The following is a 57,524-nucleotide window of genomic DNA, read 5'->3' on the forward strand; positions in this document are numbered from 1 at the left end:
TGGGCCGCGGTGATCACTGCGGCCACCAGGGCCGAGTTGGCGTACTGACGGATCAGTGGGATGGCGTGCACCGCGCCGGAGAAGTTCCGGCCGGTGAAGGAGTGCGGGACCAGGGCGGGCGGGTAGGTGGCGATCTCGTCGGGCTGCATGAAGGCGCCGGCGAACACGTAGTAGACCGGGAACGCGACGGTCAGCAGGGCCATCCCGAGCAGCAGGTAGACGGCGACGCGGGCGAGCGTGGCGCGGAGCGGCAGCGGACGGCGGGCCGAGCGGGTCGGCTCGGCCTGGGCGGGGGTGGTGTCGGCGATCGCGCTCATGCGTAGTGCACCTTCCGCTCCAGGAAGCCGAACTGGACGGCGGTGCAGCAGAGGACCACGACCATCAGCACCACGGCCTGCGCGCTCGCCATGCCGAAGTCGCTGGCACCGTAGGCGAAGGCCTTCTGGTAGACGGAGTAGACCAGGGTGCGGGTCGCGCCGTCCGGCCCGCCCTTGGTGAGGATGTGGATCTGCCCGAAGCTCTGCAGGGCGTTCACGGTGGAGACCACGATGAGGAAGAACAGGCTGGGCCCGAGCATCGGGATGGTGATCGACCGGGCCAGTCGGATCCCTGACGCACCGTCGAGCCGGGCGGCTTCGGTGATCTCGCCGGGGATCGAGCCGATGCCCGCGGAAAGCACCAGCACGTTGTAGCCGAGGTTCATCCAGATCGTGGATGCCGCGACCGAGAGCAGCGCGTACTTCGAATCGGTCAGCCACCCGACCGGATCGAGGCCGACCGTGGACAGCAGCCCGTTGAGCACCCCGCTCGCCGGGTTGTAGAAGACCGAGAAGACCACGGAGGCGCTGGCCACCGAGAAGGCGAACGGCAGCGCGAACGCGGAGCGCAGCAGCCGGACTCCGCGGATCCGGCTCTCCAGCAAGAGGACCAGCAGCAGCGCTCCGAGCACCCCAGGCACCACCGTGAACAGTACGAACAGGGCGGTGGTGACCAGGGTGTGCCGGAAGTCCGCCGACGCGAGCAGGTCGGTGTAGTGCTTCAGACCGACGTACTGCGACGGCGCGCCGAACAGGTCGTTGGCGTGGGTGCTCAGATAGAGGGTGCGGCCCAGGGGGTATGCGATGAAGAACCCGAAGACCGCGAGCGAGGGCAGCAGGAACGCCCAGGCGAGCCCCTGCTCCCCGAGGCGGCGACCCGGCAGGGGCGGCGGGCTTGGTGCGGTCGGCATGGTGCGCGTCAGCCTTTCGTGACGTCGGTTCAGCCAAACCGTGTCGCGCCCGAACGACACGACGGCGATGACCCGGTGAGCGGGGGGTGGCGCGTTCCTTACGCGTTCGCGTCACGCGTGGCGGGCCCCGGATGGTTACCCCTCGCCTGTCACTTCCGCACCTTCCGGCAACCGATGATTCGTCAGATCGCGGGGTTGGCCGGATGTTGGCGTTCTTCAGTTCTCAAGCAGCGGTTTTCGGTCGGAGCGTCCGTGCTCGGCCGGTCGTTGGCGGTCTGCCGGCCGGTCAGCGCAACAGTCGGCGTTCCTTGGCGATGGCCACCGCGCCGGAGCGGGTGTCGACGCCGAGCTTGGCGTAGATCCGGCCGAGGTGGGTCTTGACGGTGGCTTCACTGATGTAGAGGGCCTTGGCGATCTCCCTGTTGCCGAGCCCCTGGCCCAGCTGGTCGAGGATGTCCTGTTCCCGGTCGGTGAGTTGGGGCAGTGGTGAGCGCATCTGGGCCATCACCCGGGAGGCGATCGGCGGAGAGAGGGCCGGGCGCCCGGCCGCGGCGGAGCGGATCGCGGCGAACAGCTCCTCCGGACGCTCGGCCTTCAGCAGGTACCCGGTCGCCCCGGCGCCGATGGCCCGCGTGATGTCGGCGTCGGTGTCGAAGGTGGTCAGTACCAGGACATGGGTGGAGCCCGGCCCGGCGAGGATCCGGCGGGTGGCCTCCACCCCGTCGATCCCGCTGCCCAGCTGGAGATCCATCAGCACCACCTCGGGCTGCAGGCGGGCGGCGAGCGTCACCGCCTCCTCCCCGGTGCTGGCCTCGCCCACCACCTCGACGTCCGGATCGCTGGACAGCAGTGCCAGCAGCCCGGCCCGGACCATCGCGTGGTCGTCGCAGACGATCAGCCTGACCTTGTCGTTCATGAACCCTCCTGTCCTGACGGTGGCAACGGCGCGGCCGACCGGGCGGCCGGGCCCGGCAGGGTCAGCGGATCTCCAGCGGGATGGCGGCGGAGACCACCGTGCCCTCGCCCGGAGCGGACTCGATGGTGAGACTGCCGCCGAGCTGCCGGAGCCGCGCCCGCATGGCCGGCAGGCCGTGCCCGCGGTCGCCCCTGACTGCGCCCCCCGCCGGCTCGTGTGCCCAGGGGGCACCGCCGACCTGGGCGGCGCGTCCGGTGCGGCCGGGGACGAAGCCCCGGCCGTCGTCCGCGATGTCCAGTACGGCCTGGTCGCCCAGGTAGGACAGCGTGAGCGAGGCGGTGGTGGCGTGTGCGTGCTCTCGGACGTTCGCCAGCGCGCCTTGCGCGATCCGCAGCAGCGCGGACTGCGCGGCGGCCGGCATGGGTATCGGAGGGCCGTCCAGGTGGAAGCGCACGGGCAGGCCGCTCTCCGCGGCCTCCCGCTCGGCGAGCGCGCGCAGGGCCGCCTCCAGGGTGCCCTGCTCGGCGAGATCGGCCGGGGCGAGGTCGTGGACGAAACGGCGGGCCTCGGCGAGGTTGCGAGCGGCGATCGCCGCAGCCGTGCGGACGTGGCCGCGCGCCGCCTGCGGATCGTGCTCCCAGGTGCGGTCGGCCGCTTGCAGCAGCATCTGCTGGCTGGACAGCCCCTGGGCCAGGGTGTCGTGGATCTCCACCGAGAGCCGCTCCCGCTCCGCGAGGGCGCCCTCGCGCCGCTCGATCGCGGCCAGCTCCCGGCGGGTGCGGATGAGATCCATGATCAGCCGGCGCTGCCGGGCGCCTTGCCGCTGCATGTAGAGGAACACCGCGGTGGCCAGCGCTGCGATGGCGGGCGGCAGCAGCGGCAACGTCGGGTCGAAGCTGTCGGCCAGCTGCAGTTCGGCCCCCACCACCAGCAGCGTCAGCACCGTCACCAGCGGGATCGCGGCCCGCGGCGGCAGAGCGCGAAGCACCGTGTAGATCAGCGGGATGGCGCACCAGGCGAAGCTGGGGGCCATCACCACCAGCACCGCCCAGATCCCGAGCTCCCCGGCCAACCAGGCCGGTCGGCGCTCGGCCCGCCCGAGCAGGTGGCCGACAGCCAGCGCGAGGCTGAGCCCGATCACCCACGGGGTGAGCGCGCTGTGCAGATGATGCATCAGATAGCGCACCAGGGAGGTGCCGAGCAGCAGGAGGAAGACCAGCCGCATGACGACGGTCAGCCAGCCGGCGTCCGGATCGACCGGACGAGGCGTGGGTCGGCGTATGACGGCCACCTCCTCTCTCTGTGTCAGCCCCTGTGCATTGCTGCGCCGTACCCGGCGGGCAACGAGCACCCACCGGATGTGGCTACGCGGCGTCGTCGCGTGACCACCTGGAATCACGCCGAGTAGCGCCTGCATAGGGATATTGGCTCGGCGACGAGGCCCGCACATCCACCGATCGGTTGACACGGCTGTCGTCCATCATGCCCCTCCAGCCGAGCCGGTCCGACGATCCGCGGCGGCCCTCCGGCGGCGAAGTATTGAGTGCGAGGCCGGACCGCAGGAAGTCCGGCTCCGAACCGATCAGGAGCCGAAAGATGAAGAAGCTGAGCACCCGTACCCGCGTCGTCACCGGTGCCGTCGCGGTCGCCGCGGTCGGAGCCAGCGTGGTCGGTGCCGTGTCCGCCAACGCCGAGACCCCCCAGGCGCCCGCCGTGGCGAAGGTCGACACAGCCAAGAGCTACACGATGGAGACCTCGCACCTGACGGTCGAGGCGGCCACCAAGGCGGCGCAGGTCACCATCGACACCGCCGAGAAGGCCGGGCAGCACGTCTCCGTCGCGGTCGTGGACCGGAACGGGACCGTGATAGTCCAGCTGCGCGGCGACGGCGCCGGCCCGCAGTCCTTCGAGTCCGCCCAGCGGAAGGCCTTCACGGCCGTGTCCTGGAACGCGCCGACCTCCGAGCTGGCCAAGCGCCTCGCCCAGGCGCCGAACCTGAAGGACATCCCCGGCACGCTGTTCCTCGGCGGCGGCGCCCCGGTCCAGCTCAAGGGCGCCCCGATCGCGGGCATCGGCGTGGCCGGTGCGCCCAGCGGCGACCAGGACGAGCAGTTCGCCCAGGCCGGCGTCGCGGCCCTGGGCAAATGACGCACGCCGGAGGGCTACCGACTGACGTCCGACGGCGGATGCCTGACGGCCAGCACCTGAGGGCTGAGGTCTGATGCCTGAGGCCTGACGGCAGACCGCGGGCCCGCTCGATCGAGCGGGCCCGCGGAACCCCGGCACTCACGAAGAGCAGTACAGGAGGCGGAGATGGTGTGACGCGGCCGCGACTCAGTCGTGTCGGTAGATGCAGAGCGCCCAGATCACGAAGACGTCCAGCGCGATGACGACCAGCGACCACAGCGGGTAGTACGGCAGCGAGAGGAAGTTTCCGATCATGCTCAGCGAGACCAGGAAGATACCCGCGATCCGTGCCCAGGCCATGCCTCGGATCACGCAGATGCCGGTCAGCGCGACCAACAGGCCGATGACCAGATGGATCCAGCCCCAGGAGGTCAGGCTGAACTGGAAGACGTAGTTCGGAGTCCTGACGTAGACGTCGTCCTGAGCGATCGCCATGATCCCCGCGAACACCTCGAGGAGACCATTGATCATCATCACCACACCGGCGAACAGCACCATCCCGGTCACCCAGGTCTTGTTCCCGGACTGTGGCGCAGCACCGCGGGCACCGCTCGGGGTGGGCGCGGTCGGACCGACAGACGAGCTCATGGAACCTCCTTGGCCGAAGCTGGTCTTGTGTCGACCCTCGGACACCTCAGGGGCTCGGGCACTCGGGCGACTCCATTCGGGTGGTCTTCGGACCCACCGGGAAGTGCCGCGATGCCGGTCGGTACCGGATCGCCCGAAGGGCGCGCGCCTTGTTAACTGGTCACAGTGCCTGGGCGGGCACGAGGTGCACCGGACGCCACCCGGCCTCGCGACCGCCACCCGGACCCCGGACCGGGGAGCGAGGCGAGGAGGTGCGACTGCCATGGCCGACGGGATCTGGCACGACCTGCCCCAGCCGCTCCGCCAACTCCTGGACGGCACCACGGCCGGGATCGGTGTCCTGGACACCGACCTGCGCTACCTCTACGTCAACCCGGCCCTGGCCCGGATGAACGGCGTGCCCGCCGAACTCCACCTCGGCCTCACCATCGCCCAACTCCTCCCCGACATCGACGCCCGCGAGGAGGTGCTGCGTGCCGTGCTCGCCGACGGGCGGGCGCGCGAGGTCACCTCCAGCGGACACACCCAGGCCGCCTCGCCACCGCACCGCCGCTACTGGCACGGCGCCTACCACCGACTCGAAGCCGACGGCGTCCCGATCGGCCTGGTCGGGATCGTGCTGGAGGTCACCGCCTCCCGCCAGCAGCAGCACGAACTCGAACAGGCCAGGGCACGCCTCACCCTGCTCGACGCCGCCGCCACCCGGATCGGCACCACCCTCGACGTGGACACCACCTGCGGAGAGCTCGCCGACTTCCTGGTCGAGCACCTCGCCGACGCCGCCACCGTCGAGGTCCTCCCGCATCCCGACAGCACCCACGCCCGCCCCCGGACCGACGGCAGTCGCCGCCTGCGTCGCGCCGCCATGGCCGCCCACCCCGAACTCATCGACCAGGTCCGGCTGCTCGGTGACCGCGGGGAGTACGTCGACTACCAGCCCGGATCGGCGATCCCGCGCTGCCTCGCCTCCGGGCGGCCGATCATCGAGAACCTGCTCACCGACGAGGAGCTCAGCCGCTCCGCACCCAACGCCGACCGGGTCGCGCTCTACCGGGCGATCGGCATCCACTCCGGGATGATCATCCCGCTCACCGCGCGCGGTCACCGGATCGGCACCGTCACCCTGATGCGGGCCGGCGCCTCGCAGGGCTTCGGCCAGCACGACGCGGTCGCCGCCCAGGACCTCGCCCGGCGCGCCGCGATCAACCTCGACAACGCCCGGCGCTACAGCCGGGAGCACGCGGTCGCGGTCGACCTGCAACGCGCCATGCTCGCCGAACCGGGCAGCCCGCACCCGGACCTCGCGGTCGCTTTTCGCTACCGCCCGGCCGGGACGAGCGCCCTGATCGGCGGCGACTGGTACGAGACGGTGGCCCTTCCGGACGGCCGCACCGTCCTCTCCATCGGCGACGTCATGGGCCACGGCATCGAGGCGGCGGCTGACATGAGCCACTATCAGGCGATGCTGCGGGCGATGGCCCTGCTGGAGCCGAGTGCGGACCGGCTGCTGCAGCGGATGGACGGGCTGGCCTGCGAGGTGCACGACTACCGGCCGTCCACCTGCCTGGCGGTGTACGCCGATCCCGCCCGCGGCAGGTACAGCTTCGCCAGTGCCGGACATCTACCGCCCGCGGTGGTTCGGCCGGACGGCGCGGTGGCGCTGCTCCCGGTCGAGGCCGGCCCGCCGCTCGGCACCGGACTGGCCGGCTACCTGCCCAGCACGGTGGTCCTGCCACCCGGCCACACCCTGTTGCTCTTCACCGACGGCCTGGTCGAGCGCCGCGGCGAGGACATCGACGACTCCCTGGAGCGACTGACCGGACTGCGCCTCCCCGCCGGGGCCACCCCGGCCCAACTGCTCGACGCCGTCCTGGCCGGTGCACCGGCCCCCGCCGAGGACGACATCGCCCTGCTGGCGGCCGCCGCGGTCCGGCCCGAGCGCGGTGACGGTCGGTCAGGACGACCGCGCAGCACGGAGGTACTGACCGTCCTCAGCGGCGGACGGAGGCAGCCGATGGCCTGAGCAAAAGAAGGGCCGAGGGCCCGCAGGACGGCGGAGGACAGGCTTGATGCCTGACCGCTGCTGCCCGACCGCTCAGCCGTGGAGCAGGTGGAGGGCGAGGCTGCGGAGGCCGGCGAGTCGGGTGCGGTCCCAGCCGTGGTAGACGGCGTTGCTGCAGAGGACGACGTAGCGGCGGGAGTGCGGGGCGAGGAAGAGGCTGGTGCCGGTGAAGCCGTGGTGGTAGGTGACCGCGTCGTTCTCGGTGACCAGCCAGGCGAGGCCGCGGTGCAGGCCGGGTTCGACGGTGGTCTGCGGGTGGCGGCTCTGTTCGAACCAGGTGGGCAGTGGGCCGGGCGGTTTGAGGAGGTGTTCGGCGAAGGTGGCCAGGTCGGCCGCAGTGGAGAAGACGCCGGCGTGCCCGGCGACGCCGCCGAGGAGGGCGGCGCTGGGGTCGTGCGGGATGCCCCAGGTGCGGGGAGCGTCGGCCAGGCGCTGTTCGGTGGGCGCGATGCGCGGGTCGCGGGCGAGCGGGCCGTAGGTGGTGGAGGTCAGGCCGAGGTCGCGCCAAAGCCGGTCGGCGAGCAGGTGCAGCGGTTGGCCCAAGAGGGCCGGGAGGAGGAGTCCGAGCAGGATGAAGCCGCGGTCGATGTAACGGTGGTGGGTGCCCGGTTCGCTGACCAGGGGTTCGGCGCAGAGGTGCTCGATGAGCGGGCGTCCGGTGTGCTCGTAGCGGGCCAGACCGGTCTGCGGGTACAGGCCGGAGGTGTGGGTCAGCAGGTGGCGGACGGTCAGGTCGGCACCGGGTGAAGGGAGTTCGGGGCGAAGCGAGCGGAGCGGGGCGTCCAGGTCGAGGAGGCCGGTCCGGACCGCCTCGCCGACCAGCGGCCAGGTGGCGAGGACCTTGGTGAGCGAGGCGAGGTCGTAGCGGGTGTGCTCGTCGGGGGCGGCGGGGCCGCACTCCGGGGCCACCACGCCGCGGCTGACGACCTGTCGGCCGGTGCCGGACTGGCCGATGACCAGGACGCCGCCGGGGAACTGTCCCGCGTTGACGGCGGCGTCAAGGGCGGCGTCGAGGGCGGCGGCGGAATCGGCGGTCCAGGTGGAGACCGGGTGCTGCGGATCGGGTGACACGGCGTCCCTCTCGTCCGGAGTGGCGCGGGCCTTCGATCGGATTGTCACCCGAGGAGCGGTGCGGCAACCAGTGCCCGGGGTGGTGACCGGTGGTGGGACGTGAGGAAGCGACCCGGTGGCGTGCCGGGGCCGCTACCGGGGCCGCCGGTGCTTCCCGGCGGGCACCGGGCTGACTGAGGGTCAGTGCTGCTCGGTGGAGAGGGAGTCGAGGGCGGCCAGGGCCCGCTCGGCTTCCTCGGCGGGGACGAAGAGGTGATCGTGGTGGAAGCCGGCCACCACGTTGCAGCTGATGCCCTGGTCGGCGAGGCGGCCGGCGACGGCGGCGGTGAGGCCGACGGCGTCCAGGGCGGAGTGGATCTGCAGGGTGATCCAGGAGGCGACGAACTCGTAGCGCAGGCCGAGGGCGTCGGCCTCCTCCTGGGAGACCACGAAGGTGACGCCCTCGGGTTCGGCGACGGTGACCACCGGGCGGAGTCCGGCGGGGACCCTCGCCGGGAGGGTGCAGTACACGTAGCGGCCCGGGTGGAGGACCGGGCGCATGCCGGAGAGCAGCTTCTGAAGGTCGCGTTCGCCTGCCATGGCGTCACGGTAGTGGCTGATGGTGCGGGTGGTGGGGTGTTCGGCGCGGTTCGGGTGCTCCGTGTCGGGTGGATTCGGCGGGCACCGGCCCGGGGCTGACGGCGGGCGAGTATCGGAAAGGGGTTGTCGTTCGCGAGTTAGCGATATATCGTCGAGTTATCGAGATGCTTCGATAGGCGAAGCGTTCGTAAGCATGGAAAGCAGGTGTTCGTCATGCGGTTCGACAAGCGCAATGGCGGAGAAGGCCGACGTCGCTGGGCCGAGGCGGCCGGACGTTCGGGACGTGACGAGATGCCCGGGATGGGCGGCGAGGAGTTCGTGGTGCGGGCGGCGTTCGGGCCGTTCGGCGGGCAGGGGCGGCCGGGGCCGCCGTTCGGTCCGGGGTTCGGGGGGCACGGTCGCGGGTTCGGGGGCCACGGCGGCCGCGGTCACGGCGGTCGGCGTGGCGGCCGGGCGCGTCGCGGGGACGTGCGGGCTTCGCTGCTCGCGCTGCTGCGGGAGCGTCCGATGCACGGCTACGAGATGATCACCGAGATCGGTGAGCGCACCGGCGGGGCCTGGCGGCCCAGCCCTGGTTCGGTCTACCCGACCCTGCAGCTGCTGGAGGAGGAGGGGTTGATCCGCGCCAGCGAGGAGTCCGGAAAGAAGCTGTTCGAGCTCACCGAGCAGGGCCGCACCGAGGCCGAGCAGGCGTCCGCCTCGCCGTGGGACGAGGCCGGGCGACGGCACGACTGGGAGGCCGTCCAGGAGGTGGCCGCGGCGCTGGCCGCGGTGGACCACGCGGTGCGCCAGGTCATGATGACCGGCACCGAGGAGCAGCGTGCGAAGGGTCTGGCGGTGCTGGCCGAGGCGAAGAAGAAGCTGTACCTGATCCTGGCCGAGGAGGCGTGAGCCCGAGGGGGTGTGAGCCCGAAGCAGTGCCGGGCGGCATCCGACGCCCGGCACCCGGCGAGGGCCACCCGACCGCAGGCTGACGGCGGGTCAGCACGAGTCGCGAGGCGTGAGGCGCGAGGCGTGAAGCCGGTACGAGGTCGGCAGGCTGTCGGCTCGCGGTCAGCTGCTCGCCGCGGCGTCGTACTCGTAGCGCCAGCGCCAGCGGCCCTTGGGGCCGTACTCCTTGGCCCGGCGGTAGACCAGTGTGACGGCCGGCGTGTCGTCGTGGGCGGGGACGGGGACGCGGTAGACCTTCGGCACGTTGTGGAGCGGGCTCAGCAGGATCGGCAGGATCCGTCCGTCGAGCGGGCCCCCGATGAACTCGGTGTCGGCGCTTTTCACTTGTTCAGGGTATGCGGGGCGGAATCCGGCCGGACGGCGGGCGGCGCGCGGGTGTCCGTTGCGTCGGGATGTGTCCGTTCCGCCACGGCGATGTGGAGCCGGTGTGACGGGGCAGGCACCGCCCCCGGTCATGGAGAGGCCCTCGGGAGCCTTATCCTGCTCTGTACGCCCCCGGGCTTTCACCCGGGTCCGCGGTCCTGTACGGGCTGGATCGGGCGCGTCGAAGCGCGCCTGCCCGCCGAGCGCGACGCTCGCACTCGGTCGAGCGCGAGGCTCGCCTCCGTACCGTGGCCCCGGACGTCGGTCGGCCGGAGAACCCGGCGCCGGCTGACGGCGGACGCCCCCCGCGCGTGGTGCACCTCTTCGGGAAGCAGCGAGCGGCTTCGTGCGTTGGCGTCGGATGTTGCGTCGGTGGTGTGTCGTGCCGTACCTGGCACGACAACTCAGCAGGTACGGAAGGGGCCCGATGGAAGCCAGCAGCAGGTGGACGGCCTGGTGGCGGCGTGACCGGCGGCAGGACCGCCCGGCCACGGGTGGGGACGCGGCCGTGCGGCTGGATCTGCTGCTGGGAGCGGTCCGGGCGGGATTCCCGGTGGCGCCCGCCGCGCACCCGGCGGGGTACCGGTGTTCCTGTGACCGGGTGGGCTGTCCCGCGCCCGCCCAGCACCCGCTCTCCTTCGCCTGGCAGTCGCAGGCGACCACGGACGCCGAACAGTTGGCCCGGTGGCTCTCCCGCGACCCGCAGGCGAACTTCGTCACCGCCACCGGCCGGGCTCACGACGTGCTGGACGTCCCGGCCGAGGCCGGGCGCCTCGCGCTGGAGCGCCTCGAGGAGCAGGGTGTCGGCGGTCCGGTCGCCGCGGTCGGCGAGGACCGCTACCTGTTCTTCACCGCCACCCGCGGCACCCCGCAGGACGAGGACGAGTGGTGGACCAGCGCGCTGGACTCCACCCCCGACACCGTCTCCGAGCACCCCGGACTGCGCTGGCACTGCCGCGGCTCCTACACCCTGGTCCCGCCGGCCGCGCTGCCGGACGGCACCGAGGTGCGGTGGCTGCGCGGCCCCGACCAGCCGCTGCCGGACCCGCTGCGGGTGCTGGACGTGCTCACCGACGCCTGCACCGAGGTCGGCGCGGTCGCCCAGGAGCAGTGGCTGATCGGCTGACACCGAGGCCGAGGCCGACGCCGACGTCGAGCCCACGCCGAGCCCACGCACGAGCGCTCAACCGAACGGCCCGCCACCCCGTACTCGAGGGGATGGCGGGCCGTTCCGCGCGTGACGGGCCGTCAGGGCAGGGTGAGGATCTCCGCGCCGTCGGCGGTGACCACCAGGGTGTGCTCGAACTGGGCGGTGCGCTTGCGGTCCTTGGTGACCACGGTCCAGCCGTCCGGCCAGATCTCGTAGTCGTAGGTGCCCAGGGTGAGCATCGGCTCGATGGTGAAGGTCATCCCGGGCTTGATCACCTGGGTGGCCCGGTCGCTGTCGTAGTGCGGGACGATGAGGCCGGAGTGGAACGAGGTGTTGATGCCGTGGCCGGTGAAGTCGCGCACCACGCCGTAGTCGAAACGCTTGGCGTAGGACTCGATGACCCGGCCGATGACGTTGATCTGGCGGCCGGGCTTGACCGCCTTGATCGCCCGGTCGAGGGACTCCCGGGTGCGCTCGACCAGCAGGCGGGACTCCTCGTCGACGTCGCCGACCAGGTACGTGGCGTTCAGGTCGCCGTGCACGCCGTGGATGAAGGCGGTGGCGTCGATGTTGACGATGTCGCCGTCCTGCAGCACGGTCGAGTCCGGGATGCCGTGGCAGATCACCTCGTTGATCGAGGTGCAGATCGACTTGGGGAAGCCCCGGTAGCCGAGGTCGGACGGGTAGGCGCCGTGGTCGCACATGTAGGCGTGGGCGACCGCGTCCAGTTCGTCGGTGGTGACCCCGGGGGCGATCAGCTTGGCCGCCTCCGCCATGGCCTGGGCGGCGATCCGGCCGGCGATCCGCATCTTCTCGACGGTCTCGGCGGTCTGCACCTCCGGCCCGGTGTACGGGGTCGGCGCGGGCTTGCCGACGTACTCCGGACGCGCGATGTGCGCGGGGACCTTGCGGGTGGGGGACTGCGTGCCGGGTACCAGAGCCATGACCGTGAGTGTATCCGCCACCACCCGCCCGCCCCGGCCGTGTGTACGACCCGGGTGCCGGGAATGATCAGCAGGGGTCCGCGGGCCGCGGGCCACGACCAGGACGGGAGAACGAGCGATGGCGCTGGGTTTCGGCCGCAAGCCCACCGGGCAGCCGGGGGAGTGGTTCTACTGCATCAAGCACGGCAAGGTCGAGGAGGGGCCGGAGTGCCCGGCCAAGGACCGGCTCGGCCCGTACGCCACCCGCGAGGAGGCGGCGCACGCGCTGGAGACCGCCGCCGAGCGCAACCAGGAGTGGCGCGAGGACCCGCGGTGGAACGACGACGAGCCCGAGGCGGACAAGGGCTGAGGGGCCGTCAGGCGGCGGCGGGCGCCGCGGCGGCCTGCACCTCGTGCTGGGCCCGCACGGCGAGCGCGTGCGGGTCGGTGCGCGCGTCGTAGGCCAGCAGGCGCGGGATCGCCGCGGTCAGGGCCAGCACGCCGAGGACGCAGGCGAGGCCGCCGGTCCAGATCGAGGCGCGCACCCCGATCAGTCCGGCCATGCCGCCGGCCCGGACCTGGCCCAGCTGCGGGCCGACCGAGTAGCTGAGCACCTCCACCCCGGCGAGCCGGCCGCGCAGCTCGTCGGGGATGGTCTGGTTCCAGATCGCCGACCGGGCCACCCCGCTGATCTCGTCCGCGCCGCCCGCCAGCGCGAGGCACAGCAGCACCAGCCAGACGTTGCCGGACAGGCCCGCCAGCGCCATCGCGCCGCCCCAGGCGAGCGCCGAGAACAGCAGCATCCGGCCGTGCCGGTGCACGTGCGAGATCCAGCCGCTGGTCGCCGACACCACCAGGGCGCCGGCCGCGGTGGCCCCGTACAGCAGGCCGAGTGCCCAGTCCGCGTCCAGCGCCGAGGCGAGGAAGGGGAAGACCGCGACCGGGAAGGCGAACAGCATCGCCACCGTGTCGATCGCGTAGGTGCCCAGCAGGTCCTTGCGGCTCCACGCGTAGCGGACGCCCTCGGCGATGGTCCGCAGCGAGGGCCGCTCCGCGCTGTCCGCGGGCGGGGCCGGGCGCATCCGGGCGATCAGCGCCAGGGAGACCAGGAAGGTCGCGACGTCCAGCGCGTACGCCGTCTGCACCCCGCTGACCGCGACCACCACGCCGGCGAGCGCCGGGCCGGCCACCGAAGCGACGTTGTGGTAGAGCGAGTTGAGGGCGAAGGCGGCGGGCAGCTGGTCGTGCGGGACGACCCGGGGGATCAGCGAGTCCAGGGGCGGGCGCTGCAGGCCGAAGAGCGCCGCCGAGAACGCGGCGACCACGTAGAGCGGCCACACCGCGGGGTGCGGCAGCAGCGCGTTGGCCAGCATCACGACGGACAGCAGGCACAGCCCGGCCTCGGAGAGCAGCACCAGGCGGCGGCGGTCCAGCGCGTCCGCCAGCGCGCCGCCCCACAGGCCGAACACCACCAGCGGCACCAGTTCGAAGGCGCCGATCAGGCCGACCGCCAGGGAGGAGCCGGTGAGCTGCTTGATCTGCAGCGGCACCGCGACGTACGAGAGGTAGCTGCCGAACGCGCTGACGCACCCGGACGTCCACAGCAGGCGGAAGTCGCGCGAGGACCGCCACGGCGTCAGGTCGGGGCGGAGCTTGCGGAGGAGGGCGGCGGCGCTGGTCACATGGCGAGATGGTGCTCGAGCGAAGGTGCCGCGGGCAAGCGGTTTTCCGTTCCGGCGCGGCGCCCCGGGCTACCAGCGCAGCACGGGGGAGGCGGTGAGCCGGGCGGCCAGCCGGGCGAGGCGGCTGCGGGAAGGGGCGTCGGCGGTGGCCGAACTGACGAGGTGTTGGACCACCTCGAAGGGTTCCGGGGCGGTGCCGGGGACGGTGAGGCGGTCGTGGGCGAGGTCGGTGAGCTCGGGGTCGCCGTCGTCCAGGGCGAGCAGCGTGGCACCGGCCCGGCGGGCGTCGGAGAGGCGTTCCAGCAGCGGGGCGTCGGCGGGGGCGGGCGCGACCAGCAGGACGGTGGCGCCGCCGCGGGCCTCGCCCAGCCGGGGCAGGCCGCAGGCGAGGTGCCCGGGGGCGCCCGGCGGGACCTCGTGCCGCAGCAGGGTGGGGGCGAGCGCGGGCAGTCCGCTGTAGGCGGCCTCGTCGGTGAGGTGGGCGGCCAGGTGCCAGGGCTCGTAGCAGGGCGTGCCGACCAGCAGCAGGCCGGTGGAACTGCGGCGGGTGACGGCGCCGCGCAGCGCGCCGGCGAAGGCGCCGGCCCGTTCGGGCCAGCCGGTGCCGGCGAGCGACTGCCGGAGTGCGGAAACTCTCACCGCGTCCATGGGCCACAGCATGCTGGCGGATCACCCGGTTTGGCAGGATCTTCGCCATGACGCAACCCGATTCAGTGAACGCACCCGACGCGGTGAACGCGACGTCCGGCCCGGGCCGGACGCTGCCGGACGTGTCCGGTCTTGTGGTGGGTGTCCTCGGCGGGACCGGGGACCAGGGCAGGGGCCTGGCCTACCGGCTGGCCAAGGCCGGCCAGCAGGTGGTGATCGGCTCGCGCAACGCCGAGCGCGCCGAAGGCTGCGCGGCCGAGCTGGGCCTCGGCATCCGCGGCGCGGACAACGCGACCTGCGCCCGGGAGAGCGACGTGGTGATCGTCGCGGTGCCCTGGGACGGCCACGCCGAGACGCTGACCGCCCTGCGCGCGGAGCTCGCCGGGAAGATCGTGGTGGACTGCGTCAACCCGCTCGGCTTCGACAAGCAGGGCGCGTACGCGCTGCAGGTCCCGGAGGGCTCGGCCGCCCAGCAGGCCGCCGCGCTGCTGCCCGACTCGACCGTCACCGCGGCCTTCCACCACCTGTCGGCGGTGCTGCTGCAGGACGAGACGGTGGAGCGGATCGACACCGACGTGATGGTGCTCGGCGAGGACCGCGCCGCCACCGAGACCGTCCAGGCGCTGGCCGACCGGATCCCCGGGATGCGCGGGATCTTCGCCGGGCGGCTGCGCAACGCGCACCAGGTGGAGTCGCTGGTGGCCAACCTGATCTCGGTGAACCGCCGGTACAAGGCGCACGCGGGCCTGCGGATCACCGACGTGTGACGCAGCCCGCGGCGCGCGGAGCGGACCCGGGGCCCGACCCCGGCGTCCGGTCGGCGAGAATGGCGGGGCACACCGTCACCACGAGGAGCCCCGCCATGCCCCGCAACGCCCTGTACGCCTGCATCGTCCTCGTCCTCGCGGTGACCGCCGCGGTGGTCTCGTTCATCGAGGGCAACTGGCTCGGAGTGGTGTGGGTGCTGATGGCCGGTGTGTCCAGCAACATCGCCTGGTACTACGTGCGCAAGGACCGTGTGGAGCGGGCCCGGGCCGAGCAGCAGCAGTTCTGAGCGGCTAGTTCCAGAAGCTGAACAGTGCCCGTCCGGCGTAGGCCAGATCCGGGTTGGCGCCGAACAGGTCGAAGATCCGGTAGGTCAGGTCGGCGAGCCACCGGCCGACCCCGGTCTGCCAGATCAGCACGAACAGCACCAGCATCCCGTACGGCGCGTACGGCTCGATCGCCCGGCGGACGTTGTAGGACAGCCAGGGCTCGACGATCCCGTAGCCGTCCAGGCCGGGGACCGGCAGCAGGTTGAGGATGGCCGCGGTGACCTGGAGGAACGCCAGGAAGGCGAGGGCGAGCGGCAGCGGCGAGACGTTCAGCTGCTGGTCGTGGTAGGTGGCGAGCACGTCCGGGTCGTTGAACCAGCCCTGGCTGACCATCACCAGCAGGACCACGCCGAAGACCACGTTCACCAGCGGGCCGGCGGCGGAGATCAGGCTGTGCTTGAGCTTGCCGGAGATCCGGCTGCGCTCGATGTAGACCGCGCCGCCGGGCAGGCCGATGCCACCCATGATCATGAAGGCCACCGGGAGCACGAAGCTCAGCAGCACGTGGCCGTACTTCAGCGGGTTGAGGGTCAGGTAGCCCTTGGCGCCGACCGTGATGTCGCCGCCGGCCAGCGCGGTGCGGGCGTGCGCGTACTCGTGCAGGCAGAGCGAGACCATCCAGCCGGAGACCACGAACAGGAAGATCCCGAACCGGGAGTTGCCCCAGCCGGCGGCCAGCGCCCAGCCGGAGGCGCCGAGGGCGGCCGCCAGCACCAGGAAGATCGGGCTGATCCGGTTCTCCGCGCTGCGCTGACGGGTACTGGCGAAGGTCATCTCGGTACGGCTCCGGGGTCACGGGCGGGAATCAGGCGTCGATCATGCCGGTCCGGCGCCCGGCGGGACAAGCGGCCCCGGGTGAACGTACGGCGCAGCGCAGGCGTTCCGGCCCGACGGTAGGTCCCGGCGCGGGCCCGGCGGCGGGTCGGAACGGCGGGTGCCGGACGGCCGCGCGGCCCGGCGGACTGTGTGTGTCCGCATATATGTGCGCCCGGCACTGCGGACGTCGACCAGAATGGGCGGGTGCACTATGGCATCCTCGGCACCACCACCGCCCACCACGACGACGGCACCCCGGTCGCGCTCGGCGGCGCCCGGCTGCGCGCGCTGCTCGCCGCGCTGGTCCTGCGCCAGGGCCGGCCCGTCCCGGCCGAGCTGCTGGCCGACGAGGTGTGGGCGGACGAGCCGCCGCAGGACGCCGCCGCCGCGCTGCAGACCCTGGTCGGCCGGCTGCGCCGGACCATCGGCCGCGCCGAGATCGGCTCCGGCCCCGCCGGGTACTGGCTGACCGCCGCGCACACCGACGTCGCCGAGTTCCAGCGGCTGGCCGCCGACGGTGCCCGCGCCCTGGAGCAGGGCGACCCGTCCGCCGCCGCCGAGCGGCTGGGCGTCGCGCTCGCGTTGTGGCGCGGCCCCGCCCTCGCCGACCTGCCCGACCGCACCGGCCCCGCCGCCCGGCTGGAGAGCCAGCGCGAGGAGGCCCGCCGGCACCGCCTCACCGCCGAGCTGGCCCTCGGCCGGGCCGCCGAGGTGACCGCCGAACTCGCCGAGCTGTGCCGCCAGTACCCGCTCGACGAGCAGCTCCAGGCCCTGCAACTGCGCGCCCTGCGGGCGAGCGGCCGCACCGCCGAGGCGCTCGGCCGCTACGAGGAGATCCGCCGCGGCCTGGCCGAGGAGCTCGGCACCGACCCCGGCCCGGAGCTGCGCCGCGTGCACCAGGAGCTGCTCACCGCCGCCCCCGAACCCGCCCCCGCCGCGCCCCGCCAGGCCGTGCCGGACGGGAACCTGCGCCCCGTGCGGACCAGCTTCGTCGGCCGTGACGCCGAACTCGCCACCGTGAAGGACGCCCTGACGGCGGGTCGGCTGACCACGCTGACCGGCCCCGGCGGCTCCGGCAAGACCCGGCTGTCGGTGGAGGCCGGCCGTCGCGAGCTGGACTCCGAGCGCTGGCCCGGCGGCGTCTGGCAGGTCGAACTGGCCCCGCTGGAGGACCCGGCGGCCGTCCCCGAGGCGGTGGCCTCCGCGCTCGGCCTGCGGGAGACCGTGCTGCACACCGGCAGCGGCACGGTCGCCGAGGCGATCGAGGGCCGCAAGGACCCGGTGCGCCGCCTCACCGACCACCTCGGCCGCCGCCGCGTCCTGCTGCTGCTCGACAACTGCGAGCACGTCATCCAGGCCGCCGCCGACCTGGCCGACCAGCTGCTCGCCGACTGCCCCGGCGTCACCGTGCTGGCCACCAGCCGCGAGCCGCTCGGCGTGCCGGGCGAGGCGGTGCTGCCGGTCGAGCCGCTGCCCGATCCGGCCGCGCTGCGGCTGCTCGGCGAGCGCGGCGCCGCCGCCCGGGCGGGCTTCAGCACCGCCGAGGACCCGGCCGCCTGCGCCGAGATCTGCCGCCGGCTGGACGGCCTGCCGCTGGCCATCGAACTCGCCGCCGCCCGGCTGCGCGGCCTGACGCCGCGTCAGCTCGCGGACCGGTTGGACTCCCGGTTCGCGCTGCTCACCGCCGGCTCGCGCACCCTGCTGCCCCGTCAGCAGACGCTGCGCGCCGTGGTCGACTGGTCCTGGGAACTGCTTGGCAAGCGCGAGCGGGCGGTACTGCGCCGGCTGGCGGTGTTCGCGGGCGGCTGCACCCTGGAGTCGGCCGAGCAGGTCGTCGCCGACGGCACCGACGTGACCCGCGCGGAGGTCGCCGACCTGCTGCTGTCGCTGGTCGACAAGTCGCTGCTGGTCGCCGGCCTCGGTGACCAGCCGCGCTACTGGATGCTGGAGACCATCCACGAGTACGCCGTCGAGCGGCTCGCCGAGGCCGCCGAGCCGGAGGTCGCCGCCCGGCACACCCGGCACTACCGGGAGCTCGCCCGCAACGCCGAACTGCAGCTGCACGGCCCCGGCCAGCTCGACGAACTCGCCCGCCTGGACCGCGAGCAGGAGAACGTCCGGGCCGCGCTGCGCCGCGCCGTGGACGCCGGCGAGGAGCAGGAGGCCCTGGTGCTGGCCCTCGCGATGGCGGGCTACTGGGCGCTGCGCGACTACCGGGTGGAGGCCAGCGGTTGGTTCGACGCGGTGGCCGCGCTCGGCCCCGACGCGTTCGGCGAGGACGCCCCGCCGCCGGTGCCGCTCACCGAGGGCCCGCTGGACCAGCCGCCGCCGATGGCCCCGGAGTTGCTCGAGGAGGCCCGCCGGCATATCCGGCTGCACGCGCTGATCAGCAAGTTCAGCGGCGACATGGGGATGCTCAACAACCAGTCGGCGCTGGACACCGCCCACCGGGTGCTGGACTTCTACCGGCCCGGGCTGCCGCAGTCCTACCGGCTGCCGGCCCTGAACCGGGTCTTCACGGTCTTCCTGGTCGGCGAGATGGACCGGATGCGCGAGGTGATGGACGAGGCGGTGGCCGGCGCCCGGGTGCACGGCCGCCCGCTGGACCTGGCGTTCGCCCTGCACGTGCGCGCCCACCTGCTCAACGACTGGGCCGGGCACCTGGACCAGGCGGTGGCCGACAGCGAGGAGGCGCTCGCGCTGTACACCGCCGCCGGGGACCGCTGGGGCCGTTCCGAGGCGCTGTCCGCGAAGGCGGAGAACGCCGCCAAGCGCGGTGAGGCCGAGCAGGCCGCCGCCGCGTACCGGCAGGCGATCGACCTGGCCGGGGAGATCGGCGCCTTCCAGGAGGTGCCGCTGCTGCGCACCCGGCTCGGCGAGGTGATCTCCGAACGTGATCCGGAGGGCGGTGAGCTGATGATCCGCCAGGCGCTGGCGGAGGTCAGCGAGGACGGCCGCAGCGCCGACGGCGCCCGGATGTTCGGTCGGCTGATCCTGTGTCACCTGGCGGTCCAGCGCGGCGACCACGCCGCGGCCCTGGCCGAGCTGGACGAGCTGATGGCCGGCCCCGAGGCGGTCGGGCCGCTGCCCACGGTGTTCGCCGGCATCGTCACCTGCGTCCGCGGCTGGGTGCTGGCCCGCGGCGGCGAGCCGCGCCGGGGCCTGGAACTGCTGGTCGAGGGACGCGGCGTGATGACCTCGGTGGAGGGCCGGGCGACGATCTTCGCCGAGCACATGGCGCTGATGCTGATGGTGCCCGCCGCGGCGGTGCTCACCGAACTGGCCGGCGTGGAGCGGGCGCCGGACGCCGCGCGCCACGCCGCTGTACTGCTCGGCGCGCACACCGCGCTGAGCTCCCCGGTGGGCTCGCACATGGAGCGCCTGGAGATGGCGTACTGCGAGCGGGCGCTGGGCGAACTGCTGCCCGCGGACGAGTACCTGGCGGCGCACCAGCTGGGCGGCCGCCTCACGCTGCGCGAGGCGGCCGCCCAGCTGGACGGCCTCGGCTCGTTCTGAGCCGGTCCGCCCTCCGACGGGTCGTCAGGTGCGCTTGCGGAAGCGGGCCACCGCGAGCGGCGCGGTCGCCGCGGTCAGGCCGATCGACCAGAGCACCACGATCAGCGCGGTGTTGCCGACCGGTGTGCCGTTGATCAGGTGCCGGCAGGCGTCCGCCAGGGTGGAGAGCGGGTTGCCCTTGGCGAAGGCCTGCAGCCAGCCCGGCATGGTGCCGGTCGGCGCGAAGGTCGAGCCGCCGAACTGCAGCGGCATGATCACCAGCATCGACACGCCCTGCACCGCCTGGGCGCTGCGCAGCGACATGCCCAGCAGCATCGAGATCCACATCAGCGAGCTGCCGAACAGCAGCGACAGGCCGACCGCGCCGAGCAGGCCGAGCGGGCCGCCGGTGATGTCCAGGCCGAGCAGCATCGAGAAGCCGATCAGGATGGCGAAGGAGATCAGTCCGCGGCAGGTCTCCGCGATGATCTTCGACAGCAGCACCGCGGAGCGGCCGATCGGCAGGGTGCGGAACCGGTCCATCACGCCGGTCTGGAAGTCGGTGTTCAGACCGGTGCCGATGGCCATCGCCAGGTTCAGGCCGGTGCTGCCGAGCAGACCCGGGATCATGTACTGGATGTACTCGTGCCGGCTGCCGGAGACCGCCCCGCCGAAGACGTAGACGAAGAGCACGGTGAAGATGATCGGCACCAGCAGGGCGTCGAGCATCGACTCCGGGTCGGCCTTGATCCGCATCAGGTTCCGGCGGGTCAGTGCCCCGAGGTGGCGCAGGCTCGCGCGCAGGCCGATCCGGCCGTCGGCGCCGTCGGCGTACGTGGCCGGGGCGGTGGTCAGGGTGGCGGTGCTCATGCGACGGGCTCCTTGTCACGGGCCGGGGCGGGGACGGACTTGGTGCCGGTGATGGTCAGGAAGACCTCGTCCAGGCTGGGCAGCTTGGTGTCGATCCCGGCGACGCCGAAGCCGCGGGTGCCCAGCACCCCGATCACGGTGGTCAGCTGGGAGTCGTCGGTGAGGTGCACCGACAGCAGGCCGGACTCCTCGGTGAAGGTCGCGGGGATGCCCGACTCGCGCAGGCAGGCGGCCATCTCCGGCAGGTCCTGCGCCCGCACCGGGCGGACCTGGAGGCTCTGCCCGCCGACCCGGGTCTTCAGCTCCTGCACGCCGCCGTTGGCGATCACCCGGCCGCGGTCGATCACCGTCAGCTCGTCGGCGAGCTGCTCGGCCTCCTCCATGTACTGGGTGGTGAGCAGCACGGTGGAGCCCTCGGCGACCATCCGCTGCACCTCGTCCCACACCTCGTTGCGGGTGCGCGGGTCGAGGCCGGTGGTCGGCTCGTCCAGGTAGAGCACCTTGGGGCGGCCGATCATCGACGCGGCCAGGTCGAGGCGGCGGCGCATGCCGCCGGAGTAGGTCTTGGCGGGGCGCTTGGCGGCCTCGGTGAGCGAGAAGCGCTCCAGCAGCTCGGTGGCGCGGGCCTTGGCGTCGCGGGCGGAGAGGTCGAGCAGCCGCCCGATCAGGTAGAGGTTCTCGTAGCCGGAGAGCAGCTCGTCGACGGAGGCGTACTGGCCGGTGAGGCCGATGGTCCGGCGCAGCTGCTTCGGCTGGTGCAGGACGTCGTAGCCGCCGACGAAGGCGGTGCCGGCGTCCGGCTTGATCAGGGTGGAGAGGATCCGCACCAGGGTGGTCTTGCCCGCGCCGTTCGGCCCGAGCAGTCCCAGCACCGTCCCCTCACGGACCGTCAGGTCCACCCCGTCCAGGGCCTTCGTCTCGCCGTAGTGCTTGACGATGCCGCGGACCTCCACGGCGTTCTGGTCGATTCGTGTCATGGGAACACCGTGCCGGACCCGGCTGTCACACCACTGTCAGCGGGCTGTCACCCCTCTGCCGGGCACTGTCACGCGCTGTCGCGGGCTGCAGGCGGCAACAGGGACGCGGGGAACTGCGCGCAGCGGAAGGCACCCGCCGGCGAGGTCGCGCCGCGGGCAGTGGCTTGCACCGCGGCGCGATCTGACCGTCAGGGCTGGTTCCGCGCGCAGTTCCCCGCGCCCCTGCCGGGGCGGCTCAGTGGAACTCGTGCTCCGCGGCCGGGAAGGCGCCGGAGCGGACGTCGTCGGCGAACTCCTGCGCGGCCTGCGAGAGGGTGGCCCGCAGGTTGGCGTACTGCTTGACGAACTTCGGGACGCGGCCGGCGGTCATGCCCGCGAAGTCGGTCCACACCAGGACCTGGGCGTCGGTGCCGTTGCCGCCGCCGATGCCGACGGTGGGGATGGCGAGCTGCTCGGTGACCTGGGTGGCGAGCTCGGCGGGGACGGCCTCCAGCACCACCGAGAAGGCGCCCGCCTGCTGCACGGCCTTGGCGTCGCGCAGCAACTGGTGGGCGGCCTCGTCGCCGCGGCCCTGGACGGGGTAGCCGCCGAGGGCGTGCACGGACTGCGGGGTGAGGCCGATGTGGGCCATCACCGGCACGCCGGCCTCGACCAGCAGCTCGATGGTGCGGGCGCTGCGCTCGCCGCCCTCCAGCTTGACCGCCTGCACCCCGGCCTCCTTCATGAAGCGGGCGGCGTTGTGCAGGGCCTGGGCCGGGGACTCCTGGTAGGAGCCGAACGGGAGGTCGCCGACGATCAGCGCGCGCTTGGTGCCGCGGACCACGGCGGCGGAGAGCATCACCATCTGATCCATGGTCACCGGCACGGTGGTCTCGTAGCCGAGGTGGCAGTTGCCCGCCGAGTCGCCGACCAGCAGGACGGGGATGCCCGCCTCGTCGAAGACTCCGGCGGTGAGGGCGTCGTAGGCGGTGAGCATCGCCCAGCGCTCGCCGTTGCGCTTGGCCTTGGCGAGGTCCCGGACGGTCACCCGGCGGTTGGTGACGCCGCCGTAGAGGGTCGTCGGGACGGGGGTGTCCTGCGTCTGGGCAGGCTGAAGCGGAGAAGCGTTCATCGAACAGACTCCTGGTGTTGTCGTCTCGTGGCGCCGTACGGCGTCCCCGGATCTGGCTCCATGCTTGCACGCCGCGCGCCGTGCGCAAAGAGCCGGGAGCCCCGTGCCGGAGGGCCTCCCGCGGGCTTTACCCAATCATTACGATACGGGCCCGTATCGTATCGAAAAGAGGGCTAGTCTTTCCGTATGACCACCCCGATCTCCCCGCCCCCGGCGCGCCGGGTGCCGGAAGCCGTCCACCGCCGCCGCTGGTGGATCCTGTGCACGCTGGTGCTCGCGCTGCTCGTCGTCGTCCTCGACAACTCGATCCTCAACGTGGCGATGAAGACCATCGCCACCCCCGCCCCGGTGGGCCTGGGCGCGACCCAGAGCGACCTGGAATGGGCGATCAACTCGTACACCCTGGTCTTCGCCGGCCTGCTGTTCACCGCCGGACTGCTCGGCGACCGGTTCGGCCGCAAGTGGACCCTGCTCTCCGGCATGGTGGTCTTCGGCCTCGGCTCGCTGCTCTCCTCGCTGGCCACCAGCCCCGGCGAACTCATCGGCTACCGCGCCGTGATGGGCCTCGGCGGCGCCTTCGTGATGCCCGCCACGCTGGCCATCATCATGAACGTCTTCGAACGCCACGAGCAGCCCAAGGCGATCGGCATCTGGGCCGGCGCGGTCGGCCTGGCCATCGCCATCGGCCCGATCACCGGCGGCCTGCTGATCGAGCACTTCTGGTGGGGCTCGGTCTTCCTGGTGAACGTGCCGATCGTGGCGGTCGCCCTGGTGCTGATGTTCCTGCTGGTCCCGGACTCCAAGGACCCCAACCCCGGCAAGCTCGACCCGGTCGGCGTGCTGCTCTCGATCATCGGCCTGGTGGCGCTGATCTACGGCATCATCAAGGGCGGCGAACTCGCCGACTTCACCGACCCCAAGGCCTGGGTGCCGACCCTGATCGGCGTGCTCGCGCTGGCCGGCTTCGTGCTCTTCGAGAAGCACACCAGCCACCCCGCGCTGGACGTCACCTGGTTCCGCAACAAGGTGTTCTCCGCCTCCATCGGCGTGGTCGGCATCGTCTTCTTCGCGCTGATGGGCGTCTCCTTCTTCGGCGTCTTCTACACCCAGAGCGTCCGCGGCTACAGCGCCCTGCAGGCCGGTGCGCTGATGCTGCCGCTGGCCGTCGCCCAGCTGGTCTTCGCGCCGCGGGCCCGGCTGGTGGTCGACCGGTTCGGCGTCCGTGCCACCTGCGCCGGCGGCATGGCGCTGATCGCGGTGGGCTTCCTCGGCTACGCCTTCCTCACCGCCACCAGCCCGATCTGGCTGCTGATCGTGCTCGGCTTCGTGATGGGCGCGGGCATGGCGCACGTGATGCCGCCGGTGACGGTCGCCATCATGGGCTCGCTGCCGCGCGAGAAGGCCGGCGCCGGCTCGGCGCTGAACAACACCTTCCGCCAGGTCGGCGGCTCGCTGGGCGTTGCGGTGCTCGGCGCGGTGCTGTCGACGGTCTACCGCGACGGCACGGCCGGCAAGCTCGACGCGCTGCCCGCGCCGCTGCGCGACAAGGCCGGCGAGTCGATCGAGGCCACCCTGGCCATCGCCCGCGGCAACGCCGCGCTGGTCGCCACCGCCAAGGACTCCTTCATCCACGCCATGCACACGGTGGCCGGCGTCTCGGTCGGCGTGACCGTGCTCGGCGCGGTGCTCGCCCTGGTGCTGCTGCCCGGCAAGGTCGCCGCGCCCGGCCCGGCCGCCCCGCCGCAGGACCGATCGGAGACCGAGGCCAGCCCGGCCAAGGTGTGATCGCCAGGGTGGAGAATAGGGCCATGAAGAGCGTCGACACCCCGCTCCAGCCGCTGTCCGACCCCGCCGCGGAGCAGGACGCTCCGCGGCGGGGCCGTCCGCGCAGCGAGGCCGCCGAGCAGGCGATCTTCGCCGCGGTGGAGAAGCTGATGGAGGACGGCACCGGCCTGGGCGAACTGTCCATCGAACGGATCGCCGCCGAGGCCGGCGTCGGCAAGGCCACCATCTACCGGCGCTGGCCCAACAAGGAGGCCCTGCTGGTCGACGTGGTGGCCCGGCTGGAGGAACCGCCGCCGGCCCTCGGCGGCCCCACCTACCGCGACGACCTGATCGCGGTGGTCGACTACATGCGCCGCCGCGGCCTGATCAAGCGCTCCCGATGGATCGTCAAGTCCGCGCTCGGGCAGATGAACGCCTGGCCCGAGCTGAAGCAGACCTACCACGAACGGGTGGTCAAGCCCCGACGCGAACTGGTCCGCCAGATCGTCCGGCGCGGCGTCGCCTCCGGCGAACTGCGCGACGACGTGGACGTGGAACTGCTCTGCGAGATCCTGCTCGGCCCGATCCTGCTGCGCACGGTGCTCTGGGACGACGCCCCGCTGGAGGACCCCGACCTGCCCCGCCAGATGATCGACGCGATCCTCGGCGGACTCGCCGCCGAGGGCTGCGCCGACCGGGCGCACCGGAACTGACCGGGCACTTCGCCGCGTCCATCCCGTCATAGGCTGAACCGAGAATCAGATCGGACCAGGCCGGACGGGGTCGGCGGTAGCCGAACGAGAACGGCGGCAAGGAGCGGTGCATGGTGCGGGCGGACGGTCCGGCGGCAGTGGCGGACGAGAAGCCCGGCACCGGGAACACCGGGCGCACCGGGCTCCGCCGCTGGTTCGACTGGCAGCGGGCCTGGCCGGTCACCCTGCTCGGCCTGCTGCTCACCGTGCTGCTCGCGTTCCACGCCGACCTGCCCAACCGGGTCGGCAACCTCGGCAGCCTGCTGGAGACCTTCCTGCCCTGGCTGGGCCTGGCCGTCCCGGTGCTGCTGGCGCTCGCGCTGTGGCGGCGCTCGGGGTTCGCGGTGGTCGCCGCGCTGCTGCCCGCCGTGGTCTGGCTCAACCTGTTCGGCGGCCTGCTGGTCGACAAGAGCACCGGTCACGGCGACTTCACCGCGCTCACCCACAACGTCGCCGCCGCCAACGACGACCCGCAGGGCACCATCCGGATGCTCGCCGGCTCCGGCGCGCAGATCGTCGCCCTGGAGGAGCTCTCCGCCGCCGCGGCCCCGGTCTACACCGCCGGCCTGGCCGCGAAGTACCCGTTCCACGTGGTGGAGGGCACCGTCGGCCTCTGGTCGAGCTACCCGATCGACGGGGTCGAGGTGGTCGACATCAAGATGGGCTGGACCCGGGCCTTCCGCGCCCAGGTCACCACCCCGAAGGGCCCGCTGGCGGTGTACGTCGCCCACCTGCCGTCGGTCCGGGTCAAGTTCGACAGCGGCTTCACGGCCGGGCGGCGCGACGTCAGCGCCCAGGCGCTCGGCAACGCCATCGCCGCCGAACCGCTGCGCAAGGTGCTGCTGCTCGGCGACCTCAACGGCACCATGAACGACCGCAGCCTGGCCCCGATCACCTCGCAGATGCGCTCCGCCCAGGGCGCGGCCGGCGACGGCTTCGGCTTCTCCTGGCCGGCCTCCTTCCCGATGGCCCGGATCGACCAGATCCTCAGCAAGGGCGGACTGGTCCCCACCGACTCCCGGGTGCTGCCCGCGGACGCCAGCGACCACCTGGCGGTGGCCGCCGACTACCGCTACTGACCTGCGGTCGGCCGGCCGGCGACGACGGCACTGACCCGGCGTCAGGCCGGACCGCGCGATCGGAGGTCGCTGACGCGACGTCAGGTCGGCTCGCGCGGTTCCGGTGCCACTGACCCGACGTCAGGCCGGCTCGCCGACCACCACGGTGGCGTCCCGTTCGTCGTCCGCCTCGATCCGCGGGCGCAGGCCGTGGGCGGCGAGCAGTGCGGCGGTGGCCGGGGCCTGCCGTTCGCTGGTCTCGATCAGCAGTCGGCCGCCGGGCGCCAACCAGCGGGGCGCCGCCTCGGCGACCCGACGCTGCACCGCCAAGCCGTCGCTGCCGCCGTCCAGCGCGGTCCGCGGCTCGTGGTCGCGGGCCTCCGGCGGCAGCAGCGGGATCTCGTCGGTCGGCACGTACGGGGCGTTGGCCACCAGCAGGTCGACCCGGCCGCGCAGGTGGTCGGGCAGCGGGGCGTCCAGGTCGCCGAGGTGCACCCGTCCGCCGTACGGGGCGAGGTTGCGGCGGGCGCAGGCCACCGAGGCCGGGTCCAGGTCGGCGGCGTGCAGTTCGACCGGGCCGAGCCGGGCGGCCAGTGCCGCGCCGACCGCGCCGGAGCCGCAGCACAGGTCGAGCAGCACCGCGCCGGGCCGGCCCAGCGCGGCGGCCCGTTCGACCAGGAACTCGCTGCGGCGGCGCGGCACGAACACCCCCGGGGTGACCGCGACGCGCAGGCCGGCGAATTCGGCGAAGCCCACCACGTGCTCCAACGGCCGCCCCGCACAGCGGAGTTCGACCAGGGCGGCGAGGCGGGCGGGGGAGTCGGCGGCGGACAGCAGCAGGCGCGCCTCGTCCTCGGCGAAGACGCAGCCGGCCGCGCGCAGCCGGTGGACGACGGTGGAACGCAGGGCGGGCGAAGGGTGGAGCGACACGGAGACCTCTCGAAGAGCCTGTGGGGCTCCCCGGACCGGTCAGGCCGCGGCCTGTCGGCGGGGGAGCACCTCGGTGACGTGCACGGTGATCTCTCCCACCTCCTTCGGCCGCGGCGCCGTCTCCTGGTCGGGCGCGCTACGCGGCGCCCACCCTATGCGCTGCCGGGCGCGCTGTCAGCCGTCCGCACCGCGGGTCGGCCGGGCGCGTGTCGGTCAGCCGCGCCGCCAGCGGTTGGTGATGGGCAGTCGGCGGTCGCGGCCGAAGTTCTTCGGCGAGACCTTCGGGCCCGGCGGGTACTGCCGCCGCTTGTACTCGGCGGTGTCCACCAGCCGCACCACCCGGTCCACCACCTCGGCGGGGTAGCCCTCGGCGACGATCGCGTCCCGGCCCTGGTCGCCCTCGACGTAGCGGTCCAGCACCGCGTCCAGCAGGTCGTAGTCGGGCAGCGAGTCGGAGTCCTTCTGGTCCGGCCGCAGCTCCGCGGACGGCGGCTTCACGATGGTGTTCTCCGGGATCGGCGGGACCTCGCCGCGCAGCTCGGCCTGCGCGTTGCGCCAGCGCGCCAGCTTGAAGACCAGCGTCTTGTAGACGTCCTTGATCGGGCCGTAGGCGCCGACCGAGTCGCCGTACAGGGTCGAGTAGCCGACCGCCAGCTCGCTCTTGTTGCCCGGGGCCAGCACGATCTGGCCCTCCTGGTTGGAGATCGCCATCAGCAGGGTGCCGCGCAGCCGGGACTGCAGGTTCTCCTCGGCCAGGTCGGTCAGCTCGGTGGCGGCCAGGTAGGCGTCGAACATCGAGGCGATCGAGACGGTGCGGAAGTGCAGCCCGGTGCGGCGGGCCAGCTCGGCGGCGTCGTCCCGGGAGTGCTGCGAGGAGTAGCGCGAGGGCATCGAGACCCCGTACACGTGCTCCGCGCCGATCGCGTCCACTGCGATCGCCGCCACCAGCGCCGAGTCGATGCCGCCGGACAGCCCGATCAGCACCGAGCGGAAGCCGTTCTTGCGGACGTACGCCCGGACGCCCTCGACCAGGGCCGCGTACACCTCGGCCTCGTCGTCCAGCCGCGTCTCGATCCGCGGGGCGATCGGCTCGGCGGGCGCGGCCTTCGGCTCGCCGCCCAGGTCGACCCGGACCAGCTTCAGCCCGTCCGCCAGCACCGTGCCGTCCGGCAGGCCCTCGGTCGCGGCCGGCAGCTCCAGGTCCATCACCAGCAGCGACTCCTCGAACTGCGGCCCACGGGCCAGCAGTTCACCGTCCGCGGTGACCACCATCGACTCGCCGTCGAAGACCAGCTCGTCCTGCGCGCCGACCATGTTCAGGTACACCAGCGGGCAGCCCGCCTCGGCGGCGCGGCGCTTCACCAGCTCCAGCCGCACGTCGTCCTTGTCCCGCTCGTACGGCGAGCCGTTGATCGACAGCAGCAGCCCGGCCCCGGACTGGCCGGTGGCGGCGACCCGGCCGCCCTCCTGCCAGATGTCCTCGCAGATCGCCAGCGCGATGTCCACGCCGTGCAGCCGGAGGACAGTCAGCTGGTCGCCCGGGACGAAGTAGCGGTACTCGTCGAAGACGCCGTAGTTCGGCAGGAAGTGCTTGGCGAACCGGGTCACCACCTCGCCGCCGCGCAGCACCGCCGCGCAGTTCTGCGGCTTGCCCGCGTACGTCGTGCCCGGCTCCCCGCGGCCCAGGTAGCCGACCACCACCGGGACGTCGCCCAGGCCCTCGGCCTGAAGCTTGGCCGCGAGGTCGGTGAGCGCGGCGCGGGAGGACTCGACGAAGGAGCCGCGGAAGGCGAGGTCCTCGACCGGGTAGCCGGTGAGCGCCATCTCGGGGAAGGCGATCAGGTCGGCGCCGGACTCGGCCGCCAGCTTCGACCAGCGCAGCACCTCCTCGCTGTTGCGGGCGAGGTCACCGACCCAGGGGTCGATCTGGCACAGGGCGAGACGCAGATTCGGCATGCCCCGAGTGTAATCGTCTAACTGACGCTATGTCGCGGGGGTGCCGGTTCGCGCGTGCTGGGGCCTGCGATGGCGACCGGTGGGGCCTGCGGCGGCAATCGGTGGGGCTCGTGGCGGCAACCGGTGGGGCTCGTGGGTCGGCAAGCGGGCGAAGATCCGCCATGATGGTCACGACGCGGTCCGGGCGAGGGGGGCTCACCGGGCCGGGCCGACCGGTGCGGGCGGCGTAACACGGGCGTAAAGAGCAGAGGTGAGACTGTCCCCATGGGCAAGCAGCAGGAGTTCGTGCTTCGCACGCTCGAGGAGCGTGACATCCGGTTCGTCCGGCTGTGGTTCACCGACGTGCTCGGTTTCCTCAAGTCCGTGGCGGTCGCCCCGGCGGAACTCGAGCAGGCCTTCGAGGAAGGCATCGGGTTCGACGGCTCCGCGATCGAGGGCTTCGCCCGGGTCTACGAGTCCGACATGATCGCCAAGCCGGATCCGACCACGTTCCAGATACTGCCGTGGCGCTCCGAGAACCCGGGCACCGCCCGGATGTTCTGCGACATCCTGATGCCCGACGGCTCGCCGTCGTACGCGGACCCGCGCTACGTCCTCAAGCGGACCCTGGAGCGCGCCTCCGACCTCGGGTTCACCTTCTACACCCACCCGGAGATCGAGTTCTTCCTGCTGAAGAACCTCCCCGGCGACGGCACCGCGCCGATCCCCGCCGACCAGTCCGGCTACTTCGACCACACCCCGCGCGGCATCGGCCACGACTTCCGTCGGCAGGCCATCACGATGCTCGAGTCCATGGGCATCTCGGTCGAGTTCAGCCACCACGAGGGTGCCCCCGGCCAGCAGGAGATCGACCTCCGGTACGCGGACGCGCTCTCCACCGCCGACAACATCATGACCTTCCGCCTGGTCATGAAGGAGGTCGCCCTCGAACAGGGCGTCCACGCCAGCTTCATGCCCAAGCCGTTCTCGGACTTCCCCGGCTCCGGCATGCACACCCACGTCTCGCTGTTCGAGGGCGACCGCAACGCCTTCCACGAGTCCGGCGCCGAGTACCAGCTCTCCAAGGTCGGCCGCTCCTTCATCGCGGGCCTGCTCAAGTACGCCGCCGAGACCGCCGCCGTCACCAACCAGTGGGTCAACTCCTACAAGCGCATCTGGGGCGGCTCCCAGCGCACCGCCGGCGCCGGCGGCGAGGCCCCCTCGTACATCTGCTGGGGCCACAACAACCGCTCCGCGCTGATCCGCGTCCCCATGTACAAGCCCGGCAAGCAGGGCTCCACCCGGATCGAGGTCCGCTCCCTCGACACCGGCTGCAACCCCTACCTCGCCTACGCGGTCACCCTCGCCGCCGGCCTCAAGGGCATCGAGGACAACCTCGAACTCCCCCCGGGCGCCGACGACGACGTCTGGGCCCTCACCGACGCCGAACGCCGCGCCCTGGGCATCCAGCCCATGCCGCAGAACCTCGGCGAGGCCATCGACCTCATGCAGCGCAGCGAACTCGTCGCCGAGACCCTCGGCGAGCACGTCTTCGACTTCTTCCTGCGCAACAAGCGCCAGGAGTGGGAGGAGTACCGCTCCGAGGTCACCCCGTTCGAGCTGCGGAAGAACCTGCAGGTGCTGTAGGCCTCGCGTGTCGCCTTGCGGCCGGTCGGCTCGCGCGCTGAAGTGGCGCGAGGTGACCGGTCGTGAGGCGTGGTGAGGGTTCTTGGTCGGGGTGGTGCGGGAGGCGCGGGGGACGGGCCGGGGGCGGGTGCTGGCGCGGGTGGTGGGCGACCTGCTGGTGACGGCGGGTGTGCTGGTGCTGCTGTTCGCCGGGTACGCGCTGTGGTGGACCGACGGGGTGGCGGACCGCAAGGCGGAGCAGGCCGTCGGCCGGCTGCGCGGGCAGTGGTCGGCGTCGACCCCCGCCCCCTCGCCCGCCCCGCCGCCGCCCGGGCTGCCGGGGATCGGTGAGGACGTCGGCCTGCTGCACGTGCCGGCGATGGGGCGGGGGTACCAGGTGCTGATCCGGGTCGGGACCGACCCGGACACGCTCGCGGACGGGGTGGCCGGGGTGTACACGGCGCCGTACGGCGAGGCGATGCCGTGGGACCGGGAGGGGAACTTCGCGCTCGCGGCGCACCGGGACGGGCATGGCGCGAAGTTCCACGACCTGGACCGGGTCGGCCCCGGGGACGCGGTGGTCGTCGAGACCCGGGACCGCTGGTACGTCTACCGGGTCGACGGCGTCCTGCCGGAGACCTCGCCGGAGAACGCCGCCGTGATCGCGCCGGTGCCGGTCGGCTCGCCGTACCGCTCGCCGGGCCGGTACATCACCCTGACGACCTGTACGCCGGAGTACACCTCGCGCTACCGGCTGGTGGTCTGGGGGAGCCTGGTGCGTGAGGATGCGGTGGACCCGGCCAGGACGCCGCCGGCCGAGTTGCGCTGATGGAGCGTCGGGCGCTCGACGGTGAGCAGGTCCACGTCCATCGTGACCGGGGCGGTGCTCGCCGGCGGCAGGTGGAAACTGCCGTCGCTGATCGAGAGGTTGAGGATCAGGTAGGCGGCGAAGTCCGCTCCGACTCCGGTGCCGTCGGACCACACCTCGGTGAGCCTGTCCTCGGTCGGACCGACGTACCAGGTGTCGTTGTCGGCGCCGAGTCGGACCGCCACGTAGATCCAGCGCCCGGCCCCGACGTTCTCGTCGCTGTAGACGGTGCTCCCCGAGCGGACGTGGTTGACGAACTCGATCCGGTCCGGATGGTCGGCGTACCACTCGAACAGGTCCACCTCGTTGCCGCCGTCCCGCCAGGTCCACAGGCAGGGCCAGGCGCCGGAGTCGGCCTCGGGCAGGCGGACGTGGACCAGCACCAGGTCGCCGGCGTGGACCTGGAACCCGCTGCCGCCTGAGTCGCAGGAGTCGCCGGTGGTCAGCAGGCCGGTGTCCCAGTCGCCGTCCTCGCGGTGGGTGGCGGTGAAGCGGAGGTGGCCCTGCTGATCGGAGAGGGCGGAGCGGCTCAGCCGGTCGTGCTTCCAACTGTTGGGGTTGTAGGTGCAGTTGGCGTACGCGGCGCTCTGCCAGCCCCAGGCCCGGCCGGGGCCGATGCCCGGGTCGCCGAAGCGCTCGGCCAGGACGGTGCGGGCTCCGGCCGGTGCGGTGGCGGAGTCGGGGGTGGTGGCGGTGTCCGCGGCCGCCGCCGGGAGCGGGGCGAGGGCTATCGAGAAGGAGATCGCCGAGGCGGCGAGGAATGTGGTCAGCATGGCGTTCACAATGGCCCCCGACCGACCGGTACGCGCAGGGACGGAGCCGACCGGATGAATGCGGGGCGCGGACGCCGATGGTGCCTCACCTGATGGCGTGTTACGGGCGGATCGATCCGCGGCTCATGCGAATCTGGCTGCGGGTTCACGGCGGTCCCCCGGGTATTTCGAAATCCGTTCGAAACGCCCCGGGAGTTCGCAGAAGATTCGTACTCTGACCGATCAAGGGGAAAGACCATGTACGGACTTGCTCACACCGGCGTCGCATCGCTGGCCCTGCTGGCGGTCGGCGGGGCGTCCGCCGCCATCGGCGCGGCCGTGAAGTGGTTCGCGCGCCGGTGACCGACTCCGTCACCGTGCTGATCCCGGCACACGACGAGGCGGACTTCATCGCTGACGCGGTGAGGTCCGCCTGGGCCCAGACGGTCCGGCCGGCCAGGGTGCTGGTCATCGCCGACGCGTGCACCGACGGTACCGCCGAGATCGCCAGGCGCAACGGCGCCGACGTCCTGGAGGTCCACCAGGAGAGCAAGCCGCGGTCGCTGAACCTCGCGCTGGCGGAGGTGACCACCGAGTACGTGGCGCTGCTCGACGCGGACGGGTACTTCGCCTCGCCGGACGTGCTGGAGAAGTGCCTGGTCCGCATGCGCGACAAGGGCTTCGGCGGCGTCTGCATGTCGGTCACCCCGCACAGCGTCAAGGGGATGTTCCAGCGCTCGCGGATGATCGAGTGGGCCGCGGCCCACCGGATGTCGCGGACCGTGGAGGGTTGGCACGGCTGGGTGGCGGTGCTCTCCGGCTGCGCCGGGATCTACCGCACCGAAGCCGTCCGGGCGGTCGACGGCTGGTCCACGGACAGCCTGTGCGAGGACGTCGAGCTGGCGCTGAAGATGAACCGTTCCGGACAGCGGGCGGGATTCGTCGCCGGCGCGTACGTGTGCGTCCGGGACCCGGGCAGCTGGCAGGTCTACTGGCGGCAGACCCACCGCTGGGCGGCCGGCTGGGCGCAGGCCCTCTACAAACACCGCGGGCTGTTCTTCCGCAGCTGGGGATTCACCCGGGTATTCGGCGCCATGCTCGTGGACAGCGCACTGCTCGCCAGCGGATATCTTTCGCTGGCCTACCATCTCGCCACCGGTTTCGCGGAATTCGACACCTTCCGCTGGATGGGCTGGTGGTTCCTGGTCATGGGCGCGGTGACGCTCGGAACGGCCAGCCTGCAGATCGGAATCCGGCGGACGCTCGTCAACTATCCGGCCTACCTGGTGGTCGGCACCTTGGGGACGGTGCTGGCCCTGTGGGTGATGTTCCGCGAATGGGTGCTGGGCCGGCACCTGACCTCGTGGACCGGACGCCAGGGCCGACGGACCGTCATCACCCGGATGTCGGACCGGCGTCGGCAGGTGCTCACCGCGATCGGCGCCGGGACGGGCGCGCTCGGGATGCTGCTCGGCGAGCTCGGACGGCAGCCGGACCTGACGGTGGCGGGCGGCGCGGCGACCGGTTCCGTCCTGTTCGCGGCCCTGCTCTGGCACCTGGTCGGACGGACCCCGGAGCGCGCCGGGCCGTAGGCTCGAAGTCGAACGGGATGTCGGCGGGCGGAGGGGCGGACGCAGTGGAGGAACGGGCCGGGAGCCGGACCAGCCGGCTGGAGATCCGCCTGGTGCGGCGCGGTTTCACCGACCCGGACCAGGCGGTGCGGCTGCTCGCCGGACCGGCACTGCAGGGCCTGGCGGAGGACCCGGTGCTGCTGGACGCGCTGAGCGCCACCGCCGACCCCGACCAGGCGCTGTTCTCGCTGGCCCGGATGCTGGAGGCGCTCGACCCGCACGAGCGGCACACCCTGCGCGACACCCTGACCGCCGCCAAGCCGCTGCGCGACCGGCTGCTGGGCGTGCTCGGCGCCTCCACCGCGCTCGGCGACCACCTGGCCCGGCACCCCCGCGACTGGCACGCCCTGGTCACCTTCGAGCTGCGCGACATCCACCCCGGCCGCAGCGACTTCCTCGGCGAGCTCACCCGCCGGGTCCGGTCGGAGGAGCGGGCGGACCGCGCCGACGCGCTGCGGGCCGCCTACCGGCGCTGCCTGCTGACGATCGCGGCCCGCGACCTGTCCGGCACCACCGACCTGCCGCAGGCCGCCGCCGAACTCGCCGACCTGGCGGGCGCCACCCTGCAGACCGCCCTGGACATCGCCGCCGAGGAGGACCCGGACGCGGCCGCGCTCTGCCGGCTCGCCGTGATCGGCATGGGCAAGTGCGGCGGCCGGGAGCTCAACTACGTCTCCGACGTGGACGTGATCTTCGTCGCCGAGCCCCGCGAGGGAGCCGACGAGCAGCGCGCGATGCAGGCCGCCACCCGGCTGGCCGCCCGCGCCATGCGGCTGTGCTCGGACACCACCGGCGAGGGCACCATCTGGCCGGTCGACGCCAACCTGCGCCCCGAGGGCCGCAACGGCCCGCTGGTGCGCACCCTCGCCAGCCACCTCGCGTACTACCAGCGCTGGGCCAAGACCTGGGAGTTCCAGGCGCTGCTGAAGGCCCGCCCGGTCGCCGGGGACGCCGAGCTCGGCGGCGCCTACGTCACCGCCATCGCCCCGCTGGTGTGGCAGGCCGCAGCCCGGGAGAACTTCGTCGCCGACGTCCAGCAGATGCGCCGCCGGGTGGTCGACGCGATCCCGGCCACCGAGGTCGAGCGCCAGCTGAAGCTCGGCCCGGGCGGGCTGCGCGACGTCGAGTTCGCCGTCCAGCTGCTGCAGCTCGTGCACGGCCGCACCGACGAGCGGCTGCGCAGCGGCAACACCCTGGAGGCGCTGGCCGCGCTCAGCGCGGGCGGCTACATCGGCCGGGCCGACGCCGCCGCGTTGGACGTCGCCTACCGCTTCCTGCGCTCCCTGGAGCACCGGATCCAGCTGCACCGGCTGCGCCGCACCCACCTGATGCCGACCGACCCCGCCGACCTGCGCCGCCTGGCCCGCTCGATGGCCCCGCAGATCACCGGCGACACCCGCACCGACCCGGTCGCGGCGCTGGAGCGCGAGTGGAAGCGGCACGCGGTGGAGGTCCGGCGGCTGCACGAGCGGCTGTTCTACCGTCCGCTGCTGGACGCCGTCGCCGAGCTGCCGGTGGTCGAACTGCGGGTCACCGGCGAGGGCGCCGCCGGGCTCAGCCCGGACGCCGCCAAGGCCCGGCTCGCCGCACTCGGCTACGCGGACCCGGCCGCCGCGCTGCGGCACATCTCCGCACTGGCCTCCGGCGTCAGCCGCAAGGCGGCCATCCAGCGCACCCTGCTGCCGGTGCTGCTCGGCTGGTTCGCCGACTCCGCCGACCCCGACGCCGGGCTGCTCAACTTCCGCCAGGTCTCCGACGCGCTCGGCCGCACCCCCTGGTACCTGCGGCTGCTGCGCGACGAGGGCGCCGCCGCCGAGCAGCTCGCCCGGGTCCTGTCGGCCGGCCGGCTCGCCCCGGACCTGCTGCTGCGCGCCCCCGAGGCGGTCGCCATGCTCGGCGACCCGAACGGCCTGGCCCCGCGCGGCCGGGCCGCCCTGGAGGCCGAGATCCTGGCCGCCGTCGGCCGCGCCGCCGACCCCGCCGCCGGGGTCGCCGCGGCCCGCGCGGTCCGCCGCCGCGAGCTCTTCCGCACCTCGGCCGCCGACCTGCTCGGCCGGCTCGGCGACGACCCGGCGGACGCCCTGGACGCGGCCGGCGAGGCGCTCACCGCGATCACCGCCGCCACCCTGCAGGGCGCGCTGCGCGCCGCCGTCGACGGCTGGGAGGCCCGCAACGGCGAACTGCCCACCCGGATCGCGATCATCGGCATGGGCCGGTTCGGCGGCCACGAGCTCGGCTACGGCTCCGACGCCGACGTGCTCTTCGTCCACCAGCCGCAGCTCGGCATGCTCGACGAGGACGCCGCCAAGGCCGCCCAGGCCGTCATCCACGAGCTGCGCACCCTGCTCGCCGCGCCGTCGGTGGAGCCGCCGCTGCTGGTCGACGCCGACCTGCGCCCCGAGGGCCGCAACGGCCCGCTGGTGCGCACCCTGTCCTCGTACGCGGCCTACTACGCGCGCTGGTCGCACGCCTGGGAGAGCCAGGCGCTGCTGCGGGCCGCGCCGATCGCGGGCGACGTCGCGCTGGGGGAGCGGTTCCGGGAGCTGGTCGACCCGCTGCGCTACCCGGGCCAGGGCGTGCCGGAGCGGGACCTGGTGGAGATCCGCCGGATCAAGGCCCGGATCGAGTCGGAGCGCCTCCCGCGCGGTGCCGACCCCACCACCCACACCAAGATCGGCCGCGGCGGGCTGGCGGACGTCGAGTGGACGGTGCAGCTGCTGCAGTTGCAGCACGGCCACGAGTTGCCCGCGCTGCGGACCACCAGGACCCGCGCGGCGCTGGCCGCCGCAGCGGCCGCGGACCTGGTGGCCGCGGAGGACGCCGAGGTGCTCGACGCGGCCTGGGTGCTCGCCTCCCGGGTCCGCGCCGCCGTCATGCTGGTCCGCGGCCGGGCCGGGGACAGCTTCCCCGGCGACGCCCGCGAACTGGCCGGGGTGGCCCGCTACCTCGGCTACGGGGTGGGGCACTCCGGCGAGCTGGTCGACGAGTACCGCAGGACGACCCGGCGGGCGCGCCGGGTCGTCGAGCGGTTGTTCTACGGCGCGGAGTGAGCGCCTAGGCGTTGACCTTGGTGTCCCACTGGGCCGGGACGGTCAGCTCCTCCTCGACCGGGTCGTCCGGGTGGCGGGGGAGGCGGAAGGCCCAGTTGGTGTAGAGGAGGCGGGCCACCAGGAAGCCGACGGCCAGGCAGACCTCGCCGCCGACCGCGTCCAGCCAGAAGTGGTTGGCGGTGGAGACGATCACGCTGAGGGTGACCACGGGGTAGGCGAGGCCGAGGGCGCGGACCCAGGTGCGGCGGGCCAGGAAGAAGATGGTCAGGCCGCACCACATGGACCAGCCGATGTGCATCGAGGGCATCGCGGCGAACTGGTTGGAGACCTGCGCGCCGGCGCCGGAGGCCAGTGAGCCCCAGGTGTGGTGGACGGCGACGGTGTCGACGAACCCGCCGCCGGTCATCAGGCGCGGTGGGGCCAGCGGGAAGCAGTAGAAGCCGACCAGGGCGATGCCGGTGGTGACGAAGAGCACGGTGCGGGAGGCGGCGTAGCGCCCGGGATGCGAGCGGTAGAGCCAGACCAGGACGCCGATGGTGATGATGAAGTGCAGGGTGGCGTAGTAGTAGTTCATCCCGACGATCAGCCAGGTCACCGAGTTGACGCCGTGGTTGATCGAGCGCTCGACGGCGATGCCGAGGTCGTGTTCGAGGTTCCAGACCCAGGTGGAGTGCTGCTGGGCGATGGTCTCGTGCTCCGGGACGGCGTTGCGCACCAGCGAGTACAGCCAGTAGCTGAGGCCGATCAGCGCGAGCTCGAAGAGCAGTCGCGGGCGGCGCGGCGTGCGTCGCTGCTCGCGGACCCGGCCGCGCAGGGCGGCGGCGGGTGACTGGGCGACGCGGGTGGCTCCGCCGGGCGTACGGGCGGTGTGGTCCGGGCCCGGGTCGGAACCGTCGCGTGATGCCCGGCCGACGCGGTCGGCGCCGGATGCGTGGATCTCGGTCGGTTCCCCCATGGACGAGAAGTCTGCCAGACGTTCCGTGACCGGTTGCTCATCCTCTGGATGGGGATTCTTCACCGACTGTCCGCCTACGGGGGTAGGGGTCGATCGGTTTTCGAGGCGCATGCAGACCATTGTGGCGCGCGGGTTACGAGCGGTCGAACCGGGGTCCCTTTCGCATGCCCACGGTCGGTGTGCGCCCGATCGGCGCCAGGTCACGACTCGGTATGACTACTACCGGAAACAGTTTCTGCATCTTGCTGAAACATCTTGCAGGGCGCTAGGTTCCACGCCACCCACCCCCGCTTCGCGCCCCTAGGGAGAGCCAGCCGTGGCCGACGCCCAGCCCCGACCCCCGCGCCGCACCACCCCGTACCGCCGACCCGGGCGAGCCTCCGTGCTGCTCGCCTCCTCGCTGATCGCCGCGACGCTCGGCTCGATCCCGGTGGCCGTGGCGGCGAAGGCGCCGGCCGCGCCGTCGGACGCCGCGCTGGCCGCGAGCGCCGGGCGGCACGACCTGACCAGGGAGCAGTTCTACTTCGTGCTGCCGGACCGGTTCGCCAACGGCAGCACCGGCAACGACACCGGCGGGATCACCGGCGGCCGGCTGGACAACGGCCTCGACCCGGCCGACAAGGGCTTCTACCACGGCGGCGACCTGCAGGGCCTGATCGACAAGCTGGACTACGTCCAGGACCTGGGCACCACCGCGATCTGGATGGCGCCGATCTTCAAGAACAAGCCGGTGCAGGGCACCGGGGCCGACGCCTCGGCCGGGTACCACGGCTACTGGATCACCGACTTCACCCAGGTCGACCCGCACTTCGGCACCAACGCGCAGCTCAAGGAGCTGATCGACAAGGCGCACAAGCGCGGCATCAAGGTCTTCTTCGACGTCATCACCAACCACACCGCGGACGTCGTCGACTACGCGGAGCAGAGCTACGACTACCGCTCCGAGGGCGCCTACCCGACCCTCGACGCCGACGGCAACCCGGTGGACGAGACCGCGATCGCCGACGCGCGGGCGCAGTGGCCGAGCATCACCAAGGACTCCTTCCCCTACTCCCCGGTGCTGCGCAGCGCGGCCGACGCCAACGCCAAGACCCCGTCCTGGCTGAACGACCCGTCGCTCTACCACAACCGCGGCAACTCGACCTTCGTCGGCGAGTCCGCGACCGAGGGCGACTTCTCCGGCCTGGACGACCTGGACACCCAGAACCCGCGGGTCGTCGCCGGGATGCAGAAGATCTACCAGACCTGGGTGGCCGACACCGGGGTGGACGGCTTCCGGATCGACACCGTCAAGCACGTCAACCTGGCGTTCTGGGAGCAGTGGGCGCCGGCGCTGAAGAAGTTCGCGGCCGAGCACGGGAACAAGAAGTTCTTCATGTTCGGCGAGGTGTACTCGGGCGACCCGTCGATCACCTCGCCGTACGTCACCAAGGGCAAGCTGCAGGCCACCCTGGACTTCGCGTTCCAGGAGGCGGCGCGCAAGTACGTCTCGCAGAACGGCTCGGCGAAGGCGCTCAGCGAGCTGTACGCGCAGGACTACCGGTACACCACGGCCGACACCGACGCCTACGAGCTGCCGACCTTCCTGGGCAACCACGACATGGGCCGGTTCGGGTCGTTCCTGCAGAGCGACAACCCGGGGGCGTCGAACGACGCGCTGCTGAAGAAGGACCGGCTGGCCAACGAGCTGCAGTTCCTGACCCGCGGTCAGCCGGTGGTGTACTACGGCGACGAGCAGGGCTTCACCGGCGCGGGCGGCGACAAGGACGCCCGGCAGGACATGTTCGCCTCGAAGACGCCCTCGTACAACAGCGACCAGGTGATCGGCGGGACGTCCGGCTCCGCGGACCGCTACGGCCGGGACGGCGCGCTCTACCAGGGGATCGCGGGCCTGGCGAAGCTGCGCAAGGACAACCCGGCGCTGGCGGACGGCGCGCAGGTGGAGCGGTACGCGGCGGACGGGCCGGGCGTGTACGCGTTCTCCCGGATCGACGCCAAGCAGCAGGTCGAGTACCTGGTGGCGGTGAACAACGCGGCCGAGGCGAAGACGGTCACGCTGGACACCTTCTCGGCGGGCATGGACTTCAGCGGCCTGTACGGCGTCGGCGGCAAGGTCACCAGCGGCGCGGACGGCAAGGTGACGGTCACCGTGCCGGCCATGGCCTCCGTGGTGCTGAAGGCGAAGGACAGGCTGGCCAAGCCCGCCGCCGGCCCGTCGATCACGGTGAGCGCGCCGGCCGACGGCTCCTACGGGACGGTGACGCTCGGGGCGAGCGTGCCCGGGGGCGGCTTCAACCGGGTCAGCTTCGCGGCGCAGGTCGGTGACGGGCCGTGGCAGACGCTGGGGACGGCCGACAACGGCGTCTTCAAGGTCACCCAGAACCTGGACGGCGTGGTGCCGGGCACGGTGGTGCGCTTCAAGGCCGTGGTGCAGGACTCGGCGGGCCGACTGGCGTCCGCCACCGGGCAGTTCACGACGGGTCAGCAGGCGCCGACGCCGGCGCCGAGCGCGGTGTCGCGGCCGTACGCGGTGGTGCACTACCAGCGCAAGAACGGCGACTACGACGGCTGGAACCTGTACACCTGGGGCGACATCGCCGACGGCGAGTCGACCACCTGGCCGGCCGGGCACGGCTTCGTCGGGCGGGACGCGTACGGGGCGTTCGCGTACGTGAAGCTCAAGGGCGGGGCGTCCGACGTCGGCTTCGTGGTGGAGAACAACGGCACCAAGGACGTCGACGCGGACCGGCACATCGACATCTCGGCCACCGGCGAGGTGTGGATCAAGGAGGGCGACCCGACCGTCCGCACGGCGAACCCGGACGGGGCGGTGCCGGTGCCCGACGGCAAGGCGGTGATCCACTACCACCGGGCGGACGGGAACTACGACGGCTGGGGGCTGCACGACTGGACCGGCGCGGCCAACCCGACCGACTGGGGCAACCCCCTGATGCCGGCGCGCAAGGACGCCTTCGGCGCGGTGTTCGAGGTGCCGCTTGCGGCGGGCGCGACCAGCCTCAGCTACATCATCCACAACGGCGGCGACAAGGACCTGCCGCAGGACCAGTCGCTGAGCTTCGCCACCTCGGGCCGCGAGGTGTGGATCCTCGGCGGGCAGGAGGGCTACCTGCTGCCGCAGACCGCGGGCGTCTCTTCGCAGCTCGACCTGGGCTCCGCCAAGGCGCAGTGGATCGACGCGCGGACGGTGGTGGTCCCGGCCAACTACGGTGCGGCGGACGGCCAGTTGAAGGGCGGCACCAGCGCCCAGCTGATCTACGACCCGCAGGGCGGGCTGACCGTCGACAAGGGCGTGCTGTCGAAGCCGGGCCACTGGATCCGGCTGAGCCCGGCGGCCGGTCTGACGGACGCCCAGAAGGCGAAGTTCCCGAACCTGGCCGGGTACCGGGCGTTCACCGTCGACCCGCGCGACGCCGGGCGGGTCACCGCCGCGCTGCGCAGCCAGGTGGTCTTCACCGAGCACCTGCCGAACGGCGCGGCGCTGGCCGCCACCGGGGTGCAGCTCCCGGGCGTGCTGGACGACCTGTACGCGGGCAAGGCGGCCGGTGCGCAGCTCGGGCCGGTGTACTCGGTGCAGAAGGGCAGGGGCTGGTTCGGGCACGACGAGCGCAAGGTGACGCTGTCGCTGTGGGCGCCGACCGCGACCGAGGTGGCGGTGCAGCTCTTCGACACGGCGAGCGGCGGCACCCCGCGGACCGTGCCGCTGAAGCGGGACGAGGCGTCCGGCGTCTGGTCGCTGACCCGGGACGCGGCGGACCTGGACGGTAAGTACTACCTGTACCAGGTGAAGGTGTGGGCGCCGAGCGTCCAGCAGACGGTCACCAACCTGGTCACCGACCCGTACTCCACCGCGCTGTCCACCGACTCCACCCGCAGCCTGGTCGCCGACCTGTCGGCCTCGGCCACCAAGCCCAAGGGCTGGGACCAGCACCGCAGTCCGGCGGCGATCCCGGCCACCCAGCAGCAGATCCAGGAGCTGCACGTGCGGGACTTCTCGGCCGGGGACACCACCGTCCCGGCCGACGAGCGCGGCACCTACCTGGCGTTCACGCAGTCGAAGTCGGCGGGTATGCAGCACCTGAGGGAGCTGGCCAAGGCCGGGGTGACGACCATTCACCTGCTGCCGACCTTCGACATCGCCACCATCCGGGAGAACCGCGCCGAGCAGAAGCTGCCCGCCTGCGACCTGGCCGCGCTGCCCGCCGACTCCTCGAAGCAGCAGGAGTGCGTGGCCGCGGTGCAGGCCGACGACGCCTACAACTGGGGCTACGACCCGCTGCACTACACGGTGCCGGAGGGCTCCTACGCGACCGACCCGAACGGCACGGCGCGCACCGTGCAGTTCCGCGAGATGGTGCAGGCGATGCACGACGCGGGCCTGCGGGTGGTCCTCGACGTGGTCTACAACCACACCGCGGCCGCCGGGCAGGACCAGCACTCGGTGCTGGACCGGATCGTGCCCGGCTACTACCAGCGGCTCAGCGACACCGGCAAGGTGACCACCGACTCCTGCTGCGCGGACACCGCGCCCGAGCACGCCATGATGAACAAGCTGGTCGTCGACTCGGTGGTGACCTGGGCCAAGCAGTACCGGGTGGACGGCTTCCGCTTCGACCTGATGGGCCTCGACCCGAAGTCCACCATGCTGGACGTGCAGTCCGCGCTGCGCGCGCTCACCCCGCAGAAGGACGGCGTCGACGGATCGCGCGTCTTCCTGTACGGCGAGGGCTGGAACTTCGGCGTGGTCGCGAACGACGCCCGGTTCGTCCAGGCCACCCAGGTGAACATGGCCGGCACCGGCATCGCGACCTTCAACGACCGGATCCGGGACGCCGGCCGGGGCGGCAACTTCATGCTCTCCTCGGCCCCGCAGCAGGGCTTCGCGTCCGGCCTGTACACCGACCCCAACGGCTCGGCGGACAACGGCACCCCGGCGGAGCAGAAGGCCCGGCTGCTGCACCAGATGGACCAGATCAAGGTCGGCCTGACCGGCAACCTGGCCGGCTACGCCTTCACCGACAGCACCGGAAAGGCCGTCACCGGCCGCGCGGTGGACTACAACGGCGCGCCCACCGGGTACGCCGCGCAGCCCGGCGAGGCGGTCGAGTACCTGGACGCGCACGACAACGCCGACCTGTTCGACGCGCTGGCGTTCAAGCTGCCCGCCGCCACCCCGGCCGCCGACCGGGCCCGGATGCAGGCGCTCGGCCTGTCGCTGACCGCGCTCGCCCAGGGCCCCGGCTTCGCCCAGGCCGGCAGCGACCTGCTGCGCTCCAAGTCGCTGGACGCCAACTCCTTCGACTCCGGGGACTGGTTCAACTCGATCAGCTGGGACTGCGCCCAGGGCAACGGCTGGGGCCGCGGCCTGCCGATGGCGGCGGACAACCAGTCGATGTGGGAGAAGGACAAGCAGCTGCTGGCCGACCCGCGGCTCACGGTCGGCTGCAACGACATGCAGCTGAGCAGCACCCTCTACCAGCAGTTCCTGAGCATCCGTCAGTCCTCGCCGCTGTTCGCGCTGCCGACCGCGGCCGAGGTCCAGCGCCGGCTGTCCTTCCCGCTGTCCGGCACGGCGGGCGAGAACCCGGGCGTGATCACCATGCACCTGGACGGCACCGGGCTGGCCGGCGCCGAGAAGGGGCTGACGGTGGTCTTCAACGCCACCCCGGACGCGCAGACGCAGACCGTGGCGGGCCTGCGCGGCACCGCGCAGGCGCTGCACCGGGTGCAGGCGCAGGGCGGTGACGCGACCGTCAAGCGGGCGTCGTTCGACCCGGCCACGGGCGCCTTCACGGTTCCGGGCCGGACGGTCGCGGTGTTCGTCCAGAACTGATGGTTTCCCCGCGGTAACAGGGGCCTCACCTCCGGGTGGGGCCCCTTGCCGTTCTGGCCGAAAGTCGTCGTTCGCGGCGGGTCGGTGGTGGAGACCTTCCTGGAACACGCCCAAATGCCGTGCCATGGACAGGTGTTCGTACGGCAATGCGATGGTGCGTAAATCAGTCAATCCATGGCATGCATCTGTCATTCATGAGGCGTTTGCTGCCACGATTCCCCCGGCTGCGGAACGACAGGTTGCCCACACAACCCGGTGGAGCCCTCCCCAGGCCATCGGAATCCGCTGCCGACGCACGGCGAACTTGCACCGCGTATCTGCACCGCACCCCGTCCGCGTACCAGCGGGTGGGGCCCCCGCTGCGCCGCAACCGCGGCCAGATTCTCTCCACCGCTCGTGACCCCGCGACGGTCGGTAAAGGAGTCCCGCATGTCTCGCTACACGCATGCCCGCGTGAGCATGGCCGCTCTGGCGGCCACCACCGCCCTGCTGGTGACCGCGATCCCGGTGGCGGTGGCCCAGGCCGCCCCCGCCGCCCCGTCCTCCTCGGCCCAGGTCGCCGACCAGCAGGCCGCCGCCGGCCACGCCCAGCTGGTCGCCGACGCGGGCACCCGCTCCGCCCAGTTCGCCCAGACCCTGGGCCTGAGCGGCGCGGAGAAGCTGGTGGTGAAGGACGCGTTCAAGGACGCCGACGGCACCCAGCACTTCCGTTACGAGCGCACGTACGGCGGACTCCCGGTCCTCGGCGGCGACCTGATCGTCCACCAGGCCGCGAACGGCACCACCAAGGGCGTCGACCGGGCCTCGTCCGCGTCGCTGTCCGGCGTCAGCACCACCCCGAAGCTGGCCGCCCCGAAGGCGCAGGCCACCGCGCTGGCCGCCGAGTCCGGCTCGGCCCTGGAGACCGCCCCGCGCCTGGTCGTATGGGCCGCCACCGGTACCCCGCGGCTGGCCTACGAGACCGTGGTCAGCGGCAAGGAGGCCGACGGCACCCCGAGCAAGCTGCACGTCGTCACCGACGCCAACACCGGCGAGGTGATCCAGAAGTTCGAGGGCATCAACACCGGCACCGGCACCGGCGTCTTCGTCGGCAACGTCACCATCGGCACCACGCTGTCGGGCTCGACGTACCAGATGAAGGACACCAGCCGCGGTGGGATGTACACCACGGACATGAACAACGGGACCTCCGGCAACGGCACCCTGTTCTCCAAGTCGACCGACACCTGGGGCAACGGCTCGGCCTCCAACCGGGAGTCGGCCGCCGTCGACGCGCACTTCGGCGTCTCCAAGACGTGGGACTTCTACAAGAACACCTTCGGCCGCAACGGCATCCGCAACGACGGTGTCGGCGCCTTCAGCCGCGTCCACTACGACAGCAACTACACCAACGCGTTCTGGGACGACTCCTGCTTCTGCATGACCTACGGTGACGGGTCGGGCAACACCCACCCGCTGACCGAGCTGGACGTGGCCGGCCACGAGATGACCCACGGTGTCACCGCGGCCACCGCCAACCTGAACTACTCGGGCGAGTCCGGCGGCCTGAACGAGTCCACCTCGGACGTCTTCGGCACCATGGTCGAGTTCTACGCCAACATCCCGTCCGACAACCCGGACTACCTCATCGGCGAGCTCATCGACCTCAACGGCAACGGCACGCCGCTGCGGTACATGGACCAGCCCTCCAAGGACGGCTCGTCCGCCGACTACTGGTCCTCCACCGTCGGCAACAAGGACGTCCACTACTCCTCCGGCGTCGGCAACCACTTCTTCTACCTGCTCTCCGAGGGCAGCGGCGCCAAGGTCATCAACGGCGTGAGCTACAACTCGCCGACCCAGGGCAACATCGCGGTCACCGGCATCGGCCGGGACAAGGCCGCGGCGATCTGGTACCGGGCGCTCACCACGTACTGGACCTCCACCACCAACTACGCCAATGCCCGCACCGGCATGCTGAGCGCCGCCACCGACCTCTACGGCGCCAACTCGGCCGAGTACAACGCGGTTGCCACCGCCTGGGCCGCGGTCAACGTCGGCTCGGTGCCGCAGAACACCCCGACCGTCACCAACCCGGGCAACCAGACCACCAAGGTCAACACCGCGGCCAGCCTGCAGATCCAGGCCAGTGGCGGCACCGGCGCGCTGACCTACTCGGCCACCGGCCTGCCGGCCGGCCTGTCGATCAACGCCTCCACCGGCCTGATCAGCGGCACCCCGACCGCGGTCGGCACCTCCTCGGTGACCGTCACCGCCAAGGACACCGCCAACAAGACCGGCTCCACCAGCTTCACCTGGACCGTCAACGACGGCACCAGCACCTGCACCCCGGCGCAGGTGCTCGGCAACGCGGGCTTCGAAACCGGCACCGCCGCCCCGTGGACCACCACCTCCGGCGTGGTCGACAACTCCGCCTCCGAGGCCGCCCACAGCGGCTCCTGGAAGGCGTGGCTGAACGGCTACGGCTCGGCCCACACCGACAGCGCCTCGCAGACCGTCACCATCCCGGCCGGCTGCAAGGCCACCCTGAGCTACTGGCTGCACATCGACACCGCCGAGACCACCACGACGACGGCGTACGACAAGCTCACCGTGACCGTCAACGGCACCACGGTGGCCTCGTACTCGAACCTCAACAAGAACACCGGCTACGCCCAGAAGACCGTCGACCTGTCGTCCTACGCCGGTCAGACCGTCACCCTGAAGTTCAACGGCGTGGAGGACTCCTCGCTGCAGACCAGCTTCGTGATCGACGACACCGCGATCCAGACCAGCTGAGCCTGACGCACCATCAGTAGTGACGGGCCCGGCAGCCCTCGGCTGCCGGGCCCGCCCGCGTCCCGAGGAGTGAGATCCCCGAAACCCGGCCGCAACACGAAACACCGTGGAAACACCGGCGACGGCGCGGCGAAATCCGGCCCGGCCACACTCCCGGAATGCTCCTCGCTGACTCCCCACCCACCCTGGACAGCGGCGACACCGCCTGGCTGCTCGCCTGCACCGCGCTCGTCCTGCTGATGACCCCCGGCCTGGCGTTGTTCTACGGCGGCATGGTGCGCACCAAGAGCGTGCTCAACATGATCATGATGAGCTTCGTCTCGATCGCCGTGGTCACCGTGGTCTGGCTGACCGCCGGCTACACCCTCGCCTTCGGCCCCGACGCCGGCTGGGGCCTGATCGGCTCGCTCGACCACCTCGGCATGGCGGGCATCACCCCGACCAGCCTCACCGGCCACGTCCCGACGCTGCTGTTCGCGGCCTTCCAGCTCACCTTCGCGATCATCACCGCCGCGCTGATCTCCGGCGCCATCGCCGACCGCGCCAGGTTCGGCGCCTGGGTGGCGTTCACCGCCGTCTGGACGCTGCTGGTCTACGTGCCGGTCGCGCACTGGGTGTTCGCCCCCGACGGCTGGATCCTGCGGAACCTGGGCGCCCTGGACTTCGCGGGCGGCACCGTGGTGGAGGTCAACTGCGGTGCCAGCGGCCTCGCCCTGGCCCTGCTGCTCGGCCCCCGCCTCGGCTTCAAGCGGGAGGCGATGCGCCCGCACAGCCTGCCGCTGGTGCTGCTCGGCGCCGGGCTGCTCTGGTTCGGCTGGTTCGGCTTCAACGGCGGCTCCGCGATGGGCGCCAACGGCCTGGCCGCCGCCGCGCTGCTCAACACCCAGGCGGCCGGCTGCACCGGGCTGCTCGGCTGGCTGCTGGTGGAGAAGAAGCGCGACGGCCACGCCACCACCCTGGGCGCCGCCTCCGGCGCGGTGGCCGGACTGGTCGCCATCACCCCGTCCTGCGGCAGCGTCGACCTGCTCGGCGCCCTGGTCATCGGCCTGGCCGCCGGCGTGGTCTGCTGCTACGCCGTCAGCTGGAAGTTCCGGTTCGGCTACGACGACTCGCTGGACGTGGTCGGCGTGCACTTCGTGGCCGGCGTCATCGGCACCCTGCTGATCGGCGTGTTCGCCACCGCCGTGATGACCGGCGGCCCCGCCGGGCTGCTGCACGGCGGCGGACTCGGCCAGGGCGGCAAGCAACTGGTCGCGGTCGTGGTGGTCGCCGCGTACGCGTTCGGCATGACCTACGGCATCGGCCGGCTGATCGACCGTCTGATGGGCTTCCGGGCCGCGCCCGAGCACGAACTCACCGGCCTGGACCTCGCCGTGCACGCCGAGACCGCGTACGATCACGGCGTCCTGGGCCTCGGCTCCGCCGCCGCCCACGCCAACCTGCACCCGCACGGTGCGCCCGCCTCCGACAGGACCCGCCCGGTATGAAGCTGATCACCGCAGTCGTCAAGCCGTTCAAGCTGGACGAGGTCAAGACCGCGCTGCAGGAGCTCGGTGTGCACGGACTGACCGTCACCGAGTCCAGCGGCTACGGGCGGCAGCACGGCCACACCGAGGTCTACCGCGGCGCCGAGTACCGGATCGACCTGGTGCCGAAGGTCCGGATCGAGGTGGTGGTGGAGGACGAGGACGCCGAGCGGGTCACCGCCGCCATCGTCACCGCCGCCCGCACCGGCAAGATCGGCGACGGCAAGGTCTGGGTCGTCCCGGTCGAGGGCATCGTGCGGGTGCGCACCGGTGAGCGGGGCCCCGACGCGGTCTGACGGCCCGTCAGCACAGTGCACGGCCCCCGTCCCCACCCGGGACGGGGGCCGTTGCCGTGCCCGCGTCCGGATGTCTTGACGGGCGTCCGGGGTGACCCTATGGTCAAGCCACTGCAAGTTTCCAGCAAGTTTCAATTGTCTTGCAGAAAGCGACCCTCCGGCGTCGCACTGACGGCACCACCCCCGCCGTCGCGGCCCCCCACCCTGCCGCCTCCCCGTCCGCGACCTGCGTCCGCGGACCGGGCCTCCCCCTCCTGGAGTGCTCCCTTGACCACCCCTGCCCCCGCTCGCAGACGGCGGCTGGCCGCCGCCTCCACCGCCCTCGCGGCGCTCGGCCTGTCGATCGGCGCCGGCTTCTCGCTGGCCCCTACGGCCACCGCCACCCCGCCGAGCAGCAAGGACGTCACCGCCACCCTGTTCGAGTGGAAGTTCGACTCGGTGGCGAAGGCCTGCACCGACACCCTCGGCCCGAAGGGCTACGGCTTCGTCGAGGTCTCCCCGCCCCAGGAGCACATCCAGGGCGCCCAGTGGTGGACCTCCTACCAGCCCGTCAGCTACAAGATCGCCGGCCGGCTCGGCGACCGCGCCTCGTTCCAGTCGATGGTCTCCACCTGCCACGCCGCGGGCGTCAAGGTGATCGCCGACTCGGTGATCAACCACATGACCGCGGGCTCCGGCACCGGCACCGGCGGCACCAACTACACCAAGTACAACTACCCCGGCTACTACCAGGACCAGGACTTCCACTCCTGCCGCCAGGCGATCAGCAACTACGGCGACCGCGCCAACGTGCAGAACTGCGAACTGGTCAACCTCGCCGACCTCAACACCGGCTCCGCGTACGTGCAGCAGACCATCGCCAACTACCTCAGCGACCTGCTCACCCTCGGCGTGGACGGCTTCCGGATCGACGCCGCCAAGCACGTCGACGCCGGTGAACTCGGCGCCATCAAGGCGAAGATGAGCAACCCCAACGCCTACTGGGTGCAGGAGGTGATCTACGGCGCGGGCGAGCCGATCCAGCCCTCCGAGTACACCGGCAACGGCGACGTGGACGAGTTCCGCTCCGGCACCTGGCTGAAGAGCGCCTTCAACGGCGGGAAGATCTCCGACCTCGCCACCTGGGGCAGCGGCCTGCTGCCCAGCGCCCAGGCCCGCACCTTCGTCGACAACTGGGACACCGAGCGCAACGGCTCGACCCTGAACTACAAGTACGGCTCCGCCTACACCCTGGCCAACGTCTTCATGCTGGCCTACCCGTACGGCTCGCCGAACGTCTACTCCGGCTACGCGTTCAGCTCCAACGACGACGGCCCGCCCAACGGCGGCACCGTCAACGCCTGCTACCAGGACGGCTGGAACTGCGTGCACGCCTGGCGGCAGGTGGCCAACATGGTCGGCTTCCGCAACGCGGTGTCCGGCACCGCGATGACCAACTGGTGGTCCAACGGCAACAACGCGATCGGCTTCGGCCGCGGCTCCAAGGGCTACGTGGCGATCAACCGGGAGTCCGGAGCGATCACCCAGACCTTCCAGACCTCGCTGCCGGCCGGCGTCTACTGCGACGTCCAGCACGGCGACCCGGTGAGCGGCGGCTGCAGCGGCCCGACCTACACCGTCGGCTCGGACGGCAAGTTCACCGCCACCGTCGCGGCCGGCGACGCGGTCGCCCTGTACGTCGGCGCGGGCGGCGGCAGCACCCCCTCGCCCTCCGCCTCCGCCAGCCCCACCGGGACGGGCAACAGCGCCACCGTCTTCTACTCCACCGACAAGAACTGGTCGGCCTACTACCTGCACTACGCCCCCACCGGCGGCACCTGGACCACCGCCCCCGGCGTCGGGATGGACGCCGCCTGCACCGGCTGGGTGAAGAAGACCGTCGCGCTCGGCACCGCCACCGGCCTGGCCGCCACCTTCAACAACGGCACCGGCACCTGGGACAACAACAACAGCGCCAACTACGCGCTCGGCACCGGGAACGTCACCGTCAAGGACGGCGTGGTCGGCAGCGGCGACCCGTGCGCCACCGCCAGTCCCTCCGCCTCGCCCACGCCGACGGCCACCGCCGCCTCCGGCGCGTCCTTCGCGGTCAACGCCACCACCACGGTCGGCCAGAACGTCTACGTGGTCGGCGACGCCGCCGCACTCGGCGGCTGGGACACCTCCAAGGCGCTCCCGCTCTCCTCGGCCGCCTACCCGGTGTGGAAGCTCGACGTGGCGATGAGCGCCGGCACCGCCTTCCAGTACAAGTACATCCGCAAGGACGCCGCCGGCACCGTCACCTGGGAGAGCGGCGCCAACCGCACCGCGACCGTCCCGGCGAGCGGCCAGGTCGCGCTCAGCGACACCTGGCGGAGCTGAGCACCCGTCAGGTCACGGCCCCGACGGGTAAACCGCCCGAAGGGATGGAACCCCGGCGTCGCGGACGCCGGGGTTCCGCCGCGCTGGCAGCATCGGCCGGGTGAGCACCGCCCCCACCACCATCCTCGACGTCGAACTGCACGGCGGCCGCTGGGACGGACACCTGAAGCGGGTCCGGGCCGGCGCGCCGCCGCCGTCGCTGCGGATGGTGCTGCGCCCCGACCTCCCCGACCCGCTCCGCGGCGAGCAGTGGCCCACCACCAGCGTCTACGGCTACGACCCGGACGGGCCCAGGCCCTGCTACCGGCACGCGTACGACGAGTAGACCCGCCGGCGGCCGGTCAGCCCCGGCCGACGTACGGCATCGCGGTCGCCATCACGGTGGCGAACTGCACGTTGGCCTCCAGCGGCAGCTCCGCCATGTGACGCACCGTCCGGGCCACGTCCGCCACGTCCATGGTCGGCTCCGGCGCGATCCGGCCGTCCGCCTGGCGCACCCCGCTGCTCATCGCGGCGGTCATGTCGGTGGCCGCGTTGCCGATGTCGATCTGCCCGCAGGCGATCCGGTACGGGCGGCCCTCCAGCGAGAGGGCCTTGGTCAGGCCGGTGACGGCGTGCTTGGTCGCCGTGTAGGCGATCGCGTGCGGGCGCGGGACGTGCGCGGAGATCGAGCCGTTGTTGACGATCCGGCCGCCCTGCGGGCGCTGCTCCCGCATCTGCCGGAACGCGGCCTGGGCGCACAGGAAGGCGCCGGTCAGGTTGAGGTCGACCACCGCGCGCCACGCCGCGTGGTCGACCTCCTCGACCGGGGCGGCCGGCCCGAACATGCCCGCGTTGTTGAACAGCAGGTCGACCCGGCCGAAGCGGGCGGCGGCCCGGGCGAACAGCTCGGTCACCTGCGCCGGATCGGTGACGTCGGTGGGCACCGCCAGGGCGCGGTCGTCGCCGAGGCCGTCGGCGGTCTCGGCGAGGGGCCCGGCCCGCCGTCCGGCGAGCACCAGGCGCCAGCCGGCGCCGGCCAGTTCGCGGGCCACCGCGCGGCCGACGCCGCTGCCCGCTCCGGTGATCACGGCAACCTGCTGGGACACGCGCACGCTCCTCGGGACGTTCGGACGCCCATGATCGCCCCGGGCGGCGCACGCCGTCACTGGCGGAAGCTCCAAAGCCGCCGCGCCGGGGGCCGTCGGCAGGAGCGGACGGGCCCCACCCCCGCCGATCGGCTGGGCCCGCCCCCGTCGACCGGCGGGACAACGGGGCAGCCGCAACCGGCGGCCGGGTCGGCACGTCATAGGATCTCGAGTGGCCGGAACGCCGCGCGTCGCGCGGTGGCCCAGTCCGTTCACGGGGTGTGCCGGCTGTCGGTTCCGCACGCCCCGACAGGCCCGCTGACCAGGGCCGACTCCCGTCCGCCGCGGTCGGGAGCGACCCCCGCCCGGAGAGACCCACCGTGCTGCCGCAGCCCCGCCCCGCCTCCGTCCGCCCCGCCCGCGTGCTGCTCGCGGCCGCCGCCACGCTCGCCCTGGCCGGCCCGCTCGCGGCCTGCGGCAGCAGCACCGGCAACGCCAACGACGCCAAGGCGGCGATCTCCACCAACCAGGCCTCGAACTCCCCGTCGGCCGCGCAGAGCAGCACCGCCCCGCCGAAGCCGTCCAAGGTGCTGATGCCGACGGGCCCGGCCGCCCAGTTCTCCAAGGCCCGCGACACCGCCGCCGGCCCGATCATGGTGACCACCGTCAGCGGCCCCAAGTCCGGGGTCAGCGGCAAGGTCTGGGTCTGGCTGCCGCCGGAGTACAACGACCCGAAGTACGCCAAGACCGGCTTCCCGGTGCTCACCCTGTACGCGGGCGGGCAGAGCGCCGGCTACAACACCTGGACCGACAACCAGCTGCCGATCCAGGAGGCCGACAAGCAGCTGGTCGCCGAGGGCAAGACCCACCCGTTCATCATGATCATGCCGGTGCAGAACCTCGACTCCAACGAGGCCAAGGCGCTGGAGTGCGCCGACATCCCGGGCCAGCCGAAGATCGGCACCTGGATGGCCGAGGACATCCCGGACTTCGTCCGCGCCAACTTCCGCACCGTCAAGGGCCGCGACGGCTGGGCCGTGATGGGCGCCTCCACCGGCGCGTTCTGCAGCGCCAAGCTCGCCCTGCAGCACCCCGACGTGTTCAAGGCCGCGGTGCCGATCGACGGCTACTGGAACCCCGACTCCCCGCTGTGGAAGGGCCACGAGCAGGAGCGGCTGGCCAACAGCCCCGACCAGCTGATCGGCCAGGGCAAGGCGGACGTGCGGATCTTCGCCACGGCGGGCGGCGCCAACGGCTACGAGATCAAGCTGGTCACCAACTGGGTCGCCAAGGCGAAGGCCCCGACCACCGTCGACTACTACGAGCAGCCCGGTGGCAAGCACCTGACCTCGGACTTCAAGAAGATGATCCCGAACACCCTGGAGTGGCTCGGCAAGAACGTCGCCGGGCCCGAGGCCGACTGATCGTCAGAAACCGCCACCGAGGCCCCGGAAACCGCTCTGACCTGCACGTCAATCGGTCATTCATTCGCCCCTGATGCACTGCTCGCACCCTGGACCCTGGACCGGAGACCTGGACCGGGGCGCCGCAACCGCGGCCCCCGCTCCGGCCAGCCTCAGCCAGTCGTGAAGAGAGCGCCATGCCCCGCCACCTGCTGCCCGTCGCACCCGCGAGCATCCCCGCCCAGGGCGGCGACCCCGTCGCCGCCGCACCGGCCGCGGTCGAGCCGATCCCGTTCGCCGGGCTCCGCCTGGTGCACGCCGCCGTCCGCCGCGACCTGGCCCGCATCCCGCAGGCCCTGCGGCTGCTGCAGCCCGAGGACACCGTCGGCGCCGAGGCGCTCAAGCGGCACTGGGACTTCGTCACCGCGATGGTCACCTGCCACCACGAGCAGCAGGACACCCGGCTGTGGCCGCTGCTGCGCCGCTTCGCGCCGGAACTGCGGCTGCTGCTCAACTGGCTGGAGTCCGACCACCACAACCTCGACCACTCCTTCACCCGGGTCACCACCCTGGTCGGCATCGCCACCCGCGACCCCGCCAGCGCCTGGCCGGTCTCCTACGCGGTCGAGGAACTCGCCGCCCGGGTCGAGACCCACCTGCGGATCGAGGAGCGCCAGCTGCTGCCCCGGATGACCGGGGTGTTCCAGTCGGGCTCGCGGATCGGCACCCTGCCCGAGCTGCTCGACCTGCTGCGCTACGCCGACGGCCCGGCCCCGTCCGACGCGCTGGTCTGGCTGCTGGAGGGCGTCGAGCCGGCCCAGGTCGACCGGCTGCTGGCCGACTGCGACGACGAGACGGTGCGGCACTGGCCGCACTGGCGCGACACCTACGCCCGCTGCACCGACCAGCTGTGGGGCCCGGCCGCACCGTGACCCGGCGGCCCGCTGAGGCTACTGCCGCTCGACCCGCCGGACCGGTCGGCCCGGGGTCCAGGTGCTGATCACCAGGCGGTCGCCGGCCACCTCGGTCAGCGTCGCCCCGGTCGGCTCCAGCCGGAAGGCGTGGTACGGGCCGGGTGGCGGCGCGGGCAGCTCCGCCTCGTACGCCGCCAGGTCGGCCGGGTCGGTCAGCTCCACCGCCCGGGCCGAGAGCTTGGCGTCCCCGTCGGCCATCGTGGCGTCCGGCCCGGGGTTGGAGTGCAGCGCGCAGCGCGGGTCGCGGCGCAGGTCGGCGGCCTTCACCGCGCCGGCCATCGAGCCCAGGAACAGGTCGGCGCCGTGGAAGTCCACCTCGGTGCCGCTGACCCGCGGCGAACCGTCCCTGCGCAGGGTGGCCAGCACGTGGTGCTTGTGCGCCTCGAACCGGGCGCGGATCCGCTCGGCGAGTTCCGGGGCCTGCTGCTCGAAGTCCTGCCAGGAGGTCATGGCCGAAGTCTAGGGAGCGGGGCTGCCGTGGTGGGGCAGCGAACCTCCCTAGACTCTCGGCCATGGTGGAGAGTGGATCCCGGACCTACATCGCCTTCCTGCGCGCGATCAACGTCGGCGGGCGGACCGTGAAGATGGAACGCCTGCGCGAGCTCTTCGCCGAGCTCGGCCTGGACGCCGTCCGGACCTACATCCAGAGCGGCAACGTCTTCTTCCGGGCCGCCGCCGACCTCGACCGGGCCGCGCTCACCCGCCGGATCGAGGCCCACCTCGAGTCCGCCCTCGGCTACCCCGTCCCCGCGATGCTCCGCACCGTCGACGAGGTCGAGGCCCTGCTCGCCCTCGACCCCTTCGCCGGCGTCGAGGTCACCCCCGAGGTCCGCCTCTGCGTGGTCTTCCTCTCCGAGCCCCTCCCCGCCGACCTCGCCCTCCCGGTGGCGTCCCCCAAGGGCGACTGGGAGATCCTCGCCGCCACCGACGGCGCCGCGTTCACGGTCATGCGCCTCAGGAACGGTCGCCTGGGCGCCAACCCCGCCACCGCCTTCCCCAAGTCCTACCGCGGTCAAGGCACTTCGCGCTTCTTCCACACCACCGCCAAGATCGCGGCGGCCGCCCGCAAGGCCTGACGCCCGGTCAGTGCGGGAAGGTGCGGGGCGGGCGCTGGCGGGGGAGGGTGTCCTGGAAGCGGCCGATGGCGGTGGCCACCTGGCCGAGCAGGAGGGTGGGTTCGAGGCGGTCCAGGTAGAGGTGGCGGGCGGCCAGGGCCTCGACGGTGGCGGAGAAGTACAGGGTCATCAGGGGGTTGATGAACAGTCGGCTGCCGCCGGTGCGTTCGGTGAACTGGACGTCGCCGAACTGGCCGCGGAGGGCGGCGGCGACGGAGCCGTGCACGATGGAGGGGTGTTCGGGGTTCTCCGCGCGGGCGTGGGCGACGGCGTCGAGGTAGTGCGCGGCCTCGGGGGAGCCCGGCGGGATGGAGAAGGCGCCGAGGTAGCCGCCGTCGCGGTCGAGGGCGGCGAGGTTCTCCAGCACCAGACTGTGGTTGACGCCGTGGTAGGCGTCGATGCCGAAGCCGAGGCAGGTGACCAGGCGCTCCGGGACCTCGGTGAGGCCGGCCACCGCGGCGAGGCTGGTCATGTCCTCCTCGGGGGTGCCGAGGCCGGCCTCGTCGCCGCGCAGCAGGATGTCGGTGCCGCCGTCGACCAGCAGGATCGCGTCGATGCCGAGCAGGTCGACCAGCGCGCGGTACGCCTGGCGCAGCGGCTGCACCCCGACCGACGGGAACGCCCAGACGGTGTCCGGCTGGCCGTTGGCGCGCAGCCAGCGGGCCAGTGAGCGCTCGGGGAAGTAGCGTTCGGCGGAGTCCACGTCGGGGGTGATCCGGGCCAGGTCGGGCGCCTGCCAGACCGCCCGGCCCAGCCCGTACAGGCTGCTGAACGAGAAGTTGGCGAGGTGCACCTCGCGGCCGGCGGCGCGCAGTGTCAGGGCGAGCGGCAGCCCCGCGTACACGTCGTAGCCGCCGCCGGCGCCGGCGACCAGGATCCGCTCGGCGGCCAACAGGCGGGTGAGCAGCGGCGGTTGCAGAAGGCTCGTCACCGGCCGGACGGTACCAGGCTCCCGGCCGCAGCGAGGGACGGATCAGGGCGGGTCAGGGGATCCGGCGGGCCGACAGTTCGCGGGCGTCGGCGAGGTCCTCGGCGGTGGGCGCGTCGTCCTGGGTGAGGCGGTGGCGCCAGTAGCCGGTGAAGTCGATGTCGGCGCGGTCGAGCCGGCCGTCGGCGAGCAGGTGGCGGCGCAACGCGCGGACGGTGCCCGCCTCGCCGCCCAGCCAGGCCCGGCCGACGCCGTCGGGCAGCTGCGCCGAACGCACCGCCGCGACCAGGAGCGACCCGGGCGCGGACACCCCGCGGTACAGCCAATGGACCGTCAACTCGCCGAAGCCGAGCAGCGGTTGCCGCTCCTCGGGCCCCGCCACCTCGACGTACGCGATTGCCCTCGCCCCGGCCGGCAGCGCCTCGACCAGGGTGCCGAGCGCGGGCAGCGCCGACTCGTCCGCGGCGAACAGCAGCCAGTCGGCGCCGTCCAGCGGGAACGGCCGGGCGAAGGCCGCGGACGGGCCGAACATCGTCAGCAGCTGGCCCGGCCGGGCCTGCGCCGCCCACGCCGCGGCCGGGCCGGGCGACTCCGGGTGCAGCACGAAGTCGACGTCCACGGTGTGCAGTTCGGCGTCGTGGGCGCGCAGCGTGAAGCTGCGCATCCACGGGCGGAGCGGCTCGGGGACGGCCTGGCACGCCCGGTACCAGCTCATCAGGTCCTGGCCGGGCGCGGGTACGGGCAGCTCGGGACGGTCCTGGCCCGGGCGCGGGAAGTACAGCTTCACCTGCTGGTCCGGCCCGTCCAGGGCGAAGCCGCCGGGCGGCAGCGCGAAGGTCACCCGCACCATCCGCGGGCTGAGCCGCTCGACGGCGGTCACGGTCAGCTGGCGGATCGGCAGGTCGGACACGGCGGCTCCCGTCGGTTGGGCGTTGCCGCACCAGCCTGCCGGGCGCCGCTCACAGCCCGCTGTCAGAACGCTGTCAGCGCCTCCGGGGCCCTCTCGGCTCGGAACAGCCTCTGGGTTGCGCGCTCAGTGCTCCAGCACGTCCCGCAGTGCCTCCGGGGTGCGGCCGATCACGGTGTAGCCGTCGTCCGCGGTGATGATCGGCCGCTGGATCAGCGCCGGGTGCTCGGCCATCGCCGCCACCCAGCGGGCCCGGTCCGCGTCGGTGCGGCCCCAGCCGCGCAGG

48 protein-coding genes (2 of these 48 cut by a window edge) are annotated in these 57,524 nt (G+C 72.5%); 24 read left to right on the forward strand and 24 right to left on the reverse strand.

Annotation, left to right across the window (positions count from 1 at the left end; all coding sequences use genetic code 11):
* From AB0K51_RS02055 to AB0K51_RS02070, 4 genes are all read right to left on the reverse strand, one after another.
* Window positions 1-317 carry the beginning of a carbohydrate ABC transporter permease gene (locus tag AB0K51_RS02055; RefSeq protein ID WP_363449475.1) on the reverse strand. It extends 571 nt beyond the left edge of the window, so only the first 317 of its 888 coding nucleotides appear in the window; the start codon lies at window positions 315-317; its stop codon lies beyond the left edge, outside the window.
* A complete protein-coding gene (locus AB0K51_RS02060; protein ID WP_363449477.1) occupies window positions 314-1,228 on the reverse strand; it encodes a sugar ABC transporter permease in 915 nt (304 codons plus the stop codon). The genes AB0K51_RS02055 and AB0K51_RS02060 overlap by 4 nt, the downstream gene beginning before the upstream one ends.
* A 286-nt stretch (window positions 1,229-1,514) precedes the next feature.
* Window positions 1,515-2,144 carry a response regulator transcription factor gene (locus AB0K51_RS02065; protein ID WP_363449479.1) on the reverse strand — a complete coding sequence of 210 codons (630 nt, stop codon included), beginning with the start codon at window positions 2,142-2,144 and terminating at the stop codon, window positions 1,515-1,517.
* A gap of 61 nt (window positions 2,145-2,205) precedes the next feature.
* Window positions 2,206-3,369, reverse strand: coding sequence for a sensor histidine kinase (locus tag AB0K51_RS02070; RefSeq protein ID WP_363449819.1), 1,164 nt, complete (start codon window positions 3,367-3,369; stop codon window positions 2,206-2,208).
* A 371-nt stretch (window positions 3,370-3,740) separates the two neighbouring features.
* Here AB0K51_RS02070 and AB0K51_RS02075 point away from each other — a divergent pair, with 371 nt between their 5' ends.
* Window positions 3,741-4,292 carry a heme-binding protein gene (locus AB0K51_RS02075; protein ID WP_363449481.1) on the forward strand — a complete coding sequence of 184 codons (552 nt, stop codon included), beginning with the start codon at window positions 3,741-3,743 and terminating at the stop codon, window positions 4,290-4,292.
* Window positions 4,293-4,478: 186 nt separating this feature from the next.
* On the opposite strand, the gene AB0K51_RS02080 is transcribed toward AB0K51_RS02075, so the two are convergent.
* A complete protein-coding gene (locus AB0K51_RS02080) occupies window positions 4,479-4,919 on the reverse strand; it encodes a hypothetical protein (RefSeq protein WP_363449483.1) in 441 nt (146 codons plus the stop codon).
* Between the two features lie 262 nt (window positions 4,920-5,181).
* Here AB0K51_RS02080 and AB0K51_RS02085 point away from each other — a divergent pair, with 262 nt between their 5' ends.
* Window positions 5,182-6,942: a SpoIIE family protein phosphatase gene (locus AB0K51_RS02085; RefSeq protein ID WP_363449485.1), complete on the forward strand. Its 1,761-nt coding sequence runs from the start codon at window positions 5,182-5,184 to the stop codon at window positions 6,940-6,942.
* Window positions 6,943-7,014: 72 nt separating this feature from the next.
* Here AB0K51_RS02085 and AB0K51_RS02090 read toward each other — a convergent pair whose 3' ends face one another.
* Complete coding sequence (locus AB0K51_RS02090; RefSeq protein ID WP_363449487.1) at window positions 7,015-8,052, reverse strand: serine hydrolase domain-containing protein; 1,038 nt, start codon at window positions 8,050-8,052, stop codon at window positions 7,015-7,017.
* A 180-nt stretch (window positions 8,053-8,232) separates the two neighbouring features.
* On the reverse strand, window positions 8,233-8,631 hold the full coding sequence (locus AB0K51_RS02095; protein ID WP_363449489.1) for an ACT domain-containing protein: 399 nt from the start codon (window positions 8,629-8,631) through the stop codon (window positions 8,233-8,235).
* A 291-nt stretch (window positions 8,632-8,922) separates the two neighbouring features.
* On the opposite strand from AB0K51_RS02095, the gene AB0K51_RS02100 reads away from it, so the two are divergent.
* Entirely contained in the window at window positions 8,923-9,522 is a 600-nt protein-coding gene (locus AB0K51_RS02100; protein ID WP_363449821.1) for a PadR family transcriptional regulator, read from the forward strand.
* Window positions 9,523-9,684: 162 nt separating this feature from the next.
* Here the strand turns inward: AB0K51_RS02100 and AB0K51_RS02105 are convergent, their stop codons facing one another.
* Complete coding sequence (locus AB0K51_RS02105; protein WP_363449491.1) at window positions 9,685-9,906, reverse strand: hypothetical protein; 222 nt, start codon at window positions 9,904-9,906, stop codon at window positions 9,685-9,687.
* Between the two features lie 466 nt (window positions 9,907-10,372).
* On the opposite strand from AB0K51_RS02105, the gene AB0K51_RS02110 reads away from it, so the two are divergent.
* Window positions 10,373-11,071 carry a bifunctional DNA primase/polymerase gene (locus tag AB0K51_RS02110; RefSeq protein ID WP_363449493.1) on the forward strand — a complete coding sequence of 233 codons (699 nt, stop codon included), beginning with the start codon at window positions 10,373-10,375 and terminating at the stop codon, window positions 11,069-11,071.
* A 122-nt stretch (window positions 11,072-11,193) separates the two neighbouring features.
* Here the strand turns inward: AB0K51_RS02110 and map are convergent, their stop codons facing one another.
* Complete coding sequence (gene map / locus AB0K51_RS02115; protein ID WP_363449495.1) at window positions 11,194-12,039, reverse strand: type I methionyl aminopeptidase; 846 nt, start codon at window positions 12,037-12,039, stop codon at window positions 11,194-11,196.
* 118 nt (window positions 12,040-12,157) lie between these two features.
* Between map and AB0K51_RS02120 the strand changes: the two genes are divergently transcribed.
* Window positions 12,158-12,388 carry a hypothetical protein gene (locus AB0K51_RS02120; RefSeq protein WP_363449497.1) on the forward strand — a complete coding sequence of 77 codons (231 nt, stop codon included), beginning with the start codon at window positions 12,158-12,160 and terminating at the stop codon, window positions 12,386-12,388.
* 7 nt (window positions 12,389-12,395) lie between these two features.
* On the opposite strand, the gene AB0K51_RS02125 is transcribed toward AB0K51_RS02120, so the two are convergent.
* Both AB0K51_RS02125 and AB0K51_RS02130 read right to left on the reverse strand, forming a co-directional pair.
* A complete protein-coding gene (locus tag AB0K51_RS02125) occupies window positions 12,396-13,700 on the reverse strand; it encodes an MFS transporter (protein WP_363449499.1) in 1,305 nt (434 codons plus the stop codon).
* Window positions 13,701-13,769: 69 nt separating this feature from the next.
* Window positions 13,770-14,348, reverse strand: coding sequence for a hypothetical protein (locus AB0K51_RS02130; RefSeq protein WP_363449502.1), 579 nt, complete (start codon window positions 14,346-14,348; stop codon window positions 13,770-13,772).
* A gap of 47 nt (window positions 14,349-14,395) precedes the next feature.
* On the opposite strand from AB0K51_RS02130, the gene npdG reads away from it, so the two are divergent.
* Entirely contained in the window at window positions 14,396-15,115 is a 720-nt protein-coding gene (npdG, locus tag AB0K51_RS02135) for an NADPH-dependent F420 reductase (RefSeq protein ID WP_363449504.1), read from the forward strand.
* Window positions 15,116-15,210: 95 nt separating this feature from the next.
* Window positions 15,211-15,402 (forward strand): hypothetical protein, encoded by a 192-nt coding sequence (locus tag AB0K51_RS02140; RefSeq protein WP_363449506.1) that lies wholly within the window; start codon window positions 15,211-15,213, stop codon window positions 15,400-15,402.
* Window positions 15,403-15,406: 4 nt separating this feature from the next.
* Here the strand turns inward: AB0K51_RS02140 and AB0K51_RS02145 are convergent, their stop codons facing one another.
* Window positions 15,407-16,216, reverse strand: coding sequence for a site-2 protease family protein (locus AB0K51_RS02145; protein WP_363449508.1), 810 nt, complete (start codon window positions 16,214-16,216; stop codon window positions 15,407-15,409).
* 246 nt (window positions 16,217-16,462) lie between these two features.
* Between AB0K51_RS02145 and AB0K51_RS02150 the strand changes: the two genes are divergently transcribed.
* On the forward strand, window positions 16,463-19,774 hold the full coding sequence (locus tag AB0K51_RS02150) for a BTAD domain-containing putative transcriptional regulator (RefSeq protein WP_363449510.1): 3,312 nt from the start codon (window positions 16,463-16,465) through the stop codon (window positions 19,772-19,774).
* A gap of 24 nt (window positions 19,775-19,798) precedes the next feature.
* Here the strand turns inward: AB0K51_RS02150 and AB0K51_RS02155 are convergent, their stop codons facing one another.
* From AB0K51_RS02155 to panB, 3 genes are all read right to left on the reverse strand, one after another.
* Window positions 19,799-20,623 (reverse strand): ABC transporter permease, encoded by an 825-nt coding sequence (locus AB0K51_RS02155; protein WP_363449512.1) that lies wholly within the window; start codon window positions 20,621-20,623, stop codon window positions 19,799-19,801.
* Complete coding sequence (locus AB0K51_RS02160; protein ID WP_363449514.1) at window positions 20,620-21,600, reverse strand: ATP-binding cassette domain-containing protein; 981 nt, start codon at window positions 21,598-21,600, stop codon at window positions 20,620-20,622. The genes AB0K51_RS02155 and AB0K51_RS02160 overlap by 4 nt, the downstream gene beginning before the upstream one ends.
* Before the next feature lie 235 nt (window positions 21,601-21,835).
* A complete protein-coding gene (panB, locus tag AB0K51_RS02165) occupies window positions 21,836-22,711 on the reverse strand; it encodes a 3-methyl-2-oxobutanoate hydroxymethyltransferase (RefSeq protein ID WP_363449516.1) in 876 nt (291 codons plus the stop codon).
* 186 nt (window positions 22,712-22,897) lie between these two features.
* On the opposite strand from panB, the gene AB0K51_RS02170 reads away from it, so the two are divergent.
* From AB0K51_RS02170 to AB0K51_RS02180, 3 genes are all read left to right on the forward strand, one after another.
* On the forward strand, window positions 22,898-24,496 hold the full coding sequence (locus tag AB0K51_RS02170) for an MFS transporter (protein WP_363449518.1): 1,599 nt from the start codon (window positions 22,898-22,900) through the stop codon (window positions 24,494-24,496).
* A 23-nt stretch (window positions 24,497-24,519) separates the two neighbouring features.
* Entirely contained in the window at window positions 24,520-25,188 is a 669-nt protein-coding gene (locus tag AB0K51_RS02175) for a TetR/AcrR family transcriptional regulator (protein WP_363449520.1), read from the forward strand.
* 110 nt (window positions 25,189-25,298) lie between these two features.
* A complete protein-coding gene (locus AB0K51_RS02180) occupies window positions 25,299-26,306 on the forward strand; it encodes an endonuclease/exonuclease/phosphatase family protein (protein WP_363449522.1) in 1,008 nt (335 codons plus the stop codon).
* A gap of 120 nt (window positions 26,307-26,426) precedes the next feature.
* Here AB0K51_RS02180 and AB0K51_RS02185 read toward each other — a convergent pair whose 3' ends face one another.
* Together AB0K51_RS02185 and AB0K51_RS02190 are read right to left on the reverse strand one after the other, a co-directional pair.
* Window positions 26,427-27,215 (reverse strand): putative protein N(5)-glutamine methyltransferase, encoded by a 789-nt coding sequence (locus tag AB0K51_RS02185; RefSeq protein WP_363449524.1) that lies wholly within the window; start codon window positions 27,213-27,215, stop codon window positions 26,427-26,429.
* A gap of 213 nt (window positions 27,216-27,428) precedes the next feature.
* Window positions 27,429-29,171 (reverse strand): NAD+ synthase, encoded by a 1,743-nt coding sequence (locus AB0K51_RS02190; protein ID WP_363449526.1) that lies wholly within the window; start codon window positions 29,169-29,171, stop codon window positions 27,429-27,431.
* Between the two features lie 264 nt (window positions 29,172-29,435).
* Here AB0K51_RS02190 and AB0K51_RS02195 point away from each other — a divergent pair, with 264 nt between their 5' ends.
* Both AB0K51_RS02195 and AB0K51_RS02200 read left to right on the forward strand, forming a co-directional pair.
* Entirely contained in the window at window positions 29,436-30,797 is a 1,362-nt protein-coding gene (locus tag AB0K51_RS02195) for a glutamine synthetase family protein (protein ID WP_363449528.1), read from the forward strand.
* Window positions 30,798-30,888: 91 nt separating this feature from the next.
* The gene (locus tag AB0K51_RS02200; RefSeq protein ID WP_363449823.1) at window positions 30,889-31,605 is read left to right on the forward strand and encodes a class E sortase; all 717 of its coding nucleotides are present in this window, start codon (window positions 30,889-30,891) and stop codon (window positions 31,603-31,605) included.
* Here the strand turns inward: AB0K51_RS02200 and AB0K51_RS02205 are convergent.
* Window positions 31,524-32,417: a beta-glucanase gene (locus tag AB0K51_RS02205; RefSeq protein ID WP_363449530.1), complete on the reverse strand. Its 894-nt coding sequence runs from the start codon at window positions 32,415-32,417 to the stop codon at window positions 31,524-31,526. The genes AB0K51_RS02200 and AB0K51_RS02205 overlap by 82 nt on opposite strands.
* A 338-nt stretch (window positions 32,418-32,755) precedes the next feature.
* Here AB0K51_RS02205 and AB0K51_RS02210 point away from each other — a divergent pair, with 338 nt between their 5' ends.
* Together AB0K51_RS02210 and AB0K51_RS02215 are read left to right on the forward strand one after the other, a co-directional pair.
* Entirely contained in the window at window positions 32,756-33,988 is a 1,233-nt protein-coding gene (locus AB0K51_RS02210) for a glycosyltransferase family 2 protein (protein ID WP_363449532.1), read from the forward strand.
* A gap of 44 nt (window positions 33,989-34,032) precedes the next feature.
* Window positions 34,033-37,077, forward strand: coding sequence for a bifunctional [glutamine synthetase] adenylyltransferase/[glutamine synthetase]-adenylyl-L-tyrosine phosphorylase (locus tag AB0K51_RS02215; protein WP_363449534.1), 3,045 nt, complete (start codon window positions 34,033-34,035; stop codon window positions 37,075-37,077).
* 4 nt (window positions 37,078-37,081) lie between these two features.
* On the opposite strand, the gene AB0K51_RS02220 is transcribed toward AB0K51_RS02215, so the two are convergent.
* On the reverse strand, window positions 37,082-38,032 hold the full coding sequence (locus AB0K51_RS02220) for a phosphatase PAP2 family protein (RefSeq protein ID WP_363449536.1): 951 nt from the start codon (window positions 38,030-38,032) through the stop codon (window positions 37,082-37,084).
* A 316-nt stretch (window positions 38,033-38,348) separates the two neighbouring features.
* Between AB0K51_RS02220 and pulA the strand changes: the two genes are divergently transcribed.
* The 6 genes from pulA (at window position 38,349) to AB0K51_RS02250 (ending at window position 51,169) form a co-directional block, all read left to right on the forward strand.
* Window positions 38,349-43,883 carry a pullulanase-type alpha-1,6-glucosidase gene (pulA, locus tag AB0K51_RS02225; protein ID WP_363449538.1) on the forward strand — a complete coding sequence of 1,845 codons (5,535 nt, stop codon included), beginning with the start codon at window positions 38,349-38,351 and terminating at the stop codon, window positions 43,881-43,883.
* A 429-nt stretch (window positions 43,884-44,312) separates the two neighbouring features.
* Window positions 44,313-46,661 carry a M4 family metallopeptidase gene (locus AB0K51_RS02230; protein ID WP_363449540.1) on the forward strand — a complete coding sequence of 783 codons (2,349 nt, stop codon included), beginning with the start codon at window positions 44,313-44,315 and terminating at the stop codon, window positions 46,659-46,661.
* A gap of 158 nt (window positions 46,662-46,819) precedes the next feature.
* Window positions 46,820-48,148: an ammonium transporter gene (locus tag AB0K51_RS02235; RefSeq protein WP_363449542.1), complete on the forward strand. Its 1,329-nt coding sequence runs from the start codon at window positions 46,820-46,822 to the stop codon at window positions 48,146-48,148.
* Window positions 48,145-48,483 (forward strand): P-II family nitrogen regulator, encoded by a 339-nt coding sequence (locus tag AB0K51_RS02240; RefSeq protein WP_363449545.1) that lies wholly within the window; start codon window positions 48,145-48,147, stop codon window positions 48,481-48,483. The genes AB0K51_RS02235 and AB0K51_RS02240 overlap by 4 nt, the downstream gene beginning before the upstream one ends.
* Window positions 48,484-48,843: 360 nt before the next feature.
* Window positions 48,844-50,844: a carbohydrate binding domain-containing protein gene (locus AB0K51_RS02245; protein ID WP_363449825.1), complete on the forward strand. Its 2,001-nt coding sequence runs from the start codon at window positions 48,844-48,846 to the stop codon at window positions 50,842-50,844.
* Window positions 50,845-50,944: 100 nt separating this feature from the next.
* Entirely contained in the window at window positions 50,945-51,169 is a 225-nt protein-coding gene (locus tag AB0K51_RS02250) for a hypothetical protein (protein ID WP_363449547.1), read from the forward strand.
* 16 nt (window positions 51,170-51,185) lie between these two features.
* Here AB0K51_RS02250 and AB0K51_RS02255 read toward each other — a convergent pair whose 3' ends face one another.
* Window positions 51,186-51,932, reverse strand: a complete 747-nt coding sequence (locus tag AB0K51_RS02255; RefSeq protein WP_363449549.1) for an SDR family oxidoreductase — start codon at window positions 51,930-51,932, stop codon at window positions 51,186-51,188.
* Between the two features lie 359 nt (window positions 51,933-52,291).
* Between AB0K51_RS02255 and AB0K51_RS02260 the strand changes: the two genes are divergently transcribed.
* On the forward strand, window positions 52,292-53,335 hold the full coding sequence (locus tag AB0K51_RS02260) for an alpha/beta hydrolase-fold protein (protein WP_363449551.1): 1,044 nt from the start codon (window positions 52,292-52,294) through the stop codon (window positions 53,333-53,335).
* Between the two features lie 176 nt (window positions 53,336-53,511).
* Complete coding sequence (locus AB0K51_RS02265) at window positions 53,512-54,246, forward strand: hemerythrin domain-containing protein (RefSeq protein ID WP_363449553.1); 735 nt, start codon at window positions 53,512-53,514, stop codon at window positions 54,244-54,246.
* An 18-nt stretch (window positions 54,247-54,264) separates the two neighbouring features.
* On the opposite strand, the gene AB0K51_RS02270 is transcribed toward AB0K51_RS02265, so the two are convergent.
* On the reverse strand, window positions 54,265-54,738 hold the full coding sequence (locus AB0K51_RS02270) for a pyridoxamine 5'-phosphate oxidase family protein (RefSeq protein ID WP_363449555.1): 474 nt from the start codon (window positions 54,736-54,738) through the stop codon (window positions 54,265-54,267).
* A 62-nt stretch (window positions 54,739-54,800) separates the two neighbouring features.
* Here AB0K51_RS02270 and AB0K51_RS02275 point away from each other — a divergent pair, with 62 nt between their 5' ends.
* Window positions 54,801-55,364 carry a DUF1697 domain-containing protein gene (locus AB0K51_RS02275; RefSeq protein WP_363449557.1) on the forward strand — a complete coding sequence of 188 codons (564 nt, stop codon included), beginning with the start codon at window positions 54,801-54,803 and terminating at the stop codon, window positions 55,362-55,364.
* Window positions 55,365-55,371: 7 nt separating this feature from the next.
* Here the strand turns inward: AB0K51_RS02275 and AB0K51_RS02280 are convergent, their stop codons facing one another.
* The 3 genes from AB0K51_RS02280 to AB0K51_RS02290 form a co-directional block, all read right to left on the reverse strand.
* Window positions 55,372-56,334 carry a DUF1152 domain-containing protein gene (locus tag AB0K51_RS02280; protein ID WP_363449559.1) on the reverse strand — a complete coding sequence of 321 codons (963 nt, stop codon included), beginning with the start codon at window positions 56,332-56,334 and terminating at the stop codon, window positions 55,372-55,374.
* Window positions 56,335-56,386: 52 nt separating this feature from the next.
* Window positions 56,387-57,241, reverse strand: a complete 855-nt coding sequence (locus AB0K51_RS02285) for a siderophore-interacting protein (protein WP_363449561.1) — start codon at window positions 57,239-57,241, stop codon at window positions 56,387-56,389.
* A 123-nt stretch (window positions 57,242-57,364) separates the two neighbouring features.
* On the reverse strand, window positions 57,365-57,524 hold the 3' end of the coding sequence (locus AB0K51_RS02290; RefSeq protein ID WP_363449563.1) for an arsenate reductase family protein. It continues 200 nt past the right edge of the window; only the last 160 of its 360 coding nucleotides appear in the window; its start codon lies off the right edge, out of view; it ends in the stop codon at window positions 57,365-57,367.

This window comes from Kitasatospora sp. NPDC049285, assembly GCF_040678815.1.
Taxonomy (GTDB): domain Bacteria; phylum Actinomycetota; class Actinomycetes; order Streptomycetales; family Streptomycetaceae; genus Kitasatospora.

Coding starts and splice junctions, on each gene's coding strand:
- AB0K51_RS02060 (WP_363449477.1), bottom strand. CDS start 1,228: ATGCCGACCGCACCAAGCCCGCCGCCCCTGCCGGGTCGCCGCCTCGGG.
- AB0K51_RS02065 (WP_363449479.1), bottom strand. CDS start 2,144: ATGAACGACAAGGTCAGGCTGATCGTCTGCGACGACCACGCGATGGTC.
- AB0K51_RS02070 (WP_363449819.1), bottom strand. CDS start 3,369: ATGCGGCTGGTCTTCCTCCTGCTGCTCGGCACCTCCCTGGTGCGCTAT.
- AB0K51_RS02075 (WP_363449481.1), top strand. CDS start 3,741: ATGAAGAAGCTGAGCACCCGTACCCGCGTCGTCACCGGTGCCGTCGCG.
- AB0K51_RS02080 (WP_363449483.1), bottom strand. CDS start 4,919: ATGAGCTCGTCTGTCGGTCCGACCGCGCCCACCCCGAGCGGTGCCCGC.
- AB0K51_RS02085 (WP_363449485.1), top strand. CDS start 5,182: ATGGCCGACGGGATCTGGCACGACCTGCCCCAGCCGCTCCGCCAACTC.
- AB0K51_RS02095 (WP_363449489.1), bottom strand. CDS start 8,631: ATGGCAGGCGAACGCGACCTTCAGAAGCTGCTCTCCGGCATGCGCCCG.
- AB0K51_RS02100 (WP_363449821.1), top strand. CDS start 8,923: ATGCCCGGGATGGGCGGCGAGGAGTTCGTGGTGCGGGCGGCGTTCGGG.
- AB0K51_RS02110 (WP_363449493.1), top strand. CDS start 10,373: ATGGAAGCCAGCAGCAGGTGGACGGCCTGGTGGCGGCGTGACCGGCGG.
- map (WP_363449495.1), bottom strand. CDS start 12,039: ATGGCTCTGGTACCCGGCACGCAGTCCCCCACCCGCAAGGTCCCCGCG.
- AB0K51_RS02120 (WP_363449497.1), top strand. CDS start 12,158: ATGGCGCTGGGTTTCGGCCGCAAGCCCACCGGGCAGCCGGGGGAGTGG.
- AB0K51_RS02130 (WP_363449502.1), bottom strand. CDS start 14,348: ATGGACGCGGTGAGAGTTTCCGCACTCCGGCAGTCGCTCGCCGGCACC.
- npdG (WP_363449504.1), top strand. CDS start 14,396: ATGACGCAACCCGATTCAGTGAACGCACCCGACGCGGTGAACGCGACG.
- AB0K51_RS02140 (WP_363449506.1), top strand. CDS start 15,211: ATGCCCCGCAACGCCCTGTACGCCTGCATCGTCCTCGTCCTCGCGGTG.
- AB0K51_RS02145 (WP_363449508.1), bottom strand. CDS start 16,216: ATGACCTTCGCCAGTACCCGTCAGCGCAGCGCGGAGAACCGGATCAGC.
- AB0K51_RS02155 (WP_363449512.1), bottom strand. CDS start 20,623: ATGAGCACCGCCACCCTGACCACCGCCCCGGCCACGTACGCCGACGGC.
- AB0K51_RS02160 (WP_363449514.1), bottom strand. CDS start 21,600: ATGACACGAATCGACCAGAACGCCGTGGAGGTCCGCGGCATCGTCAAG.
- panB (WP_363449516.1), bottom strand. CDS start 22,711: ATGAACGCTTCTCCGCTTCAGCCTGCCCAGACGCAGGACACCCCCGTC.
- AB0K51_RS02170 (WP_363449518.1), top strand. CDS start 22,898: ATGACCACCCCGATCTCCCCGCCCCCGGCGCGCCGGGTGCCGGAAGCC.
- AB0K51_RS02175 (WP_363449520.1), top strand. CDS start 24,520: ATGAAGAGCGTCGACACCCCGCTCCAGCCGCTGTCCGACCCCGCCGCG.
- AB0K51_RS02180 (WP_363449522.1), top strand. CDS start 25,299: ATGGTGCGGGCGGACGGTCCGGCGGCAGTGGCGGACGAGAAGCCCGGC.
- AB0K51_RS02190 (WP_363449526.1), bottom strand. CDS start 29,171: ATGCCGAATCTGCGTCTCGCCCTGTGCCAGATCGACCCCTGGGTCGGT.
- AB0K51_RS02195 (WP_363449528.1), top strand. CDS start 29,436: ATGGGCAAGCAGCAGGAGTTCGTGCTTCGCACGCTCGAGGAGCGTGAC.
- AB0K51_RS02205 (WP_363449530.1), bottom strand. CDS start 32,417: ATGCTGACCACATTCCTCGCCGCCTCGGCGATCTCCTTCTCGATAGCC.
- AB0K51_RS02220 (WP_363449536.1), bottom strand. CDS start 38,032: ATGGGGGAACCGACCGAGATCCACGCATCCGGCGCCGACCGCGTCGGC.
- AB0K51_RS02230 (WP_363449540.1), top strand. CDS start 44,313: ATGTCTCGCTACACGCATGCCCGCGTGAGCATGGCCGCTCTGGCGGCC.
- AB0K51_RS02235 (WP_363449542.1), top strand. CDS start 46,820: ATGCTCCTCGCTGACTCCCCACCCACCCTGGACAGCGGCGACACCGCC.
- AB0K51_RS02240 (WP_363449545.1), top strand. CDS start 48,145: ATGAAGCTGATCACCGCAGTCGTCAAGCCGTTCAAGCTGGACGAGGTC.
- AB0K51_RS02265 (WP_363449553.1), top strand. CDS start 53,512: ATGCCCCGCCACCTGCTGCCCGTCGCACCCGCGAGCATCCCCGCCCAG.
- AB0K51_RS02270 (WP_363449555.1), bottom strand. CDS start 54,738: ATGACCTCCTGGCAGGACTTCGAGCAGCAGGCCCCGGAACTCGCCGAG.
- AB0K51_RS02275 (WP_363449557.1), top strand. CDS start 54,801: ATGGTGGAGAGTGGATCCCGGACCTACATCGCCTTCCTGCGCGCGATC.